The sequence below is a fragment of the Oceanisphaera sp. IT1-181 genome, from assembly GCF_033807535.1.
In the GTDB taxonomy this organism is placed as follows: Bacteria; Pseudomonadota; Gammaproteobacteria; order Enterobacterales; family Aeromonadaceae; genus Oceanimonas.
Map to the genome: position 1 here is coordinate 3,210,343 of NZ_CP136856.1, position 42,158 is coordinate 3,252,500.

The 42,158-nt window shown below is 49.9% G+C and carries 37 protein-coding genes, 2 tRNA genes and 2 rRNA genes (2 of these 41 only partly in view); 15 read left to right on the forward strand and 26 right to left on the reverse strand.

Annotated features, from left to right (window positions below):
* A protein-coding gene (locus R0134_RS14245; protein ID WP_319782622.1) for a hypothetical protein crosses the window boundary here: on the forward strand, positions 1–77 show its final stretch. 1,918 nt of this gene lie to the left of the window's left edge; only the last 77 of its 1,995 coding nucleotides appear in the window; its start codon lies off the left edge, out of view; its stop codon occupies positions 75–77.
* Here R0134_RS14245 and R0134_RS14250 read toward each other — a convergent pair.
* Both R0134_RS14250 and R0134_RS14255 read right to left on the reverse strand, forming a co-directional pair.
* Entirely contained in the window at positions 68–607 is a 540-nt protein-coding gene (locus tag R0134_RS14250) for an IS630 family transposase (RefSeq protein ID WP_319782623.1), read from the reverse strand. The genes R0134_RS14245 and R0134_RS14250 overlap by 10 nt on opposite strands.
* Positions 568–1,089 (reverse strand): helix-turn-helix domain-containing protein, encoded by a 522-nt coding sequence (locus tag R0134_RS14255; RefSeq protein WP_319782624.1) that lies wholly within the window; start codon positions 1,087–1,089, stop codon positions 568–570. Before R0134_RS14255 ends, R0134_RS14250 begins: the two co-directional genes overlap by 40 nt.
* A gap of 68 nt (positions 1,090–1,157) precedes the next feature.
* Between R0134_RS14255 and R0134_RS14260 the strand changes: the two genes are divergently transcribed.
* Together R0134_RS14260 and R0134_RS14265 are read left to right on the forward strand one after the other, a co-directional pair.
* Positions 1,158–1,412, forward strand: a complete 255-nt coding sequence (locus R0134_RS14260; RefSeq protein WP_319782625.1) for a hypothetical protein — start codon at positions 1,158–1,160, stop codon at positions 1,410–1,412.
* Positions 1,397–4,522 (forward strand): tyrosine-type recombinase/integrase, encoded by a 3,126-nt coding sequence (locus R0134_RS14265; RefSeq protein ID WP_319781756.1) that lies wholly within the window; start codon positions 1,397–1,399, stop codon positions 4,520–4,522. The genes R0134_RS14260 and R0134_RS14265 overlap by 16 nt, the downstream gene beginning before the upstream one ends.
* Before the next feature lie 49 nt (positions 4,523–4,571).
* On the opposite strand, the gene R0134_RS14270 is transcribed toward R0134_RS14265, so the two are convergent.
* From R0134_RS14270 to R0134_RS14280, 3 genes are read right to left on the reverse strand one after another with little or no spacing between them, the layout of a single operon-like run.
* On the reverse strand, positions 4,572–5,441 hold the full coding sequence (locus R0134_RS14270) for an HDOD domain-containing protein (protein ID WP_319781757.1): 870 nt from the start codon (positions 5,439–5,441) through the stop codon (positions 4,572–4,574).
* Entirely contained in the window at positions 5,438–6,616 is a 1,179-nt protein-coding gene (locus R0134_RS14275) for a site-specific integrase (protein WP_319781759.1), read from the reverse strand. The genes R0134_RS14270 and R0134_RS14275 overlap by 4 nt, the downstream gene beginning before the upstream one ends.
* 10 nt (positions 6,617–6,626) lie before the next feature.
* A complete protein-coding gene (locus R0134_RS14280; protein ID WP_413641409.1) occupies positions 6,627–6,857 on the reverse strand; it encodes a hypothetical protein in 231 nt (76 codons plus the stop codon).
* Positions 6,858–6,979: 122 nt separating this feature from the next.
* Here R0134_RS14280 and R0134_RS14285 point away from each other — a divergent pair, with 122 nt between their 5' ends.
* The gene (locus tag R0134_RS14285) at positions 6,980–7,240 is read left to right on the forward strand and encodes a helix-turn-helix transcriptional regulator (protein ID WP_319782626.1); all 261 of its coding nucleotides are present in this window, start codon (positions 6,980–6,982) and stop codon (positions 7,238–7,240) included.
* Positions 7,241–7,603: 363 nt separating this feature from the next.
* Here R0134_RS14285 and R0134_RS14290 read toward each other — a convergent pair whose 3' ends face one another.
* On the reverse strand, positions 7,604–8,938 hold the full coding sequence (locus R0134_RS14290) for a sensor histidine kinase (protein WP_319782627.1): 1,335 nt from the start codon (positions 8,936–8,938) through the stop codon (positions 7,604–7,606).
* Entirely contained in the window at positions 8,925–9,590 is a 666-nt protein-coding gene (locus tag R0134_RS14295; RefSeq protein WP_319782628.1) for a response regulator transcription factor, read from the reverse strand. Before R0134_RS14295 ends, R0134_RS14290 begins: the two co-directional genes overlap by 14 nt.
* A 370-nt stretch (positions 9,591–9,960) precedes the next feature.
* On the opposite strand from R0134_RS14295, the gene R0134_RS14300 reads away from it, so the two are divergent.
* The 6 genes from R0134_RS14300 (at position 9,961) to R0134_RS14325 (ending at position 17,753) form a co-directional block, all read left to right on the forward strand.
* On the forward strand, positions 9,961–10,314 hold the full coding sequence (locus tag R0134_RS14300; protein ID WP_319782629.1) for a hypothetical protein: 354 nt from the start codon (positions 9,961–9,963) through the stop codon (positions 10,312–10,314).
* Positions 10,315–10,325: 11 nt separating this feature from the next.
* Positions 10,326–11,681 carry an APC family permease gene (locus R0134_RS14305; protein ID WP_319782630.1) on the forward strand — a complete coding sequence of 452 codons (1,356 nt, stop codon included), beginning with the start codon at positions 10,326–10,328 and terminating at the stop codon, positions 11,679–11,681.
* Positions 11,682–11,755: 74 nt separating this feature from the next.
* Positions 11,756–11,929: a hypothetical protein gene (locus R0134_RS14310; protein WP_319782631.1), complete on the forward strand. Its 174-nt coding sequence runs from the start codon at positions 11,756–11,758 to the stop codon at positions 11,927–11,929.
* 276 nt (positions 11,930–12,205) lie between these two features.
* Positions 12,206–14,593, forward strand: coding sequence for a xylulose 5-phosphate 3-epimerase (locus R0134_RS14315; protein WP_319782632.1), 2,388 nt, complete (start codon positions 12,206–12,208; stop codon positions 14,591–14,593).
* 44 nt (positions 14,594–14,637) lie between these two features.
* Positions 14,638–15,306: an isoprenylcysteine carboxylmethyltransferase family protein gene (locus R0134_RS14320; RefSeq protein WP_319782633.1), complete on the forward strand. Its 669-nt coding sequence runs from the start codon at positions 14,638–14,640 to the stop codon at positions 15,304–15,306.
* 68 nt (positions 15,307–15,374) lie between these two features.
* A complete protein-coding gene (locus tag R0134_RS14325) occupies positions 15,375–17,753 on the forward strand; it encodes a copper-translocating P-type ATPase (protein ID WP_319782634.1) in 2,379 nt (792 codons plus the stop codon).
* A 247-nt stretch (positions 17,754–18,000) separates the two neighbouring features.
* Here R0134_RS14325 and R0134_RS14330 read toward each other — a convergent pair whose 3' ends face one another.
* From R0134_RS14330 to R0134_RS14355, 6 genes are all read right to left on the reverse strand, one after another.
* The gene (locus R0134_RS14330; RefSeq protein ID WP_319782635.1) at positions 18,001–18,441 is read right to left on the reverse strand and encodes an ion channel; all 441 of its coding nucleotides are present in this window, start codon (positions 18,439–18,441) and stop codon (positions 18,001–18,003) included.
* 46 nt (positions 18,442–18,487) lie between these two features.
* Entirely contained in the window at positions 18,488–19,243 is a 756-nt protein-coding gene (locus R0134_RS14335) for a glutaredoxin family protein (RefSeq protein ID WP_319782636.1), read from the reverse strand.
* A gap of 11 nt (positions 19,244–19,254) precedes the next feature.
* Entirely contained in the window at positions 19,255–20,100 is an 846-nt protein-coding gene (locus tag R0134_RS14340; RefSeq protein WP_319782637.1) for a DUF305 domain-containing protein, read from the reverse strand.
* Positions 20,101–20,638: 538 nt separating this feature from the next.
* Positions 20,639–21,769 (reverse strand): phosphatidylserine/phosphatidylglycerophosphate/cardiolipin synthase family protein, encoded by a 1,131-nt coding sequence (locus tag R0134_RS14345; RefSeq protein ID WP_319782638.1) that lies wholly within the window; start codon positions 21,767–21,769, stop codon positions 20,639–20,641.
* Between the two features lie 2 nt (positions 21,770–21,771).
* Positions 21,772–22,827 carry a type II glyceraldehyde-3-phosphate dehydrogenase gene (locus tag R0134_RS14350; RefSeq protein ID WP_319782639.1) on the reverse strand — a complete coding sequence of 352 codons (1,056 nt, stop codon included), beginning with the start codon at positions 22,825–22,827 and terminating at the stop codon, positions 21,772–21,774.
* 257 nt (positions 22,828–23,084) lie between these two features.
* On the reverse strand, positions 23,085–24,380 hold the full coding sequence (locus R0134_RS14355; protein WP_319782641.1) for a hypothetical protein: 1,296 nt from the start codon (positions 24,378–24,380) through the stop codon (positions 23,085–23,087).
* A gap of 721 nt (positions 24,381–25,101) precedes the next feature.
* Here R0134_RS14355 and R0134_RS14360 point away from each other — a divergent pair.
* The 3 genes from R0134_RS14360 (at position 25,102) to R0134_RS14370 (ending at position 28,126) form a co-directional block, all read left to right on the forward strand.
* Positions 25,102–26,163: a YHS domain-containing protein gene (locus tag R0134_RS14360; RefSeq protein ID WP_319782642.1), complete on the forward strand. Its 1,062-nt coding sequence runs from the start codon at positions 25,102–25,104 to the stop codon at positions 26,161–26,163.
* A gap of 173 nt (positions 26,164–26,336) precedes the next feature.
* Positions 26,337–26,612 carry a hypothetical protein gene (locus tag R0134_RS14365; protein ID WP_319782643.1) on the forward strand — a complete coding sequence of 92 codons (276 nt, stop codon included), beginning with the start codon at positions 26,337–26,339 and terminating at the stop codon, positions 26,610–26,612.
* Between the two features lie 101 nt (positions 26,613–26,713).
* A complete protein-coding gene (locus R0134_RS14370; protein WP_319782644.1) occupies positions 26,714–28,126 on the forward strand; it encodes a heavy metal sensor histidine kinase in 1,413 nt (470 codons plus the stop codon).
* 210 nt (positions 28,127–28,336) lie between these two features.
* Here the strand turns inward: R0134_RS14370 and tatC are convergent, their stop codons facing one another.
* The 8 genes from tatC to R0134_RS14410 all read right to left on the reverse strand — a co-directional run bounded on the left by tatC (position 28,337) and on the right by R0134_RS14410 (position 34,831).
* A complete protein-coding gene (gene tatC / locus R0134_RS14375) occupies positions 28,337–29,092 on the reverse strand; it encodes a twin-arginine translocase subunit TatC (RefSeq protein WP_319782645.1) in 756 nt (251 codons plus the stop codon).
* On the reverse strand, positions 29,093–29,521 hold the full coding sequence (gene tatB / locus R0134_RS14380) for a Sec-independent protein translocase protein TatB (RefSeq protein ID WP_319782646.1): 429 nt from the start codon (positions 29,519–29,521) through the stop codon (positions 29,093–29,095). It abuts the gene before it with no gap.
* Between the two features lie 2 nt (positions 29,522–29,523).
* The gene (tatA, locus tag R0134_RS14385; RefSeq protein ID WP_319782647.1) at positions 29,524–29,772 is read right to left on the reverse strand and encodes a twin-arginine translocase TatA/TatE family subunit; all 249 of its coding nucleotides are present in this window, start codon (positions 29,770–29,772) and stop codon (positions 29,524–29,526) included.
* Between the two features lie 482 nt (positions 29,773–30,254).
* Complete coding sequence (locus tag R0134_RS14390) at positions 30,255–30,740, reverse strand: hypothetical protein (RefSeq protein WP_319782648.1); 486 nt, start codon at positions 30,738–30,740, stop codon at positions 30,255–30,257.
* Between the two features lie 113 nt (positions 30,741–30,853).
* Complete coding sequence (locus R0134_RS14395) at positions 30,854–31,258, reverse strand: cytochrome c (protein WP_319782650.1); 405 nt, start codon at positions 31,256–31,258, stop codon at positions 30,854–30,856.
* Positions 31,259–31,378: 120 nt separating this feature from the next.
* Positions 31,379–31,864 carry a cupredoxin family protein gene (locus R0134_RS14400; RefSeq protein ID WP_319782651.1) on the reverse strand — a complete coding sequence of 162 codons (486 nt, stop codon included), beginning with the start codon at positions 31,862–31,864 and terminating at the stop codon, positions 31,379–31,381.
* A 40-nt stretch (positions 31,865–31,904) separates the two neighbouring features.
* Positions 31,905–33,008 carry a copper resistance protein B gene (locus R0134_RS14405; RefSeq protein ID WP_319782652.1) on the reverse strand — a complete coding sequence of 368 codons (1,104 nt, stop codon included), beginning with the start codon at positions 33,006–33,008 and terminating at the stop codon, positions 31,905–31,907.
* A 26-nt stretch (positions 33,009–33,034) separates the two neighbouring features.
* Positions 33,035–34,831 carry a copper resistance system multicopper oxidase gene (locus tag R0134_RS14410; protein WP_319782653.1) on the reverse strand — a complete coding sequence of 599 codons (1,797 nt, stop codon included), beginning with the start codon at positions 34,829–34,831 and terminating at the stop codon, positions 33,035–33,037.
* A 220-nt stretch (positions 34,832–35,051) separates the two neighbouring features.
* On the opposite strand from R0134_RS14410, the gene R0134_RS14415 reads away from it, so the two are divergent.
* On the forward strand, positions 35,052–35,729 hold the full coding sequence (locus R0134_RS14415; protein WP_319782654.1) for a heavy metal response regulator transcription factor: 678 nt from the start codon (positions 35,052–35,054) through the stop codon (positions 35,727–35,729).
* A gap of 446 nt (positions 35,730–36,175) precedes the next feature.
* Here the strand turns inward: R0134_RS14415 and R0134_RS14420 are convergent, their stop codons facing one another.
* Positions 36,176–36,634, reverse strand: a complete 459-nt coding sequence (locus R0134_RS14420; protein WP_319782655.1) for an ATPase — start codon at positions 36,632–36,634, stop codon at positions 36,176–36,178.
* 357 nt (positions 36,635–36,991) lie between these two features.
* Here R0134_RS14420 and R0134_RS14425 point away from each other — a divergent pair, with 357 nt between their 5' ends.
* A complete protein-coding gene (locus R0134_RS14425; RefSeq protein ID WP_319782656.1) occupies positions 36,992–37,345 on the forward strand; it encodes a YHS domain-containing protein in 354 nt (117 codons plus the stop codon).
* Positions 37,346–38,500: 1,155 nt separating this feature from the next.
* Here R0134_RS14425 and R0134_RS14430 read toward each other — a convergent pair.
* The 4 genes from R0134_RS14430 to R0134_RS14445 all read right to left on the reverse strand — a co-directional run.
* Positions 38,501–38,577: transfer RNA gene (locus R0134_RS14430), tRNA-Asp, on the reverse strand.
* A 31-nt stretch (positions 38,578–38,608) separates the two neighbouring features.
* A 5S ribosomal RNA gene (gene rrf, locus R0134_RS14435) occupies positions 38,609–38,723 on the reverse strand.
* Positions 38,724–38,837: 114 nt separating this feature from the next.
* Positions 38,838–41,730: ribosomal RNA gene (locus tag R0134_RS14440) — 23S ribosomal RNA — on the reverse strand.
* A gap of 392 nt (positions 41,731–42,122) precedes the next feature.
* A tRNA-Glu gene (locus R0134_RS14445) sits at positions 42,123–42,158 on the reverse strand (it continues 40 nt past the right edge of the window).

Below are 42,158 nucleotides of genomic sequence, written 5' to 3' on the forward strand. Positions count from 1 at the left end.
TGCTCTTTTACATTACCGATAAACAATATACAAAAGTCTCGTCTGATTTAACCCCCGCTCTAAGTAATCACGCATAACTTATGTGGAAGTCATTACCCACTCCCTTGAATAGCGTTGATACTTCATTCACTAACTTGTCTTTCTTCCAAGAGGTAAAGCTTCGCCAGTGATATTTAGCTTGCTTCCACAATATCTCGATCAAGTTCAATTCCGGGCTGTATGGGGGGAGATAAAGCAGTACAAACTGATGATCATACAGCCACTTATCTCGCATCGAGGGGGCGATAAAATGATGGATTGACGCATTGTCCACGACCACAATCGTCAATTTATCCTGGCAGGAAGATTGCGCCAACTTATCTAAAAAGGGTACCACGTGTTGCCGTTTCACTGAGTGTTCAAAAAGTTCAAAATGCAGCTTACCGGTAGCATAGTTCAGTGCGCCAATCACATTCACACGCTTACGGCTTGCACTGGCATCAGCGAGATGAGTGACACCGAGTGGTGCCCAGGCCCGCTGTACATTCGGTACGCAGGAGAAGCCACTTTCATCGCAGTAAAGAAGTTCTATTTTGTCTGCTTTGGCCCTTCCTTGGAGTCTTGCCAAGCGGCCTTTTGCTTCCTGGAAGGCTGCTTCGTCTCTTTTTTTTCGAGGCTGAGCCGGGTTCGTTTGAAAGATAGCTTTCTGGCTCTTAGTCCAACCGAAAGGCGGTCCAAACTGAATGAAGGGGCATCAGGATATTGGTCGCGAACGCGGACAGCTATCTTAGCCAGCGTCAGTGGCTCAGAGCGGGCAATATCTGCAGCCATATCCAACATTTCAGCTGTCAACTTGGGCGGTCGGCCGCCTTTATGCCCAGTCAAAATGCCGACCAATCCCGTAGTTCTCCAGCCTTTTGTCCAGTTGTAGATCGGTTGATCGCTTATCCGAAACATCTGGGCAATCTGGACAACCGTAGAGCCATCATTCAGCGCGAGCAGTGCGAGAGCCCTTCGTCTGAAATCTGGGAAAGGATGGTGTTTTGACATCTCTTTCAGAGTGATAGTTTCTTCGGCTGTTAGTGGTTGTCCTAATAAGTGTCGCTTCATATCTGGGCCCACAAAATGGCATCTATAATGACAGTGTAGATCCACATGAGTTACGCGGCATTACTTAATTGGCAAAATTATTAGCACAACAGCTGCCATGGGCGCGCAACTGGGCTCGCCATCACCTGCGCAGTGAGTTAGCTAAAAAAAATGTATACCCTGAAGTCATAGACGGCTGGATGGGTCACGAGGAGATCGGTGAAGAAGCATTCGGACGGCACAGTTTTTTGAGCATGTATGAGTATCGCGAATTGGCAGATACCATAGAATCGATCCTAAACACCCATAAAATTGAGGCATTGCCTGGATGGCCAACCCACTGATCTTGCCCGATGACCGACCGTTATTAGTCGCCATGTTGGGCTGGGAGCACCGTAAAGCTAAACGTCAACAGCAAGACGAGCTAGTCCTGCGTGCCGCCGTCGAAATCGTTCGACGACACCTTCCGCAGATACTACACCCCAGCCCTGATGCTAGCGGCTTTGAACAAGCATGGCCAAAAATAGAGCAATCATTACAGTTGGAGCTAAAAAGTGTGGGGGCTTACCGCCACGCTTACAGTTTTTTGTGCCGCCAACTAGAGTTGGGTAACCGGCAGGAAATTTGGTCGGTACCGGTGCCACCTCCCTATATCATGCTGCGCCGACGCCGACCAACTCGCACCCTAAGTTGGCAGCAAAACTCGCACTTAGTCGCCGAGGCCGAGCACCAATGGTTCGAAAGTTTGCACGGTGAGACTCTAGAACCTGATGCGCTATTTGCTAGATTGTTATTAACTACGGTGCTTTATGGAGGACTTAATCGCCCAACACTGTGGCCGGCTCTGGCTAAGGCCATAAACCAGCCAAAACCGTTAAGGGGCGATAGCGAGTGCTGCTGGCTAGTACTGGAACCCGCACCTGGTCGAACACTGGCAAGTAATTTATATAGAGAAGAACAAGAGACGAACAAACGGCAGCCCCACTGTGAGGTCGTCTATATTCCCGACCCCATCAGCCTTGGGGTTTTGCGCCAGTTCTTAAAGCACAAACCTCACAACTGGGAGCCTCCAGCCTCCACAGATAAATGCTTGGCCTTACTCAACGGCGAGCTAAAAACCCATTTGTCCAAAACTCAGATCGCCCACGGTGGCATTACAGTCGCGGAACATCAGCAAGGCATTGAGCTACCTCAAGCGTTAGTGGAGTATGCTATCGGTAAGCAACCCAGCACCAGCTTGCCCTCCTGCTACTGGCAGCGGCTTCTACAGCCCTCATTGTTTACCTGTCATGCTCATCATTTTTCACAACTGAGACTTTATCCTAATTTAGCCAGCCGTCGCGTATCGCAGCCTGCTGGTCACCATTCTCAGTCCTACTTGTTGACTCGGTTAAGAGAGGCCTTTCGCCAAGATCCTGCCCGCCCTAAAAGCAAACGTAGCATCATCACTGAATTGCAGACTATTAGCAGCGAAGAACTTTTACTGCCTGAAGCTACCTTCGTCAATTGGCTACTTAATCATCTAACAGAACGCAAAAACTCCGAATCCACCGCGCAACGGTATCTCTCTAGTATTGGGTCTGACTGGTTGCTGGCCACGGACCAGCAGGATCTATTTAGCTACAGTAGTGAAGATTTTCATGATCTGTATTTATCAATGCTCAACCGGCCAGGCAGTCAAAAGAATCGAGAATATCGAGCAGGTCGCCTGGAAGATCTACACCTGTTCGGCGTGCAACAATTTGGCTTTCCGCCTATACCTGAGCCTCTACACCAGAGCACTAACAGTATCGTCTATGTCAGTGCCGCCATTGTGGATGAACCCCTGTTTTCCGCTCTGTTAGGGCAGTTTCAGTACTTTCAGGATCTCGGTGAAAGTCAGCAGAGAATGTTTATATGCTTTCTGATCATGGCTTACCGCACTGGGCTTCGACCGAGTGAGCTGTCCAAACTACGTTTATTAGATATTGAGCCGTCTGCCACTGCTTGGCTATTCGTGCGAAAAAACAAACACGGAAATAATAAAACCGAAGCCGCCTTGCGTAAAGTCCCCTTGTTTCCATTGTTAACCACCGAAGAAAAACAACTGCTTGCAGAGTACTTAGGTGAACGTAGGATCCGCAGCAATAACAATTCCACCGAATTATTGTTCTATCAAGGGGAAAACCCTCATGAGCCATTGGACACCTCTTCATTATCATTGGCGGTAGGCGCCCTATTGAAAGAGCTAAGTGGTGGACTTTATTTTCGTCTCTATCACCTGCGCCATAGCGCTCTCTCCCGCATGCAGCTATTACTACACGATGATTACGTGACCATGCCAGAGCCAGTCAACGCGCTGTTGCCCTATGATGCAGCGCAACGCAAAACGATTCGTACCCTGATTACTGGCCAAGGCCGTCTGCGAGATCGGTATTCGGCGTTGGCAGCATTTGCTGGCCATAGCAGCCCGGATATAACACTCAGTACCTATCTACATTTTACTGATTTGCTATTAGGGTTACATTTGCAACATAACAAGCGTCCATTAAACGGAGATCAAGCACAGGCTCTGTTAGGGTTTAGGCCGCACCGGATTCGTCAATATTTTAAAGAAGAACTCCCTCTTAATGCGATAAATACTACAGTCTACTTACACAAGCGAGTGACCCCTTATATACAACCAATATCGCGCCCTAAGAGTAGTAAAAGAACGAGCAGTCAAAGCACGCCACTGTTATCAGTCAGAAAAAGTCAATACGAGCCGATGTTGGCGGTATTGAAAAAAATTGAAACGGGGTATGACTATCGAGAAACGGCCTGGTTCTACAGGCTTGAGCCAGAACAAATACAGCGATGGCACCAAAGTGCGTTGGCTCTGCGGGCGCTCACCACAGATAAAAGCTTGCCTCGGCTGTTTCCTCGTAGTCGTCGCCATCAGCTACTCCCGCCAGACCCGGTTGGAGTGGCAGAAATGCGCGATGTGGCATTAGGTATAAAACGGTGCCGTGAACTGTATGTATCAAATGAGCTAAGTTGGATCATTAGATATACGCTGACTCACTGCAATAGCTCACGTTCTGGTATTGAGTTCAATGACTCAGCTACCTTTCAGCAATTTATGGTAATTGCCAGTCAGATATTTGACTGGTCACGTTGGCAACTCTCCCTTAGCTATACCGATAAAAAAATCATTAAACAGTGGCAATGTGGCTCTTTGCAGATAAAACTCCAGCCCATGAAGCAGAATGCTCGATTCCATCAAGGATCTGGCTGGCTTAACCTACGACACCGAGAAGAAACACAACGACGAGAAGCTGACAAGCTCAGTTATTCCTCTCATAGCTTACGTATTATGCTGCACAGACTGGCCATCATATTGTTTACTGCCGATGAGATTGCGACTTGGCAAGTATCTACCGAGTCTATAGACGCTGAGCTTAAAACAGATCTCAAGGAAGAAAGTAGCCAATAAAAAAGCGGGTTTTCCATGGGAAAGCCCGCTTATAGTCAACCTTTTCACCCTACCCTAACCGCTTATACAGCTGGTCATCTTGGGGAGACTTAGCGTACCAGTAATATTCTGGCACCTTTACAAACGCGCGCTTCCAGTTAGATACGTCGGCTGAAATCCGGTCGCACATACGCACGATATTCGCGACTTGATACGGCTCGGTGTAATGACCGACCTTAATGGACAAGCAAGCACTGAGTGCTTCAAACAATCGAGGTGAACGCGTATTAAGTCGCTCTAACGGTTCGGCCAACAGCATAAAATTATAAGACTCGTGCTGCACGCAAACACCGGTCGACTGATTGTAATACAAGCGTATTTTCCCAATATCATGTAATAGCCCACCAATAAAGGCGACCCACGCAGAGCGATTACCTAACTGATATTGAGTACTTAGCATGGCAGCGGTCATCGCCACCTCATGACTGTGCGCCAGCAAGCCCCCTACTTGATCGTGATGGTGACGGTGGCTGCCTTTACTTTGGCAAAATGGCGCCATAATACTGTCGTTCATCAGTACCTCTAACAAAAATGCACGCAGCGTTTCATCCTCGATATACGCCAACATGCTCCATACGTCTTGTAACAGCGCTTGCTGATCCAGAGGCAGCCACGTGAGTTGCCGCTCTAATTGCTGCTTATTGATGATCGCAGGTAACGGTAACAGCGATCCCAGACGCCACATATCATTTAGCCCATGCAACTCAGCCAACACCCATTGCCCATCCGGACACACCATTTGCATATGTGCCGGTACTATCGACAGCGTTACCTCACGCTCGGCTGAACGAAACTGCCATACCGCTGAAAAATCATCATTAAACAGCTCTTCTGCCCACAACAGTTCAGGGCGAGTTTGCGCCACAAGTAATGGATTCATGCTTCTTCCTCCACAGTAAACTCTGCATTAAGTAACGATTCAAAGGCGGCCCCATCTCGCCCGACTAGATTAGGGACGTAACGTGAATACACACGAAATAACATTGAGGTATTGGCATGCCCCAGCTGACGCGCAATCCATTCAGGATTTTCACCAGCCGCCAGCCATAAAGTGGCGGCAGTATGTCGGGTTTGATAGGGATTGCGCTTGGCCAACTGCAGATGATCCAACAGCGGATACCATACGCGGCGCGTCACATTGCGATGGTTTAGTGGTTCTCCATTACGAGCACAAAAGACAAACACACTTTTCTCACCCGTCCTACCCCACTGTTCAAACAAAGCGTCATACACCCGTTGCGACATCGGGATGGTGCGATAAGACCCCGTGGTTTTCGTCGGTCCTAACTTACCGCGCACCAATGACTGGTGGATATGGATAAGCCGAGCACCAAAATCGATATGCTGCCAAGTCAGACCATCAATCTCACCAGTGCGCATGCCAGTAAAAAAGCGCACCGTGTAATAAGGTCTAAAATCTGGCCGCACTTTAGCGAGCAACAAAGACACTTCTTCTAGCGAGAACGGCTGAATGTCAGCACGAGGCATCGGCAAGGCTTTAATATTACGCCAAGGCGATTCATACCCAAGGCGCTCTGCTGCCTCATTCAAAATAAGCCGCAAATACGTCATAACATGGTTGATACGTGATGCAGATAACGTCTTGCCGGTCACCGCATTGGCCGCACAAAGACACAGACGAAATGCCAAGATATCGCTTTTAGTAATGGCACCAATAGGGACAGCACCAAACGCAGGCTCAAGGTGGCAGCGCAAAATGCCCTCCACGGTTTCATACTGACTCTCGCGCCACTCCACCCGTTTCTCTTCTAACCACTGTTGGCCAAAAGCCGAAAAGCGCATTTTGCCTCCAGTCGCCTGCTGCGCTTCTAAAACCGCAATGTGACGAAAGTCTTCAACGCGAGGGCTGTCAGGAAAGTGATGTGCGTAATCAAATGTACCTAGCTTGATTTGCTGCTCCATTTGCGCCAGCAGCTTTTCGAGCTTCTTACGGTTGGCGGGCGTATCTAAGACCTTGGTTTGCTCTCGGCAACGCTTGCCCTTAAAACGAAAATCCAGATACAAACGCCCATCGCGAGTATTAACCGTTCCCATAGTGTGCCCCCTACATCATGCCGATGGCATTGTGAACCGACAGACCTTGCAGCATGGTTTCTTCCACCCGCTCCCAAATAAACAAAATCTTCCGACCACCAAACGGACGGATATAGTGCACCCCTTCAAACAGCACAGAGTCTTTCAGACACTGACGGATGGTGCGTACGTCGTACTTGATACGAGAAGACAGCTCTTCAGTTGTTAGATAGGTATTCATATCCACCTCCAATTGACTCATACATGACTCATTTAAACCTTATGAGACGAGATTAACTCATTTAAGAGCATTGTCAACGCTTGTTTTGCGTCATGTATGATTCATTTGATAGACTTGATGAAAATATGCCTTATGGATGACTCATGATTAGGATTTTGCTTATCAAACTGTTGGACGAAAAATCATTCCGTGAAAAGCGGCGCATTACTCTGTCCGAGGTCAGCGAAAAAACGGGGATCAGCAGAGCCACACTGACGCGAATCGCCAATGTTCCAGGGAATGTCACTAACACAGACACCATCAATTCACTGTGCAAGTACTTCGAATGTGGACCTGGAGAGCTATTGAGTTATGTGGAAGATCAAGAAGAGGCTGCTGAGCAAGACACGCCACCGGCAAGCTAATGCATCAATTTTCAGAGCAGATAAACAGGCATAGTAAAAGCCGCTATGCCTGTTTTATATCGTTGGTAGGAAAATGATGAAATGTCATCTGTCTCGAATCTTGGGCGAGAGAAAGCAGAAAATAGCTGAGGTATTCAGAGAAACGGGCATCAACAGAAACACCCTACACTGTAGTTACTGGTTAATGCCTCTACTTAGGCGGGAGACAATCAGTTCAATATTTTATTATCAAATGCTACCGAAAATGAGAGAGGAGAATGCCATTAAGACAATGGAGGAGTTTTTCTTACTACTTATCTCAGCATCGATTATACAAGCGGAACTGCGGCATTGCCTTAGCCGAGATCCAGTATTCAGAAAGCATTAAATAGAAATTTCGATTAGTACTTTCAAACCTCCTTTTGCCCCTGCTGAAAACGAGACTTGGCCCCCATATCGAGCAACAATCTCGCTAACGATAGCAAGACCAAGTCCATGACCGGGAGTTTGTTTATCAAGTTGGCGCCCTCTTTGACTTAAGTGCATCCTTTCACTCTCTGCAACCCCAGATCCATCATCGGTTACAATAATTTTAGCCAAGCGGTTATGTTGCTCTAAAGCGAGTTCAACGCATGCTGCGGACCATTTTCCGGCATTATCGAGCAAGTTTCCCAATATTTCGTTTAGATCATGCTGCTCAATTGGCCATCGAAATTCATCAGTGAGTGACGTGGACAATTCGAATGATTTTTCTGGATAAAGCCGGCCGAGCATCCACAAAAGATCACGGGCTTGCTTAACGGGGTAGGCACTTTTACCTACATGCGGTCCGGCAAATCGACCGCGTCGAATTGCTGCTTCAAGCTGCTTGTCAATATCTCCGAGGCGTGACCCCATTTCATGCCTCAAGTGATGATCGAGCGGGCGGCTGGTGTCTTCGAGGATCTGCCGAACGGCTGCGATGGGCGTTTTGACACTGTGAGACAAATTCGCGAGTGCATCACGGGAGCGATCAAGTCGTTGATCCAGTGAATCAAGGAGTTGATTAAGTTGTTGTACCAGCGGTTGAAATTCCTCCGGTGCCTGGGCGTTAATCCGTGATATTTCACCGCTCTGCAATTTTTTGAGTGAGGCCTGAAGCGAGACAACGGGCCGCATCGACAGAGTAATGCCAGCCCAGATAACTCCCACAAGCAAAAGAATCAGCAAAGTAGATATAATGCCCGTCCATGCATGCAATTCCGCTTGAATATTTCGTAAGGCCCTCATATCTTCTGCAACAATCACCGTGATTGGCGTGTCATTAATAACAAATGTGTTGCGATAGGCGAGAATGTCAAAGAGTACGTTGGCTAGCTCCACATTGTGTACTTGGATACTTTCCTGTTCATTTGACTTCAACAAGGGACTCAGTAGCGGACGCCAAGATTGTGGGGATATGACCGTTTGAAGCGGTGACTGAATAATATAAGCATGGTGCAAGACTTCTTCGAAATAATCATCAGTCTGAAGCATATCGATTTTTCCTTCAGCTCGACGAATATGGTGTTCTAGAAAGGTCACTTCATCTTTTAAACGACTTTCAATAAACCCTTTCGACATTCTCTCTAGAAGTAAGCCGTGTACCAGCCACGCGATTACCATCAGACCGATACCCGCTGGCAACAGCAGGATCAGGAGTGTCCCTTTTATGGATACCGGTTTTCTAAACAACGTCATTAAATAAGTACCCCTGACCGCGTCGCGTTGCAATGGTATCCGGGCCGACCAACTTTCTCAGGCGCCGAATATAAGCTTCGATGACGTTTTCATTTGGGCTCTCATTAAGATTGTAAAGCTGCTCCATTAGCTTTTCCTTGGAAAAAATATGGCCCGGGTGGCTCATCAGACATCTAAGCAAGCGGAACTCGGTGCCAGTTAAACTGTGCTCGGTGCCATCTTCAACTTTTAAGCACTGCCGGTTTTCGTCCAGTTCAAAACGGCCCGCCTTCAGCGACGAGTAAACTCTTCCTTCGCTTCGACGCACGATGGCGTTCAGCCTGGCAATCAGTTCTTCAGTCTGAAATGGCTTGCCGAGATAGTCGTCTGCACCCGCTTTCAAGCCGCTTACTTTGTCTTGCCAGTCACCTCGTGCTGTGAGGATCAATACCGGAAAATTAGCGTGACTCTGGCGCCACTTTCGCAAAACATCCAGACCATTTCCATCTGGCAGACCGAGATCTAACACCGCGGTCCTATAGTCTTCCTGCACACCCAAAATCATTGCTTCTCTGGCAGTGTACGTAATATCAACGCTGAAACCGGCCTTTTCGAGTTGGTTGGCAAGCCCGTCAGCAAGCAGTCGGTCATCCTCTACCAGCAGTAATCTCATTTGTTGTTCCCTTTTCTTGCTCAAAACAGGACTCGACGGTGTTATTGCTTAATCTGAATGCTCTCTGAACAGCAAATATTTCAGTATGTTCAGAAAAAGCTTAGTTGGGTTAATGAGGAATAGTAACAACTGCTCTACTTATTAAGGCTTAAATTACTAAGCAGATTAATAAGGGCTTCAATACCCGTCGTATCACAGCAGAAGGTTTGATTATTGCATCTAGGTCTATAGTTAATTCATCACAAATTACTGATTTGATGTAACTAAATTTTTGGTATAAACGGAGCGTTTTTCTGCTTAATTTTCAGTTGGAATTCAGGTTGAGGTGTTGTTATAGAAACTGGGTAAACCAACTGAGAGGTTTGAGGTCATGGCCAAAGCTCATAAAGCAACAAGCCAGGCGCAATTTCTGCTTCGGCGCAAACTGGCAGTCGAAGGCCTTACTGAGATCCAGTGGGAGGACTTTATTCAGGAGCTGAATCATCATCCGTGCGTCGATTTCGCGGAAGGTAAGCCAAAAAGCCGGCTTGTCGTGATATTTGATGGCACTCGTTGGTCTACCGACGAACTGATTAACCTGATTGAGGCTCAAGGAGGCCGTTTGAAGCGCAGCTGGTGGCAGCGCCAAAAAATCGCGTGGTACCACTTTACGGATGATAACGTTCGTGCCAATGCCAAACATGAGCCGACTTGCTGTTCAAAAATGCCACCGATGAAAAAATAACAGGAGGTTAAATGAGTAAGGAGCAAGACAGAGCCACTCGTTATCAGGAAGGAAGTCTGACGCTCGTAGGCACGGTCATGCTAGGCACCGGTGTCATGATCGGTGCCGGTATATTTGCGCTCACCGGACAAATGGCCCAGATGGTGGGTGCACTTTTTCCACTGGCCTTTCTGGCTGCCGCCATCGTTGTTTCCTTCAGTTCCTATTCCTATATCAAAATCTCCAACGCCTACCCGTCAGCAGGTGGCATTGGTATGTACCTCCATAAGGCGTATGGCGATCGTCTGGCGACGGGGTTTAATGCCTTGCTGATGTATTTTTCAATGGTCATTGCTCAGAGCTTTCTCGCCCGTACGTTTGGTTCCTACGCCATGCAACTGTTCGGTGGAGATGAAGGCGGACGCATGGTGTCTGTATTGGGCGTAGCGCTAATTCTGGTGGCATTCTTGATCAACCTGCTTGGAAACCGTTGGATTCAGGGCGTCTCATGGTTCATCGGTGTCCTTAAAATTAGCGGCATTCTTGTCTTTGGCTTGGTGGGCGTCTGGTTGGCCGATAGTCTTGCGGTCGATTTTTCCAGCAGTGGTGAAACCGGCATCATCGGTAACTTTCTTGGTGCAACCGCTCTGGGCATACTGGCCTTTAAGGGGTTTACCACCATAACCAACAGCGGATCTGAAGTGAAAGACCCCCATCGCAATATAAGTCGCGCGATTGTGATTTCCATTGCCGCCTACGTGGTGATCTACACACTGGTGGGCTTTGCCGTAGCAAGTAATCTATCTCTCGCCGAAATCATTGAGACTCAAGACTACTCTTTGGCCGCAGCAGCGCGCCCAGCACTGGGTGATTATGGCCTGTGGTTCACCGTGGCGATTGCCATGATGGCCACCACTGGGGGCATCCTCGCCAGTATCTTTGCCGTCTCCCGCATGCTCGCCATGTTAACCGAGATGAAACTGGTACCCCACAGCCACTTTGGGATGCCGGGCAGTATCCAAAAACATACGCTTGTTTACACGGTAGTGCTGGGTTTGATTCTCACCGCATTTTTTGACCTCTCAAGAATTGCGGCGCTCGGTATCGTCTTTTATCTGATTATGGATATCGCCATTCATTGGGGGGTGCTGCGCTACCTGCATCAAGATGTGAAAGCCACTAGGTGGGTGCCAGCAGTGGCAATCGTCCTGGATCTGCTGGTTCTGGGCGGTTTTTTCTGGGTCAAACTGAACTCAGACCCCTTTGTGATCGGTGTGGCCGTGGTCACCATGATTGTCATTGCGGTTGCCGAGCAGATGTTCCTGACGTCTTCCGTCAGACGAAAGGCGCTTGAAAGTAAGAAGCCCCATACACACGACCACTCATAACGTAATCGGAGGGTAACCCCATGATGGAAGGGAATATGCTTGGTAACACTATGTGGCCTGGGCATTGGATATGGATGCTGGTCATTGCCATTGTCGCCGTCATACCGGTCTGGCGAATCTGCCAGCGTGCGGGATATCCGGGCTGGCTGGGCTTCCTGATACTGATTCCGATGGTCAATCTGGCCCTGTTGTATTTCATCGCTTTTGCCGATTGGCCAGCAGACAAACCGAAGACACCGAATGAGTGAGCACGCTGTAAAAGACCCGGTTTGCGGGATGTCTGTAAACCCCCATGCAGCAGAGCAACGTAACCAACATGCTGGTAAAGCCTGATAGATGAACCCTCACCGGGCAAATGGATTACCGTTAAGGTAAGAATCGAGGTCCTTGAGGCCATGAGGGTTCATCTGCGTCAGAACACCCGTTTCGAAGTGGAGGTGCTGGCTACCAATCCAGAGTGCGAGTCTGAAAAGCAAAGCTAAGTTAGAAACCTGAAATGTCCTTACGGCTATCAAGGAGTGACCATGGATTGCTATTCCATTGAGGACTCACACAGAGTCCAGCAGCGTGCCGCACAATACCGCAGGCGCTACACCAAGTTTGCCGGCTGGGCACACGGTCGCGGCGTAGTCGAACACACGGATTTGACCCAGGTGCGTGTGTTCGATTTGTGCCAGCAGCTTATCTGCTCTGGGCGCTACAACACGCTTGACGATGCGTTGGCGACCTTCGTCGCAGCGGATACCCTGACTAACGCCGCCATGTGGTTGGTGGCCCACATGACGTATGCCAACAAAGTAGACTTGTCTGGACAGCCGTTAGCGGCCAGCGATTTCAAGGAAAACCCTCAGGGTCATACTGGCGGCTCGCTGAACATGGTGCCAGCCTATATTGGTTACACCGCCGCCAATTCACTGGCGGGAATCACTCGCAGTTGGCTGATGGGCCAGGGCCACTGTGTGGCAGCGATAGACAGTGTCAATACCTTGCTTGGGAACCTTCACCCGGAGCAAGAAGCTCGCTACTCCCTCGATGAGGACGGTTTGACACGGTTAGTAAGTGATTTTTACAGCTATGCCATCAACCCCGATGGCACCCCCGAGGCGCCACTCGGCAGCCACGTAAACCCTCACACGGCCGGCGGGCTGATTGAAGGGGGTTATCTGGGGTTTGCCGAACTGCAATATACCCATATGCCGTTGCCAGAGGAACGGCTGGTTGCTTTTCTGAGTGATGGTGCCTTTGAAGAGCAGCGGGGAAGCGACTGGGCCAGTCGTTGGTGGCGCGCCGAGGACTGTGGCCTGGTGACACCGGTAATGATTGCCAACGGACGTCGCATTGATCAGCGCTCGACCATCTTTTTGCAGGGCGGCACCGATTGGTTTCGACAGCACCTGAAGTTGAATGGGTTCCATCCCATCGTCATTGACGGACGGGATCCGGCGGCCTTTATCTGGGGAATTTTCGAGGCGGAGTCGAGATTGCAGGCGTGTAGTGACCAAGTGCGTGCCGGCACCATGGCGTATCCGGTAAGGCTGCCTTACCTGATTGGTGAAACAATAAAAGGCTACGGTTTTTATGGCGCGGGTACCAATGCCGCCCATGGCACCCCGTTGCCGGCCATACCAAAATTCGATGACGCGTCACGCACCTATTTTAACGATTCCGTGGCTCGTCTCTTTGTGCCTGAAACCGAGATGCGCCGAGCAAAGGAAGTACTAGCAACCCACACCGCAGATCATCGACCGGCGGAAAAAGATCACCCCTTGAGTTGCCGTGAGGTGGTGCTACAGACAGTACCCGCCCCTAAGTGGTTGCAAATGGGGGAGCTGAACTCGCCCATGGCGGCCGTCGATCAGCTATTTGTGGCGCTTGTGAAAGCCAACCCAGCTTTGCGTGTACGACTGGGGAATCCGGATGAACTGCGCAGCAACCAGATGAACCAGACCCTCGATTTACTGAAACACCGTGCCTTGGCACCAGAATCTGGGCTGGCCGAATCATTGCACGGTTCGGTGATCACGGCACTCAATGAAGAAGCAGTAGTCAGTGCCGCGCTGGGTAATAAGGGGGGCCTTAATCTGGTGGTTTCCTATGAAGCGTTTGCCATGAAAATGGTCGGAGCCCTCCGCCAAGAAATTATCTTTGCCAGGCACCAGCAACGCGTGGGTCGGCCGGCTCGCTGGCTTTCGGTCCCTGTCATTGCCACGTCGCACCTCTGGGAAAATGGCAAAAACGAGCAGTCTCACCAAGACCCAGCCTTTGGCGATGTGTTAATGGGAGAGATGAGTGACATTGCCCGCGTTGTCTATCCGCCAGACAGTAACAGTGCGATGGCGAGCCTTAATGCTTGCTACCAGACTCAAGGTCAAGTGTGGGCCATGACGATTCCCAAAGGTAGGTTGCCGACAGCACTGGATAGTCACCAAGCCGAGCAATTGGTGCGCGATGGTGCTATTGCGCTTAGCGAAGGTAACGACGTGCAGTTAATCGCCGTCGGCGCTTATCAACTACAAGTTTGCCAAGTAGTGGCTGACGATCTCAGCCACCAAGGCATTTCATGCGCAGTTGTCTGCCTCTTGGAGCCGGGCCGTTTCCGCGACCCTCGGGATGAGGTAGAAGCGGAACATCAATCATCCAGCCAGAGTAGAGCCGCACTGTTTACCAGCGACATAAAGCTACGAGTGTTTGTGTGCCATATGCGACCGGAAACCCTGCTGGGGATTTGCCGCCCCCTCGATCTGGGACGGGATCGCACGCTGGCTTTCGGTTACACCAATCATGGGGGAACGCTTGATACCGCAGGTCTGCTGCTGGCTAATGGCAGTGATCCTCAATCGATCAGGCAAGCCATAGTGTCACAACTGGACACGCTCGACTTGGATAACGCAACACGGTCGCCATTAATCTGATTTCACACACCAGACCTTTAGGCCGCATATAGGTATATCAAACCATGAATGAATCGTTCAACAACGCTGGAGCCTGGGGTATCACACTGATTGTTATCGTGTTGGTGTCGTGGTTCTTTTATCGTTATTTTGCACCGAAGAACTGGCGGGAATGGGCGGGTGCCGGGGTGGTGCAGGCCTTTATCATCGCACTTTATGCAGAAATGTATGGCTTTCCACTTACCATCTATCTGTTGGTACGTTTTTTCGGTCTGGACAGCGAGTATGTCAGCGCCAATTTGTGGTCGACCCTGGTAGGGCTAGGCGAAACCGGCATGCTGATCTCTATGCTACTCGGCTATGCACTTGCGTTCATCGGGATCGGGCTCTTTATTCAGGGATGGCGCCAGGTTCACAAGGCCCGTAGAGAAAACCGTCTGGTGACAGACGGGCTGTATGCGTATGTACGAAATCCACAGTACACGGGGCTGTTCATTGCGCTGTTCGGCGAAGGCGTAGTGCATTGGCCAACGCTGTTCTCGGTCGGCCTGTTTCCAGTCATCGTACTGGTCTACACATGGCTAGCTCGACGCGAGGAGCAGCAAGTGTTGCAGCAGTTTGGTGAGGAGTACGGCGCCTATCAGCGGCAGGTACCTATGTTTATTCCTCGCTGGGGGCAGTGGCAAAAACTCGCCGCCGCTTCACGAAAAAGCAGTGATGATAAAACATCATAGTGTCTTCTCATAAAGTGTGAAACCTGATCTTCTGGATTGAAGATAACAATCAAAAGGATGGTTGAATTATGTCCTCAAAAAATAGCACAGCCAATTCTGGGACGTCAGTACTCAGTGAAGCTACCGCGCAATACACCTGTCCGATGCACCACGAAGTAGTATCGGATGAGCCAGGAGATTGTCCAAAATGTGGGATGCATCTTGTTCCATTAGAGGAGGTTGATAGCACCACGCACTCTGATCATGCATCTCATCATCATGCTGGTAGCGACCCAAAGGCATCAGACGATGATCTTAAGTACAACAAGCTACCCACCGGTTATGAGGGAACGGTCTACACCTGCCCCATGCACCCTCAAGTTCGCCAAGCCAAACCCGGAGCCTGCCCGCTTTGTGGAATGGGGTTGGAGGTTGAATCCGCCGCAGTGGGTGATGAGGGGCCCAACCCGGAACTTGTGGATTTCACTCATCGCTTCTGGGTCGCACTGGTCCTTTCAATACCCTTGCTGATCCTGACTATGGCGCCCTTCGTTGGTATCACGGCGGTTCGCGACTTTTTTGGTGAACGCATGTCGCAGTGGATTGAACTGGCATTAGCGACGCCGGTGATTTTCTGGTCAGGCTGGCCCTTCTTTACCCGTGGTTATCATTCGTTTCGCACCATGAACCTGAACATGTTCAGCCTGATTAGTATGGGGGTGGGTGCCGCCTATATTTTCAGTATTGTTGCGGTGTTGGCACCGGGTATATTCCCGGACGGATTTCGCGGAGCTGGCGGTCACGTCGGTGTATATTTCGAAGCCGCCGCCGTTATCGTCACGCTGGTTCTGCTGGGCCAGCTGATGGAACTTCGGGCCCGCGAAGGTACTGGCAAGGCCATTCGCGCATTACTGGATATGGCGGCTAAAACCGCACGACTGATCAAATCAGATGACACCGAGGTAGAGATTCCCCTTGAAGATGTACAAGTCGGCAACCATCTGCGTGTGCGCCCTGGTGATAAAGTGCCGGTAGACGGTGTGGTTGTCGAAGGCCGGTCGTCCATCGATGAATCGATGATTTCCGGTGAGCCGTTACCAGTGGAAAAGGTATCTGGTGAGAAAGTCACCGGCGCCACGATTAATGGTACGGGTAGCTTCGTCATGGAGGCCACTCGGGTGGGTGCGGATACCATGCTGAGCCAGATTGTTGAAATGGTCGCCAATGCCCAGCGCAGTCGAGCGCCGATTCAGAAGTTTGCCGATATGGTGGCCGGTAAATTTGTACCGGCCGTGATTGGGATAGCGGTGCTGTCTTTTATCGCTTGGGCTGTCTGGGGGCCGGCACCCGCCCTGTCTTATGCGCTAGTGTCGGCGGTTGCCGTGTTGATTATTGCCTGCCCATGCGCATTGGGCCTTGCAACCCCCATGTCGATCATGACCGCAACCGGTCGTGGAGCCCAACTGGGTGTGCTTATAAAAAACGCAGAATCTCTGGAACGTTTTGCCAAGGTTGATATCTTGATGGTAGACAAAACCGGTACCTTAACGGAAGGAAAGCCCAAGCTCGTCGCGGTGTTGCCAGAATCGGGCCATGATGAGGCCGAGGTTCTGAGGCTGGCGGCCACGCTGGAGAAGGGGTCTGAGCATCCTCTGGCTGAAGCGATTGTTGCTGGTGCCGAAGCTCGTAATGTGGCACTCGGTAAAGCCGATGATTTTGAGGCAGTAACAGGTAAAGGGGTTAAAGGAATGGTTGACGGCAAGCCGGTGGCTCTGGGCAATGCCAAAATGCTTGAGGAGCTGGGACTAGATGGAGGCCATTTGGTTGATGTTGCCAACACCCGACGTGACGAAGGTGAAACAGTGATGTTCGTGGTATTGGATGGTGCGGTAGCCGGCCTCGTCAGCGTTGCTGACCCGGTCAAAGAAACGACTCCTGCGGCGTTGCGTGCACTTCATGAGTTGGGTTTTCGGATTATTATGGCAACCGGTGACAACGAGCGAACTGCCAAGGCTGTTGCCGCGAAGTTAGGCATCGATGAAATCCGCGCCGACGTGCTACCGGAAGACAAGGCTCGCATTATCCGCGAGCTGCAGGCCGAGGGCCACAAAGTGGCGATGGCGGGCGACGGAGTCAACGACGCCCCCGCTCTTGCTCAGGCGGATGTGGGTATTGCCATGGGAACCGGTGCTGACGTCGCCATTGAAAGCGCCGGATTTACGTTGGTCAAGGGCAATCTAGACGGAATTGTTCGTGCCAGAAAACTGTCGGTTGCCACAATGCGCAATATCAAACAAAACCTGTTTTTTGCATTGGTGTACAACGGAGCTGGGGTTCCTATCGCCGCGGGGGTGCTCTATCCCTTTACCGGTATTTTAATAAGCCCAATGTTCGCCGCTTTCGCAATGAGTGCGTCGTCTCTGTCTGTGGTAATGAACGCTTTACGCTTACGACGAGAAAAAATCTAGTGTCCAGTCAGGCTAAGCGGTAAATGGTGGTGTCTTTTGCCCAGTGGCTGATTTTGCCTATGTTGCTGGCCTATTCCACAAGATGGATGTTTCTTGGGTGGTTGGCTTCGAAGCATATCGAACGCGATTAGACTGACCAAAGTGACAACCACGTTCGTCCAGAACGTTTTTAAAAAGGTCAACGTCGTCGTCATGACATGAGTTTATAAAGCGCTGCGCAAAGACACTTAATCGCGATAGCGCTTTGCTAGCTTGCGAAAGGTTTTTTGCCGCCCATGATCTGCAGAACGAAGGTTCCGGATGCCGTGATCAGCAGAAAGCCGTGAAAGGCCTCCATTGCGGTCATGAATCGAAGGTGTCCGCCGGGCGTGAGATCGCCTCGTCCGAGTGTCGTGAAATTGACCAGCGAGAAGTAAAAGTAGTCCATAAAGATGAGGGGCTTGCCGTCGCTGGTTGCGGACGATACGAGGTCGCCGATCTGCAGGTCATGCACAGCAATCCAGAAGCCGGCCGCATAGAGCAGTGCCTCGGACGTATGGGCCAGCACGATCGCGGCAACAGTGACGGCAAGGCAGTGTCCCGGATGGCGGGACGGCGTCACGAACTGTGACGCGAACCGCAGCACGCCGTAATGGATTGCAGTGCAGACGGCGATTAGGAGCGCCGCCAGCGCAATCGCCAGAGTCATCGGTTGCCCGCTTCCGGATGACCGCGCCGTAATCGAAGAATCGGCACTAGGTGAAGAGCACGATGGCCATCACCACCGCCATGCCGACCATCATAAGGTTTTCAGTCAGGGAGACGAAGCCCAGCGGAACGTTGCTATCGCCGCCGACACACGCGCACTTCAGCTCACGTTTGTCGATGTAGACGGCTTTAAAGACCGACACCGCGCCCATAGTGCCGATGAAAAGCGCACCGGGGATCGACAGCCACGGCAGAACCGTCGCCGTCATCAAAAGGCCTGCGCCCGTCTCGACGAACGGATAGACGTAGCCATAACGCACCCAGCGCTTCGCCAGTAAATCATAGTTCAGAAACATGGTCGAGAAGCTCTCGATATCCTTCAACTTCTGTAGACCCAGCAGGACCATGGAGATTGAGATGAACCAGCCCAGCGTCTGCCATGCAAAGACCGACGGTAGCGCGACCCAGGCGAAAGCCAGCGCAAGCAATGCCGAGATTGAGAACAGCGCGATAATCGGCTGATAGGTTGCGTCGTCGGTCTCCGGGTCCTTTTTTCCGAAATGAATCTGAAGATCGTCATAGCCGCCGATCCGCTCATCACCGATGAAAGTCTGCGGCGTCGTTTTGACGTCATGCTCGCGCATGAAGGCGTCGGTATCCTCGCGAGTCTCCAGATAGTGATCCTCAACCTCGAATCCCTCACGCTCCAGCAAGTCCTTGGACTTGAGGCCATAAGGGCAGGTATGTTTCGGCATAACCATCCTGTACAGCACAGCCTTCTTCGTCTGTATATCGCGGGGCATCAAAGCCTCCTTTAGTTGCAGGTCCAGTAGCCGTTGAAGCCTACGCGCAGCGGCGGTTTGGTCATCAGGTCGAAGATCAGATCCGCACCTTCGCCCGCATCGGCTTCTCGCGAAATCAGCGTCATGCGAATACCTTCGGCCTCCATCGTCGTGCCGTCACCTTTCAGCAGTATCAGCGAGCCGGAGATCTTAGCAACGCCACGTCCGTCCACCGTCGCCAGAATCGGATCAGCATCAACCGCGCGGTCAAAGCGACAGGTCGCATCGCTGCCAAGAGCACGGGTGATTTCGGCTTCGGTCAGCGGGGCTGGGCGAATGCCGGCAATAACGGAGGTGGCTAACGCTTCGGCTACTGTCTTCACCCGAGCTTGTTCGCTCGATTTCCCAAGAGCCGCGTCGGCACCGGCTTTGCCATTACGGTCGATGTCTTCAACCAAGAACCGCATCTCGGAAATTTCGCGGTCCTGCGCCAGCACGATCTCTTCGGCCAGTTTCGCCACGCGCGGATCGGTGATTTCGGCCCGACGCGAGGTGAGGATCGCGATGGAATGATGCGGAATCATCGCCTTCATCCAGGCCTTGTCTTCGATGAAATCCTGACTGCGGAACAGAAACAGTGCGCCGGCGAAGACAAGGGCGCTGCCAGCGAAAATGGCGATGTTAATGATTCTGTTTGAATACATGCTCAGCATGAAGAACAACATGATGACCGCCATCATGGCGCCCATGTAGACCGCCATGTAGACGCGGCTCTCGCTGTAGTACAGGTGTTCCCATGCATAGGAGTTTGCGTACATCAGACAGAACATTACGATCGTGGACGTGGCGATCATGCCGAAAAAGCGCCAATATGACATAAGGTATCCCCTTTGATAACGTCGGCAATCACTGTAGTTGCGCTGGAAGGTCCCGTTAGGATTCCAACGATTTTACGATCGAGGAATCCTGCCGATTTAAGTATAAAAAGTATAGACACCTTTTTTATAGATCAACCATATCTGAACAATTGCAACTCCGCGCTTCGCTCCGAGCGCTGCACAATCTGCGCTGAGCTCAGTCTTCAGTCGCTGAGTTTTCCCTCGGATTTTCGCGCATATGCATCCAATACTTGAACAAATAGTACTTATGCTTCAGCGCTATGTATTGCAAGGCTCGCCTACAGATTGTTGTCGATATAGGTGCGGCCATCGTTAAGATTGCGCGCAAGAGCCTACCACTAATTTATGGTGTATCCGATCGCCTCCGCGATAACTAATTTGCGTGAGATCTTTGGCACCTGCTCCATCGGCCAAGTGTACGGCTCTGCGCTCATGCGGTGGGGATCCTGACAGAGATTCGCGGCTACATCATGGAACAACAATGAGGACAATAGGCATGAGCATCCTAGTTAACTACTTAAAGCCACTTTCGTAAAAATCGTCCAAATACATCGTAGATGCCATTGATGAATCCACGATGTTTCCAGTCCACCAAAGTTATCTCATGCGAGTTCTTTAGATCATCCAAAAAGGTTTCTCTCAACTGACTGATCAACTGACGACTCCTTGAAATTAACGTTAGTTCATAGTTGATGAACAAGCTTCTGTAGTCGAAGTTGGCTGTCCCTATACTTCCCCAGATATCGTCAACAAGGAGAACTTTTGAATGCAAAAAACGTGGTGTGTACTCGAATATGCGGACACCGTTTTCGATGAGCTCACCGTAAAAAGCCCGGGCAGCCCATTGTGCAGGTGCTGAGTCCGTTTTTTCGGTGGTCAGAATACAGACGTCGACTCCCCGGCGCGCGGCGAAGATAAGTTGCCTACGCAAGCCTCGGTCGGGAACAAAATAAGGTGTCACAAGCCAAATGCTCTTTGACGCTGTTACCAGCTGGTCCTTAATGGTACACCGTAGCTGGATACGGCACCTGCGCGTGGTATTAGGCACAATCCGGCTGTCACCCTCATTACTTTTAAGTGGGTCTCCGTCGGGGTGACCGCACCAGAAAGCGTCAAACAGAGCCTCGGCCTCTGCGGCCAGTATCCCACCAAAGCAAGCGTGAGCATCGCGCCACCGTGTTAAGCCGTAGAATCGTTGGGAGCCTTCACGGTGAATGTTGAAGCCGCCGAGATACGCTGTCTGGCCATCGACCACCAACAATTTGCGATGATCACGACGGTTGTAACGCATCGGCTGTCGCCAACTCCAGCGATGGAAGCGTTGCAGACGTACCCCGGCCGCCCTAAGCTGACGCCGATGACGCAGAGGAAGGCAGCTACTGGAGCCCAAGGCGTCGACATGAACGCGTACATCAAGGCCGCGCCGGGACTGGCGCATCAGTTCATTGAGTAACACGGTTCCGACTTCGTCTGCGGCCAGAATATAAGAGGCCAGAAAGACACGGTGGGTTGCCGCGCGAATCGAGCGTGCCATCGCTGCGTAAAGTTCGTCCCCTTCTGTGAAAAGTGTGAACTCAGTCTTGAGAGGCTCTCCGGTGCCAACCGCTGAATGCGAGCTTTGCTGGGGGAACCTTGAATGACCGTTCACATTTATGGCCTATAGATTACGCTGGAAAGGGAGCCGATTCCGAGGCTGGCATTGGTTTTGCGTATCGACAGATCAGCATCAGGTTCAATTCCGGTAAGTGCGCGTATCGCATCAATCGTTTCCGGGATCACAATGGCCTGATTGTCGACCATATAGGTATAGAACAACTCATCACCCTGAACTTTGAGTATGTCTTCCCAAAGCGCGACTTCATATAAGCTATCGTGAGGCCGGCCGAGATCGGCCATCAGCTCCTTAACGGCGTTGATAGCGGTTAAACCGTCGTCGGTCCGAATCAAGGCAATACGAGAGGAGGCGCGGAACGCATCCAGTATTTCATCTTTGCTTGCATGACGGGTTAGTTGTACCGACCAATAATGCAGGTGGGCAAGTGTTTCGGGGATCTTGACTGCCATCGTTACGATATCAAGGTCAGGGTCAACGCTCTGGGCGTCTGCGCCTTGGTGGCTGGGAATATCCCGCTCGGGCACTACCGTATTCATAATTCCGCCCAGATGGCTTTCCCACGGATCCGTCGCCCTACGTAGTAATGTGCCGCGGGCGCGAAGAAGTAAGCCGCGGTGTTTAAGGGCTGTAAGAGTACGAACGATTGACGTTGTGTTACATGACACGACGCGAGTACAGTCGCGCCCGACCGCCGAGGCGTAACTGGTTTCGGCAACAAATGAATGGCCAGTAGTCTCATGTTTCTCGCCGCCATGGACAATAAATTTGAGACCACGCTGCCGGTATATTTCGATATTCTGGCTGGCCACATGTTTGGGGGTGCAGTCCACTACGATGTCAGCTTCATCGAGCAAATCATTCAGCGTGCCGGAAATGGCAATACCTGCTTGGTACATGGCGACGGCATGTGCATTAGTGGCTCCATACAGTCGAAATCCTTTGCTAATGGCAACTCGTGTTCGCCAGTCATGGACGGTATCTGCGACTCCGGCTAGCACCATATCGTCCTGCATGGCGACCGCATCGGCCACTCGTTTTCCAATAACACCATAACCATTGATTGCTACTCGTATGGTCGGCCGCTGCGTCATGTTAGTTCTCCTATTCTGTCGCGTTTAATTGATGACTCTGAGGCAACCTTGCCTCTAAGCCGAAACAGAACATTGGCTGAATGCCAGCATACTTGTCTGAAAACACCAATGAAGTTATGAAGATTTGTTGATGATTAATATGTGATTAAATGAACCATTGGCGGTGTCCTGAAAGAGCTATAAGCACAGTCGGCCGCTGAGCCATGATCAGTGTCAGGTGAGGCATGACCTAAGACGTATTAAAAATAGATAAATATTCACACCTGAAACACGGGCGCGAAGCCACCGCCAGGCGTGCGAAAGTTAGTGGTCTGGCCTTGGTATATACGTGCAGCGACAAGCAAACATTTTCCCGCATAGGTATAAAGACGAATATCGACCTTTCTGGTGGTTACGGTGCCATCAATCCTCATGGTCCGTTCCCCCGCTGGAACAAAGTTCTGCGCGATATAGTCGCCGTTAAGAATGTTTTCAAAAACGCGCCGGGTCAACTTGTTGCCTCGGTATACACCTTTGCTGCCATGGCCAGCAACCGGCTTGAAGAACAGTTCTCGTCGCGCACTCCACAGTTCTTCTGCATCGCTTGCTGAAACCCCTCGGGTCTTGGGCACGGCGCGCTCCAGATACCCAGCCTCTGCCTCACTGAGCCCCCAGTCGCGTAGAGTCAGGGGGTCAGACAACAGGATCAGGTTGCGTTTGTCGGCCATGAGCGCATGTGCATGAGGATTGGGTGTTACCACCACCGCGCCGTCTAGATACGCGCGCCTTAGCACCTCATTAGCCGGGGCGTCCAGCGCGAAGTCCACCAGTCGGTTGTACACCATGTCGATAGGCTTGCCCTTTGCTGTCAATACACCATCGACATATTCGAGCTCCGATGGTTCGAGTATCAACGTATCAATTCCTCGGGCTTGGAGTAGCTGTTGGGCCAGCTGAAACTCGGGAAACATAAATTGAGTCTCTGGGGCGTCGTCCACTATGGCCAAACGACTGGGTATAGAGTCAGCACGCTGCCGTCGCCACTCCTGTTGAAACATATCAAACACCGTATCCTCAAATTCATCCAGTGCCTGCTTGGTCGCTGCGGTTTGTTGAGATGGATCACAGCATTGATGCTGAGCCCGCGCCAGTACCGTGTTCAAAAACGCGCCGCCGGCATTGGTATTAATCTCAATCAGCTGAGGACCGTCTGGGCCCAGGTGAAAGTCATAGCCCATGAAGGCCCCCAGGGGGCCTGGATCGAAACGTGCGATTTCCGGCGCCCAGGACAGGGCGTACTCCCGATACAACGGAAGCTCGGCGGCTGCTTCGATCGCCTGAACGATACGTTCCATCGTCACTATGTCAGCTCGAGGGACGAAAACAGGCGTATTGGAAAAAAAATGATGGAGTTCAGGAACCGCTGAAAGATCGTTTTCGGCACCCATAAATTGACTCTGTAGGCTCTCGTTGAGGGCTTTTTGGTCAAGAGTGACGCAGTAACACTGCCGATTGAGCTGGTCTGCGTGGATATTATTGGTATTTAGTTGATTTTCCTGGGGCACGTCTTGCATTTTGAGCCTTTAGATATAGTGGATAGTTCAACATATAGATGTAGGTATCAGGTTTCTTCAATAGATTGGACTGTAGTTTCGCTCTTGATTCTGGTCAATAAAATACATGTGTAGTTACTTTTTTCAGGCATATTTCAGCTTCGTGTGTTGAACTGCATGGGAGTGACCACGCACCGTCGAGAATCTTGCCAGCTAGTCATTTGTTCCCATGGATCGACCGATACCTGGTGGTAAGTAGTCTGTCTGCTCATGAAAACCGAGAACTGGCCAGCCGCCCGGAAGGCGTAACGGAAGACAGGCACAGAGGCTATACCGCTATAGATGACTAGCGATGTATCGGACTATGACCGGTGGGAACTGAAAGTACTGCATTAAGGAATTGCTATAGTGATTGTCGAACAGATATTCCTGATGTCTTCCGCCAAAAATAAGGCGATGAAAAGTGATGAGTCCGAGGCACACAATTACTGATATTCAATACCTAAATTGGAGGATACTCTCATGATGGAAGGGAATATGTTTTGTAACACTATGTCGACTGGGCATTGGCTATGGATGTTGGTCATTGCCATTCTGTTCGTTATACCAGTCTGGCGAATCTGTCAGCGCATCGGTTATCAGGGTTGGATGGGGATCCTGATTATTATTCCGGTGGTAAATCTGATTCTTCTGTACTTTATTGCATTTTCGGACTGGCCAGCGGACAAAGCAGGATCACGTAATGGGTGATCATCAGCACTCACACCAATACGATCACCCTACCCATGAAAATCATGTTGAAGACCCGGTCTGCGGCATGTCCGTAGATCCTCATACGGCAGAACATCGCAGCCACCATACTGGCAAGACCTATTATTTCTGTTCCATCCGATGTCAGTCAAAGTTTGATGAGGATCCAGAAACATACTTCAGTGAGGGGAAAGAACCAGCGGAGCCGGTTATCTCCGGCACTATATACACATGCCCGAGGCATCCAGAAATCCATAGCAATTGTCTGATTTGCGTGACGGTCTTGGAGCTGAAGCAAGTGAACCTCGACGATCGGCCATTGAAAGAGCTTACGGATATGACTCGTCGGTTCTGGATTGGTCTGCTTCTCGCCCTCCCTGTGTTGGGACTTGAAATGGGGGGCCACCTTACAAGTCTTGATCACATCGTATCATCACAAACTTCCAACTGGATTCAGCTGATACTGATAATGCCTGTGGTGGTCTGGTGCGGCTGGCCCTTCTTTGCTCGGGGCTGGAAGTCAGTGCTCAACCGCAACCTGAACATGTTCACACTAATCCCCATTGGTACCGCCATTGCGTTGGTCTATAGCCTTATCGCGACATTGTCTCCACAGGTTTTCCCAAATATTTTACGGCAGGCAGATGGTTCAGTTACCGTGTATTTCGAAGCGGTGGCCGTCATTGTGGTGTTGGTATTACTTGGGCAAGTGCTGGAACTTCGTGCTCACGAGAAAGCCACAGGTGCGATAAAAGTCCGACTAGATCTGGCCTCGGCCACGGCCACGGCAAGAAAGTTGGATGATGATGGGGTCGAGTCCGACATCTCCCTCGATCAGGTGAAGGTCGGCGACCGTTTGCGAGTCTGTCCGGGCGATAAAGTACCACTGGATGGAGAGATTCTGGAAGGCAGCTCCCATGTTGACGAATCTCTGGTAACCGGAGCCCCCCTAGCGGTGAGCAAAAAGATGGGTGACCAGGTGATTGCTGGCAGCATGAACCAGCAAGGCAGCTTCATTATGCGAGCTGACAAAGTCAGGCGCGGCACCAAATAGGATTCACAGATATAAGTAATGTGCACAATAGCTACACCCATGATCATATTTTTTGGGAGCGTCACACGACGAGAATGCCAAGCGTACTATCTGGGTTGTTGCTCTGATGGTCATCATGATGATGGGTGAAACAGCCGCAGGTTACACCACAGGTCCTATGGGCCTAGTTGTTAATGCGAGATACTGCGGATGTATTGCCTGACCATACGGATGAACACGTTGCGAAGGAGATTCGTGAAATCCTTGGCCAAACCGGTGATGTGGAAGTCACGGATTTGCACATATGGCAGGTTGTCCCTGAGGCCCGAGCAGCGATTGTGAGCGTATTGGGTAACTCAACCATCAATGCAAATATGATTCGAGAGCGCTTAAAGCCTGTCCATGAGATCATGCATCTGACCGTGGAGTATCATATTTTAAAAATCAAAATGCAGCCCGTAGACCTATGAACACCTGATACTACGATCACCTTGCCATCATCTGACTTGTGCCTGTTCATAGCATGGTATATTGGGCAACGTTGGAGCATTACAGAGTAAAGGGCTACATAATGGGCAGTTATCTTTCTTTAACAACTCGACTCAGTCTTACGTTCAGTATTGCCATGTTGGCAGTATGGGGATTGGTGAGTGTCGTATTAATGCAATCGCTGGAGCACCACTTTGCTCAACAGGATGAAACTGACCTTAAAAGTAAGATAATACTAACCAAAAAATTTATTTCCACTCAATTACAGGGCGATAAACAGAGCTGGTTAGAGTTAGAAGCAGGTTTAAATAACATGCTCTCTGGGCATGATGGCTTTTATCTACTGATTAAAGATCGACATGGCCAAGTGCTAGCAAGCACTAACGTCACTTATGATCAGCAACCGGGTATGAGTCGAATTTTTCCCAGCTTTACATCATTACCATTACAAGAGAGCTGGACCGAAGACGGTATTCGTTATCGCAGTATTACAGAACAGGTTTTTTTGGATCCGTCCATGTCTCGAACCGATACAGCCAACTCGGTGTTGGTACGTATGGTAATAGACTCCAGCTATCATCAGCATTTTATTGATGAACTAAAAATAGGCCTTGTCTGGTTCACTGGCGGTATTGCCTTGATCTCCGTGCTGCTAGGATGGTTTGCATCGCGGACCGGTCTAAAACCATTACGCAGCCTAGCCTCGCTTTCCGCTCGGGTTACTGCCAATAAACTCGATCATCGGCTCTCTTTGGCCAATGCACCATCAGAGCTACACGCACCCATTCAGGCCTTCAATGACATGCTGGATCGACTGGAAGATTCTTTTCAGCGGCTAACGGCCTTTTCTTCCGATATTGCCCACGAGCTGCGCACTCCGGTTAACAGCCTAATGATGCAAACCCAAGTGGCGTTGGCACAGCCGCGTAATGCCGAAGAGTACAAAGAAGTGCTCTACGCTAACCTGGAGACTGCCGAGCGGCAAGCGCGGATGATTGGTGAAATGTTATTTCTTGCCAAGTCAGAGCAAGGCCAGTTAACCATGCAGCGCGAGCCGCTGGCCTTGAATGATGAATTGGATGAACTAATTGAATTTTTTGAGCCCTTGGCCAGTGAACAACAAGTACGCCTACACCGACAAGGCCAAGCTTCATTGCTGGGCGACAAAGCCATGCTGCAACGCGCTTTCAGTAATTTACTCACTAATGCCATTCGCTATACAGCGGCAGAGGGTGAAGTGCGCATGACCATTAGCAGTAATAATCAAGGCACAACCGTGACGGTAGCCAATCCAGGAGCGGCGATTCCACCAGAAGAATGGCCTCATCTGTTTGACCGCTTTTACCGAGTGGACCATGCACGCCAACCAATAACCGAGGGCACGGGGCTGGGGCTAGCGATTACCCAAGCGATTATCATCGCGCATCACGGCACTATTGCTGTGCACTCTGATGCACAAGAAACCTGTTTTAGTGTTTGGTTTCCGTGTGAGTAATATTACTTTTAAATAAAAAGGGAGCCTAAGCTTTGGATGACAATCGGTTAAGCTGACTGGCATTTTTTACTAGGGATACTTCAAAGGTTTAAATCTACCCTCCTTGATAGTGTCGGTCTTCTCGCCTTATCAGGGAACGGTCAAGATTCAGCGCCGACACGTCTTCAGCCTCTCTTCTTTCATCCCACTGACGGTCAGTTAAGTTTAACTTCAGTATCTATCATTAAGCTGAACTCCGCTCTCTTCTTTCGGGATGCGCACGTAGAAACGCGCAAAGAACAGGCCTACCTCAAACAGCAACCACATTGGAATAGCCAACAGAGTTTGCGAGATAATATCAGGCGGTGTTAGCAACATGCCTACCACAAATACGATCACAATCACGTACGGGCGTTTACTGGCCAGTGCTTTGGGCGTCATCATGCCGGTCCAGCAGATAATGATAGTCACAATAGGGATCTCAAAGGCGATACCAAAGGCGATAAACAGCCCCAGTACAAAATCTAAATAACTGGCGATATCGGTGGCAATAGTCACCCCGGTCGGCGCCATCTTGGTGAAGAAACCAAACGCTAAGGGAAACACCACAAAATAGGCAAAGGCCGCGCCCGCATAAAACAGCAAGGCGCTAGAAAATACCAAGGGGGCAATCAGGCGCTTTTCGTTCTTATACAGGCCAGCTGCGATAAATGCCCACACCTGATACAAAATATAAGGAATGGCTAGGAAGAAGGACACAATTAAGGTCAACTTCATCGGCGTTAAAAAAGGCGTTGCCACCCCCGTGGCAATCATAGTGCCGCCCTCGGGTAATTGACGCAGTAAGGGTTCAGCTAAGAGGGTATAAATGTCGTTAGCAAAATACACCAAAATTAAAAACACTAATAGAATAGCGACGAAGGCACGTAAAATACACCTTCTCAGCTCAACTAGGTGGCTAAATAAAGGCTGATGTACTTGATTCATTTAAGATTTATCCTGCGAGGCCGGAGGCGATAGAACCGAGTCATCTTGCGGTATTTTTTGTTCTCTATCCTGCACTATGTTTCGCTCTATTTTTGGCTTAGGCTTGAGCTCAATATCAAATTCAGGCTGTGCCTTATTTTCATAGCAACGAGCAACAGACGCAACGGCATCTTTTAGCTGGTCGACTGACTCTAGTAGCTCTGGGTTCAAGTGCTTAATATCGAGACTCTCGGCTTTTTTGAGGTCTCGATTCAGCTCATCTATACGCAGCTCTTGGCTCAACTCCGTCTTTACAGTATTGGCCGTATCGCGTACCGCTTTAAACAAGCGTGACACGGTTCTGACTGCAACCGGCAATCGCTCGGGGCCCAGCACCAAGAGGCCAACCACGGCGATCACTATTAGCTCCCAGAAACCAATATCAAACATGCTTATACTCGATCATTGTCTTTGGTTTTTGCTTGGTCTGTTTGGCCTTTTTTGTCAAACAGCGCTTCTTGCTCAAAGTACGCATCTTGTTTGTCTTTGGCCGCCTCTTGCTCGTCGCCACTCATCGCCTTTTTAAAGCCTTTCACCGCAGAACCCAGATCTCCACCCAAGCCACTCAATTTTTTAGTACCGAATAATAGCACCACAATTAGCACTACAATCAGTAACTGCCACACACTGACACCCGCCATAATTAACTTCCTATTTAAAACAAAAATAATAACTAAACTAAATGACAACTCCTTGATAGCTAACCTCAGAATGATGTTTTCCGCCCCCCTGAAACCAAATTATTAATGTCGACACCAAACCTAATATGGTCAATTAATTTTATATGTATATCTAAAAATGTTGGCTACATCACGTAGTCGCAGCCATAGCCTGGAATAGTTGCCATCTACTCTTCTTTCCATCATAACCTGCAAGTGGCTTGATGACGTATGTTCACCCAAGGTACTTTATATTTTTCAACCGGCGAGTAAGAATGATAAACAATCTAGATGAATTTATTTTTAAGTTGCGTGGAAAGTCCGTATGAAATTAATTTCACTACAGACTTCCCAGTAACGAAGGAGTTAGTTAGCTATTGAACCCCTTTGGTTTTTCATTGTCATGCCATCGGTGTTAATAGGTTAATTATATTTTCACTACTGACCAATGTAGTATTTTACTATTAAAATGTAACGCTCTGGTTAGTCCCGTTTGACGGCATTATTGCTACTGGCGCCTTGGTTCCTAAAGTTTTTGAACGGTTATTTTCACGTGACGTTCTCATTTTTTCATCAAAGCGATCGACACCATCTGTACCATTACTGCCACCGTTAAGATACACATCAGCGGAGTTTTCTCGTTGTTGAGCCGCTAATTGATTTTTTTCACGTGACTTTCTCATTTTTGCATCGAAACGGTCGACGCCATCGGTGCCATTGCTAACTTCATTCAGATATACCTTGGCGGGAATACAGGCTGATAAATCTTTACCTGTTTTCTTAGCCTGTAATTTAGCCATCTTTGTGTCAAATCTATCTACCCCATCAGTGCCGTTACTCAGGACGTTAAAACAAACGTTAGCGGGCTTGTAATGACTGGATGCCATAACTAATGGAGCAGAAAAAATACTAACGGCAGAGAAGATAAGCAGTGCGACAGGTTTAAACATGGTATTCCCCTTTATAAATAAATTGATTTTAATAAATATAAAGGATAGCAATGCATATCTGACGAGAACCTGTCATGAACATGACATTATTGTCATGTTCATTATTATCGTGTTTATTTTATGCCGTTTTCTCGCTGCTGATTGCGAATATAACTAATTATTTCACCCACCTCTGCTCGGGTAACACCCGATACCGGCGGCATATCGCCAAAACGCCAGTGATGGGCACGCACGCCATTAGCGGCGGCACGATAAAATGCTTCGTCACCATGATGAGAAGGCTCATACACCGGATGAATAAAGGAGGGGCCTTGGCGAGTGCCTTTCAAATCTACACCATGACAGCTGGCACAATTGTCGTTATAAGCTTGTTTGCCCTGGGATAATTGTGCTTGCTGGTTTTGCTGCTCCGGCTCACCGTTCTGTAGAAATCGACTACTGATAATAACAACGAATACGAGCGTGCCAACCACTACGCCCCATAACCGCCAACGAGGGGCTGTTGATATTTTTTTCACGCTATTACATCCTCTTACTCAATTAACTAAAAAATGGCATGGGCGAGGCCCATGCCATTAGTGTTACATGTTTTTTAATGCATTTGTGCGACTACTATTACCTGTTCTAATTTAACAGTCCTACATTACCTCTACACGGCCCTTCATACCCGCTTCCATATGGCCGGGGAGTAGACAGGCAAAATCAACGCTGCCTGCTTGATCGAATTTCCAGACTAAGCCGCCTCTCTGTCCTGGTTGTAGGCTGATCATATTGGGCTCGGCGTGTTTCATATCCGGCATTTGGCGCATCATGTCGGCATGTTCTTGCAAAGATGCCACATCACCAATCACCAATTCATGCGCCGCTTTACCCGAATTTTTAATAAATAAGCGCACGGTTTCACCGGCTTTCACTTCGATGTGATCGGGTGAAAAACGCATATTATCATGCATCACTACTTCGATAGTGCGACTCACGTCGGCCGCCTTACCAGGCAGACCTACCCCTTGCATATTCTGTTGCATCGCCGCCATATCATGACCTTGATGGTCACCGTGCTCGCCGGCAGCCATTGCCAAGCCGGGTAATAAAGACAGCATTAATACGGATAGTGTTTTTTTCATGTGTATTTCCTTAAAGGTGTTTGTTAAGTGCAGTTACAGTTTAAAACCAGAATTTAACCCCAGCCAACCAGCGAGTTTCCTGGGTCGCTTCGTCTTCTATTCGCCGTAGATCGGCACTATTTCCCAACGCCGTCGCCCATTCCCAGCCTAGATAGGGGGCAAACTGGCGATCGATTTCATAGCGCAGTCGAGCACCGGCTACTAGCTCAGATAAACCTTGGCCTTGGCCGCGTTCGGCATCATCCTTACCATAAGCGGTCAACTCCACACTGGGTTGCAATACCAGTCGCTGGGTTAATAAGAGTTCATATTCCGCTTCTACGGCTAACGCCGTTTGTCCATCGTCGCCCAAATAGGTTGTGGCATCGAGTTCAAACCAATAAGGGGCCAAGCCCGCCACACCTAAGGCCAACCAGCCCTGATCTGGCCCGTGGCCCGTATCATAACGCACACCTAATTCACTGTTCCAGAAGGTGCTCAGTGCATGGCTCCATAACAGCTCAGTACTGGCTTCTGCCAGCTTGCCTTGCTCTATGTCTCCTTCTGCTTTTAGTACGGCTCGGTTGTAATCACGACCAATCCAAGCACGAGTGTCAAAGGCTAAGGCATGGCCTGCACCGTTATCTACCCGCTCTAATTTATCGACTAGCACCCCGTAGAAAGTATGCTCGTCAGCCAGTCTTAACTGACGAGGACCGGGCAACGCATAGGGACCGTCTTCCAAGGTGAAACCACCGGAATAGGCATCGGGATCTCTGGCATCGGCGGGGGGGGAGCCCCCCTGCATCTGCATGCTACCGTGATCCATACCCTGCATCTGGCTATGATCCATGTCTTTCATTTGACTGTGGTCCATGTCCTTCATTTGACTGTGGTCCATGTCCTTCATTTGACTGTGGTCCATGCCCTTCATTTGACTATGGTCCATGTCTTTCATTTGACTGTGGTCCATGTCCTTCATTTGACTGTGGTCCATGTCCTTCATTTGACTATGGTCCATGTCTTTCATTTGACTGTGGTCCATGTCTTTCATTTGGCTGTTTGCCGGTGCTGAGACATGCCCAGCATGAGCGTCTTGAGCCAATGCAGCGCCAGCTGGCAGCACTGTTAAGGCCAGTAATATACTGTTCAATCCGGATTTCATGGTCGCTTTCCTTCCGTTTATCCCGCTCATGACACCACCACTTCGCGGAACATACCCGCATCCATATGGAACATTAGGTGACAGTGCCAAGCCCAACGTCCAAGCGCGTCTGCAGTGACCAAAAAGCTGATCCGTTGCGCCGGTTGCACCTGTATGGTGTGGCGACGTACCTGAAAACTACCGTCCGGATTTTCCAGTTCGCTCCACATACCGTGCAGATGCATGGGGTGAGTCATCATGGTGTCGTTGTGCAGAATGATGCGCACTCGTTCGCCATAGTTAAAGTGCACGGGTGTAGAGCTGCCAAATTCAACGCCATCGAACGACCAAGTATAGCGTTCCATATTGCCGGTTAGGTGTAGTTCTATTTCCCGCTCCGCCGGTCTTGGATCCATAGGGCCGCCCGGGGTACGCAAGTCAGCCAAGGTCAGTACTCGACGGCCGTTGTTGCGCAAGCCAATGCCGGGATCGTCCAAGTTGGTGCGCGGCGTATCTACCCGCATATCCACGCTAGGACCATACTCACTACGAGCATGATTCACCTCGCTGCTCGCCTTACTTAATCCCCCAGCCATAGCGCCCATGTTCATGGCGCTATGATCCATGCCGTTCATATTCATACTGCTATGGTCCATGTCTGCCATGGCGCCCATATCCATGCTGCCGTGATCCATACCACCCATATCGCCCATCATATCGGCCATCGTCAGCCATTCAGCTGGGTCCAACTCGGGCACGGCAGCACTCAGTCCTGCTCGCGTACCTAAAGTGCCGCGGGCATAACCGGTTCTGTCCATCGCTTGGGCAAACAGGGTATAAGCCTCGGCCTCAGGTTCAACCAGCACATCATAAGTTTCGCCAGGGCCAAACCGGAATTCGTCCACGGTGACTGGCTCTACATTCAGACCGTCGGCTTGAACCACCGTCATTTTAAGGCCAGGGATCCGCACATCATAAAAGCTATTGCCAGCGCCATTAATAAAGCGCAACCGCACTCGTTCACCTTGTTTGAACAGCGCCGTCCAGTTGCCCGCAGGAGCGGTGCCGTTCATGAGATAGGTCAGCGTCTCCGAGGACAGATCTGCCAAGTCGGTGGGGCTCATGCGCATTTCGTTCCACATCTGCCGTTTGTTTAGTGCTGACGTTAAGCCATCACTGGACACATCACGAAAGAAGTCGAATACCGTAGGTTGATTGAAGTTGTAGAGATCGCCCTGATTCTTGAGCTTACCTAATACTCGCATCGGATTTTCATCGGTCCAGTCCGAGAGCAACACCAGATGTTCGCGGTCGGCTTTAATGCTATCGCCTGCGGCGGGATCGATGATTAATCCCCCGTACATACCGGTGAGTTCCTGCATGCCCGAATGAGAGTGATACCAATAGGTGCCGCTTTGTTCCAACTTGTACTTATAAGTAAAGGTTTCGCCGGGAGCGATACCCGCAAAACTAATGCCCGGCACGCCGTCCATCTGATAAGGCAAAATAATACCGTGCCAGTGAATGGAGGTCGGCTCTTTCAGCCGATTGGTCACCCTAATGGTCACCTCATCTCCTTCACGCATGCGCAGTGTTGGGCCAGGAATGGAGCCGTTAATGGTGGTGGCCATGCGTGTTTTGCCAGTAAAGTTAACGGGCGTTTCATCGATAATCAGGTCGAACTCTTTTCCGGTCAGCACGGGTACATCGCCAGTTATAGTACCCAGACTGGCAGCTTGAGCGGGTCTCAACATGGGCACCATGCCTAACACCACGCCACCGGCGGCGAGTCCTTGTACAAATCTACGTCGGGGTAGATTGGGACTGTTCTCGATTACTTTCATTGCGACTTCTCTCCTTGTTGGCATTCTGCTCATTAGGAATGTTTATATAAGGAAAGAATAGAAGGTCAGCCTGTCGTCAACATGACTGTAAGATTACAAAATTGTCATGTTGCGGTCATGTGACTGGCAGCAAGCTGGCCTCAAGCTATAAACATAAGGCTGGCAGTAGCGCGCCTTGGTCGCCATCATGGGTCATAAATCACAGTACAAAGAGGCTAAAATGAAAATTCTGATCATCGAAGATGAACAAAAAACAGGGGATTATCTGCAAAAAGGGCTCAATGAGGCAGGGTTTGTGGTGGATCTTGCCCGCAATGGTTTAGATGGCCTGCATCTGGCGGTCACTGAGCCTTACGATTTGATCATTCTCGATGTCATGCTGCCAGATCTTAATGGCTGGCGAATTGTCGAAGCGCTGCGCGAGCAAGGGCGACACATGCCGCTGTTATTTTTAACTGCCAAAGACAGCGTAGAAGACCGGGTACGGGGATTGGAGCTGGGGGCCGACGATTACCTCGTCAAGCCTTTTGCCTTTTCTGAATTGCTGGCCAGAGTACGGACCTTACTGCGCAGAGGCAGCACTCAAGCACCCAGTACTCAACTGGAAGTGGCCGATCTCACGCTCAACCTACCACGTCGCCACGCAGTGCGTGCCGGAGAGCACATTCACTTAACCAACAAAGAGTTTGCGCTGTTGGAGTTGTTGGTGCGCCGCCAAGGAGAGGTATTACCGCGCTCGCTCATCGCCTCTCTGGTATGGGACATGAATTTCGACAGTGACACCAATGTCATCGACGTGGCCATTCGCCGCTTGCGCGTAAAAATAGACGATGGCTTCAGTCTTAAACTTATTCAAACTATCAGAGGCATGGGCTACACCATCGATATTACCCGTTAATCTGGATCCTGCGGTCTTACTCCGATTCATGTCTTATCGATTTAGCCGTCTTTTTGACTGCTGTCATTTATCAGCATTATGATAAAAATGAGCACTATGCTTACCGTTAAGCTGCACATCATAATAAGAGCATAATATACTTGTTAGTCAGCCGTACAAAAACGCCACTTTCTATATCATGGTCATACCTAAACGCATCTGTCCTTATCGCCTTAAGTCAAAAGACTTACTGGAACGTCAGGATTTTGAGGTAGGCGACCAACACGTGAACAAACCGATGTTTTTATGAAAGAGCATGGAGTGAACACCACGTAACGAACGATCATCGCTGTAAACGACTGGCTCTTGATGGATATCCACCCCAATCAGATAAGCTTTTAATTGATTTGAAACTCCATAATCACTAGATCATACCGATCGGACGCAGTGGTTGTGTATCAGTACAATTAGAGATCATCCATCCGGCCAACCTGACGAACTAGGCGCTTGAATTCATTTTGCTCCATCGTCAATAGCGACTCCATCAACTCTTTGGCCTCAGGAATCACGGCTTTACCAACCAATGTTTGGTAGAGAAAAATAATTTGATCGTGAAAGTCGAATACCTCTCGGCAAATACCGTTAAAATCAAGCTTCACATATGGCTCGTCACACGTCCGGTGAGTTTTGATGGGATGATGGGATATATAGTCATAAACCCATGTATCCAGAACTTTTGTGGCAGCCTGACGCTTAAACTCGTCTACGATACGTTCCATTTCAGACTCGTGGGCTGCCAGATAATCGAGAAGTGCCCGGGCTCTTTCTTCCTCATTCTGTGTCGCACAATGAGAAAGACAGCGCGCCAGATGGGCATGCAGGTTGCGAGTCCAATCGATCAGTTCTCCAAATGTTTTTATGTCCATTTCGATTGGCCTTTGTAGTAGGTTTGATGGCTACTTAATAAGTTTAAGTCGTACCCTCGAATATTAGTGTAGCCCCAATATTCTCGGTAATCATCTCAAGGAAGCTAATCCAAGGTTCTCCCTCAAGCAAACCACAGTAACCTGAAATGAAACTGAATAGGTGGGTCAAAGCAAATCCAGAGTTAATCTAAATCAACTCAATAACAGCCTTGAAAAACGCCCTGCCGACTATTCCTAGCTTTCCCTTGCTTACGTCGTGCTCTCTATCACCATTCAGCTTCAATTCAGATTGGCTGTATAGGATAAGGTTTGAAGATGATTAAGGGGTACACGGTTGATAGTTAAAGGAGAGAGGCGATGACGGAACTGCTGTACTTCATGATCTGGGCAGGAATCATCTTCCTGATGATACGTTTTGGCTGCGGTGCTCATGTGATGGGTCATGGACGTGGCAAGGCCAAGCATGACGAGAGGGGACCTGAAGGACAGGCGATCGAAGGCTTACACTGGACGCTACCCGCCGATGACATGGACCCAGTGTATGGCAATACCGTCCGCACCGAAACAGCCAAGCCAAGCGTCCATGACGGTCATGTCTATTATTTCTGCTCGCGTGACTGCCGAGAACGCTTCAAGGCTGTGCCCGAGCAATATATTGCTTTTGATGATACCAAACTCCCGCCCACCCAGCCGGAGAATGAGCATGCCTGACGTAGAGACCACTTCGAGCCTCAAGCCCAAGTTGTGCTATGGCACGTCCTTGCAGAGCCAAGTCGTACCACGAATCCCTGTGATCGCTCTAGGGATGAGCTTGGGATTATTCCTCGCCGTGCCCTTCATCCTGTGCGTCGGTTTCGACCTGCTGTTTCCCAACCAAGCCATGTATGAAAGCTGGTTGCACCTGCTGCCAGGCTTCACTTAGTTGAGCTGGTCAAGCTTCTTCCTAGGCCTAGCGGAAAGCTTCGGCTATGGCTAGTACGTGGCACTAATCTTCGGCCCGCTATACAACTTCTTTGCAATGCGTACCAACCGACGCAGCGGCGTATGAGCTATCTTACGGGCTCCACCTATTGCCTTGCATGGTGCCAAGCGAGAGTACGTATGTGTGCATTAGGCTGCGTTCTCAATTATGCCAACCAAATAACCGCTGATACCAGACACAACATTGATTGAGGCAGCCGACCCAAGGCCGTTTCAGCAGCAAAAATTTGAGTATGCGTATCGTTTCGGTGCTATTTGTCCAGCAACGGGAGCAACAGAGGCGTTACTGAGTCCAATCGTCAATCGAGAGATCATGAAAGTACATTTAGCCCTGATATCAGTGCGTACTCAGCCCAATCGACATGCCGTGGTCATCGTAGGATGGCATACTGCTGAGTGTGCCAATGCGTTTCCCAATATCAGTATGATTAAGTTGCCACCCTTACTCTCCCGAACTTAATCCTATCGAACAAGGTTGGAACATGCACTGGCTAACCGTTGCTTCAACTATTACAACGACATTATTGATGCCTGCACATCGGCATGGCAGCACTTTATTGCTGACATAGGTCGAGTGAAATCACTTTGTAATCGAAGCTGGATAAATCTGACCCAATAAATAATGTAATTGCTATAACGACATCAAATTTATCATCATCCCATTACGATTAGTTGAATGAAAGGCAAATGGATACGCTGAACTCTCAGTTCACTACTTGATACGCTGGAAGCTGTTTCGAATACCGGTCTAAACAGGTGCGTGGTCACGAAATGGTCACGGTTTGGTCACGGGGGAGGATTTGACAAAGTAGGAATGAAGAGTTTTGGCGAGGATAAAAAGGCAAAAAGCCCTTAGCTATCAATAAGCTAAGGGCTTCTTTAAAATGGCGGAGTGGACGGGACTCGAACCCGCGACCCCCGGCGTGACAGGCCGGTATTCTAACCAACTGAACTACCACTCCGCAAAGCTTGATAGTACGGGACTAAATGGTTGCCTGGCAGTGACCTACTTTCACATGGCAGCTGCCACACTATCATCGGCGCGGCTGCGTTTCACTACTGAGTTCGGCATGGGATCAGGTGGTTCCACAGCGCTATGGCCGCCAGGCATAAATTGTAATCTGGAAGGCTGAATTTTGATTATCGTACTGTTGAGTACGCTAATCTGAATAATTTGTTTGGTAGTTCTTGACCGCAAGGTCTCACACTTCTTGGGTGTTGTATGGTTAAGCCGCACGGGTAATTAGTACAGGTTAGCTCAACGCATCGCTGCGCTTACACACCCTGCCTATCAACGTTGTAGTCTCCAACGGCCCTTCAGAGGGCGTAAAGCCCTAGGGATGACTCATCTTGAGGCTCGCTTCCCGCTTAGATGCTTTCAGCGGTTATCGATTCCGAACGTAGCTACCGGGCAATGCATCTGGCGATACAACCCGAACACCAGGGGTTCGTCCACTCCGGTCCTCTCGTACTAGGAGCAGCTCCTCTCAATCATCCAACGCCCACGGCAGATAGGGACCGAACTGTCTCACGACGTTCTGAACCCAGCTCGCGTACCACTTTAAATGGCGAACAGCCATACCCTTGGGACCGACTTCAGCCCCAGGATGTGATGAGCCGACATCGAGGTGCCAAACACCGCCGTCGATATGAACTCTTGGGCGGTATCAGCCTGTTATCCCCGGAGTACCTTTTATCCGTTGAGCGATGGCCCTTCCATACAGAACCACCGGATCACTATGACCTACTTTCGTATCTGCTCGACCTGTCCGTCTCGCAGTTAAGCTGGCTTATGCCATTGCACTAACCGTACGATGTCCGACCGTACTTAGCCAACCTTCGTGCTCCTCCGTTACTCTTTAGGAGGAGACCGCCCCAGTCAAACTACCCACCAGGCACTGTCCGCAACCCCGATAAGGGGCCTACGTTAGAACATCAGACATACAAGGGTGGTATTTCAAGGTTGACTCCATAGCAACTAGCGTCACTACTTCACAGTCTCCCACCTATCCTACACATGTAGGGCCAATGTTCAGTGCCAAGCTATAGTAAAGGTTCACGGGGTCTTTCCGTCTAGCCGCGGGTATACGGCATCTTCACCGCAAATTCAATTTCACTGAGTCTCGGGTGGAGACAGCGTGGCCATGATTACACCATTCGTGCAGGTCGGAACTTACCCGACAAGGAATTTCGCTACCTTAGGACCGTTATAGTTACGGCCGCCGTTTACTGGGGCTTCAATCAAGAGCTTCACCCGAAGGCTAACCCCATCATTTAACCTTCCAGCACCGGGCAGGTGTCACACCGTATACGTCCTCTTACGAGTTTGCACAGTGCTGTGTTTTTGATAAACAGTTCCAGCCACCTGGTCACTGCGGCTGAGTCACGCTCCATCCGCAAGGGATTTCACATGCCTCAGCGTACCTTCTCCCGAAGTTACGGTACTATTTTGCCTAGTTCCTTCACCCGAGTTCTCTCAAGCGCCTTAGTATTCTCTACCCGACCACCTGTGTCGGTTTGGGGTACGATTCACGTGTACCTGAAGCTTAGAGGCTTTTCCTGGAAGCGGGGCATCAGTGACTTCACCGCCGTAGCGATTTCGTCTCAGGCCTCAGCATTGCGCGTCCGGATTTACCTAAACACGCTGCCTACACCCTTTCACCAGGACAACCAACGCCTGGCTCACTTAGCCTTCTCCGTCCCCCCATCGCAGTACACGTCAGTACGGGAATATTAACCCGTTTCCCATCGACTACGCTTTTCAGCCTCGCCTTAGGGGTCGACTCACCCTGCCCCGATTAACGTTGGACAGGAACCCTTGGTCTTTTGGCGTGGAGGTTTTTCACCCCCATTATCGTTACTCATGTCAGCATTCGCACTTCTGATATCTCCAGCATGCTTCACAACACACCTTCGCAGACTTACAGAACGCTCCCCTACCACGCACTCAATAAAGAGTGCATCCGCGGCTTCGGTGCATAGTTTAGCCCCGTTACATCTTCCGCGCAGGCCGACTCGACCAGTGAGCTATTACGCTTTCTTTAAATGATGGCTGCTTCTAAGCCAACATCCTGGCTGTCTGAGCCTTCCCACTTCGTTTCCCACTTAACTATGACTTTGGGACCTTAGCCGGCGGTCTGGGTTGTTTCCCTCTTCACGATGGACGTTAGCACCCACCGTGTGTCTCCCGGATAGTACTTTACGGTATTCGGAGTTTGCATGGGGTTGGTAAGTCGGGATGACCCCCTAGCCCAAACAGTGCTCTACCCCCGTAAGTATTCGTCCGAGGCTCTACCTAAATAGATTTCGGGGAGAACCAGCTATCTCCCGGTTTGATTGGCCTTTCACCCCCAACCACAAGTCATCCCCTAATTTTGCAACATTAGTGGGTTCGGTCCTCCAGTTGATGTTACTCAACCTTCAACCTGCTCATGGCTAGATCACCGGGTTTCGGGTCTAATCCTAGCAACTATTCGCCCAGTTAAGACTCGGTTTCCCTACGGCTCCCCTATACGGTTAACCTTGCTACTAAAATTAAGTCGCTGACCCATTATACAAAAGGTACGCAGTCACCCAACAAGTGGGCTTCCACTGCTTGTACGTACACGGTTTCAGGTTCTATTTCACTCCCCTCACAGGGGTTCTTTTCGCCTTTCCCTCACGGTACTGGTTCACTATCGGTCAGTCAGGAGTATTTAGCCTTGGAGGATGGTCCCCCCATATTCAAACAGGATATCACGTGTCCCGTCCTACTCGATTTCACATTAAAGGCAATTTAGTGTACGGGGCTATCACCCACTACGGCTGGTCTTTCCAGGACCATTCCACTATCGCCAAGAATGCTTAAGGGCTGGTCCCCGTTCGCTCGCCGCTACTAGGGGAATCTCGGTTGATTTCTTTTCCTCGAGGTACTTAGATGTTTCAGTTCCCTCGGTTCGCCTCGTTACACTATGTATTCATGTAACGATACTCTACTAAGTAGAGTGGGTTTCCCCATTCGGATATTACGGACTCAAGCGCTTCTTACCAGCTCATCCGTACTTAACGCAGGTTAGCACGTCCTTCATCGCCTCTGACTGCCAAGGCATCCACCGTGTACGCTTAGTCACTTAACCATACAACCCCAAGAAGTGTCCCGTTATGTGGCTAATACCGCCTGTCTCTTCGTTGTTACTCGGCTTCGCCCCCTCACATAGTAAACTATGCTCAGGTGCTCATTCTCGCAACGCCTCGATACCGACGCTATTCGCTCACCTAACCTCTACTTACGTACAGATTAGGTATCATAAAAAAAGATGCTTCTCTAAGCGGGGTCGTTTGCATCAGTGACTGATGCTTACAACTATATTTCGCCAAGAATTTCTAAGACACTTGCGTATCAAGAACTACAAATTATTTCTATCAGCTTTCCAGATTGTTAAAGAGCAAGAGTAATTAAACCCTAAGCGTTAGACTTTAAGAGACGTTAATCTCTAAAGCGTAATGCTTAGTGTTTGAGCGGCTTTAATGGCGTCCCCAAGGGGATTCGAACCCCTGTTACCGC

What these genes read in the sequence shown, in the direction of transcription:
- R0134_RS14255 (WP_319782624.1), bottom strand. Translation starts at nt 1,089, where the DNA reads ATGAAGCGACACTTATTAGGACAACCACTAACAGCCGAAGAAACTATC.
- R0134_RS14265 (WP_319781756.1), top strand. Translation starts at nt 1,397, where the DNA reads ATGGCCAACCCACTGATCTTGCCCGATGACCGACCGTTATTAGTCGCC.
- R0134_RS14270 (WP_319781757.1), bottom strand. Translation starts at nt 5,441, where the DNA reads ATGAATCCATTACTTGTGGCGCAAACTCGCCCTGAACTGTTGTGGGCA.
- R0134_RS14275 (WP_319781759.1), bottom strand. Translation starts at nt 6,616, where the DNA reads ATGGGAACGGTTAATACTCGCGATGGGCGTTTGTATCTGGATTTTCGT.
- R0134_RS14280 (WP_413641409.1), bottom strand. Translation starts at nt 6,857, where the DNA reads ATGAGTCAATTGGAGGTGGATATGAATACCTATCTAACAACTGAAGAG.
- R0134_RS14285 (WP_319782626.1), top strand. Translation starts at nt 6,980, where the DNA reads ATGATTAGGATTTTGCTTATCAAACTGTTGGACGAAAAATCATTCCGT.
- R0134_RS14290 (WP_319782627.1), bottom strand. Translation starts at nt 8,938, where the DNA reads ATGACGTTGTTTAGAAAACCGGTATCCATAAAAGGGACACTCCTGATC.
- R0134_RS14295 (WP_319782628.1), bottom strand. Translation starts at nt 9,590, where the DNA reads ATGAGATTACTGCTGGTAGAGGATGACCGACTGCTTGCTGACGGGCTT.
- R0134_RS14300 (WP_319782629.1), top strand. Translation starts at nt 9,961, where the DNA reads ATGGCCAAAGCTCATAAAGCAACAAGCCAGGCGCAATTTCTGCTTCGG.
- R0134_RS14305 (WP_319782630.1), top strand. Translation starts at nt 10,326, where the DNA reads ATGAGTAAGGAGCAAGACAGAGCCACTCGTTATCAGGAAGGAAGTCTG.
- R0134_RS14310 (WP_319782631.1), top strand. Translation starts at nt 11,756, where the DNA reads ATGCTGGTCATTGCCATTGTCGCCGTCATACCGGTCTGGCGAATCTGC.
- R0134_RS14315 (WP_319782632.1), top strand. Translation starts at nt 12,206, where the DNA reads ATGGATTGCTATTCCATTGAGGACTCACACAGAGTCCAGCAGCGTGCC.
- R0134_RS14320 (WP_319782633.1), top strand. Translation starts at nt 14,638, where the DNA reads ATGAATGAATCGTTCAACAACGCTGGAGCCTGGGGTATCACACTGATT.
- R0134_RS14325 (WP_319782634.1), top strand. Translation starts at nt 15,375, where the DNA reads ATGTCCTCAAAAAATAGCACAGCCAATTCTGGGACGTCAGTACTCAGT.
- R0134_RS14330 (WP_319782635.1), bottom strand. Translation starts at nt 18,441, where the DNA reads ATGACTCTGGCGATTGCGCTGGCGGCGCTCCTAATCGCCGTCTGCACT.
- R0134_RS14335 (WP_319782636.1), bottom strand. Translation starts at nt 19,243, where the DNA reads ATGCCCCGCGATATACAGACGAAGAAGGCTGTGCTGTACAGGATGGTT.
- R0134_RS14340 (WP_319782637.1), bottom strand. Translation starts at nt 20,100, where the DNA reads ATGTCATATTGGCGCTTTTTCGGCATGATCGCCACGTCCACGATCGTA.
- R0134_RS14350 (WP_319782639.1), bottom strand. Translation starts at nt 22,827, where the DNA reads ATGACGCAGCGGCCGACCATACGAGTAGCAATCAATGGTTATGGTGTT.
- R0134_RS14355 (WP_319782641.1), bottom strand. Translation starts at nt 24,380, where the DNA reads ATGCAAGACGTGCCCCAGGAAAATCAACTAAATACCAATAATATCCAC.
- R0134_RS14360 (WP_319782642.1), top strand. Translation starts at nt 25,102, where the DNA reads ATGGGTGATCATCAGCACTCACACCAATACGATCACCCTACCCATGAA.
- R0134_RS14365 (WP_319782643.1), top strand. Translation starts at nt 26,337, where the DNA reads ATGCGAGATACTGCGGATGTATTGCCTGACCATACGGATGAACACGTT.
- R0134_RS14370 (WP_319782644.1), top strand. Translation starts at nt 26,714, where the DNA reads ATGGGCAGTTATCTTTCTTTAACAACTCGACTCAGTCTTACGTTCAGT.
- tatC (WP_319782645.1), bottom strand. Translation starts at nt 29,092, where the DNA reads ATGAATCAAGTACATCAGCCTTTATTTAGCCACCTAGTTGAGCTGAGA.
- tatB (WP_319782646.1), bottom strand. Translation starts at nt 29,521, where the DNA reads ATGTTTGATATTGGTTTCTGGGAGCTAATAGTGATCGCCGTGGTTGGC.
- tatA (WP_319782647.1), bottom strand. Translation starts at nt 29,772, where the DNA reads ATGGCGGGTGTCAGTGTGTGGCAGTTACTGATTGTAGTGCTAATTGTG.
- R0134_RS14390 (WP_319782648.1), bottom strand. Translation starts at nt 30,740, where the DNA reads ATGTTTAAACCTGTCGCACTGCTTATCTTCTCTGCCGTTAGTATTTTT.
- R0134_RS14400 (WP_319782651.1), bottom strand. Translation starts at nt 31,864, where the DNA reads ATGAAAAAAACACTATCCGTATTAATGCTGTCTTTATTACCCGGCTTG.
- R0134_RS14405 (WP_319782652.1), bottom strand. Translation starts at nt 33,008, where the DNA reads ATGAAATCCGGATTGAACAGTATATTACTGGCCTTAACAGTGCTGCCA.
- R0134_RS14410 (WP_319782653.1), bottom strand. Translation starts at nt 34,831, where the DNA reads ATGAAAGTAATCGAGAACAGTCCCAATCTACCCCGACGTAGATTTGTA.
- R0134_RS14415 (WP_319782654.1), top strand. Translation starts at nt 35,052, where the DNA reads ATGAAAATTCTGATCATCGAAGATGAACAAAAAACAGGGGATTATCTG.
- R0134_RS14420 (WP_319782655.1), bottom strand. Translation starts at nt 36,634, where the DNA reads ATGGACATAAAAACATTTGGAGAACTGATCGATTGGACTCGCAACCTG.
- R0134_RS14425 (WP_319782656.1), top strand. Translation starts at nt 36,992, where the DNA reads ATGACGGAACTGCTGTACTTCATGATCTGGGCAGGAATCATCTTCCTG.